Raw genomic sequence first — 57671 nt, forward strand, 5'->3', positions numbered from 1 at the left:
CCCAGGTGTGGCGTCGCCGGCCCTGGCCGCCGGCTCCCGCCTCCCGGCAGGCCGGCCCCCCCCCCCCCACACCCGCCGCCCCCCGGCCGCCGGCCCCCCCCCACTACATGGTTGGCTGGCAATTTATTGCACTTGAAGAACGATGTTCTAACGCATTGCTGTAACGAAATGGCTAATGTCGCCAGCCAGGTCGTCTCAAGGAAGACAGGTATGTCGATGGTGCAGAGATTGCGTGGTTGCTGTCTGTTGATGTGCTTGTTTGCAGGAGGGATATCGGCGCAGGAAGTGGTCGAAGTGCATGCGGACGCGGGGGCGGCACCAATCCGCGATATGGAGGCGGTCGTCGTCCATGGTGTTCAGCCCGGGCCGGGTTTGTGGCGGGTCAGCAAGGATGGGCATGTGCTTTGGATACTGGGCACGGTGTCGCCCTTGCCCAATCAGATCGAATGGCGGGCCGATGAGGTGCGTGCGGTGATTGCGCGCTCGGGGCAAGTCTTGTTGCCACCTGCTCTCACGTTCGATGCGGACATCGGCTTCTTCGGCAAGCTGGCCTTGGCGCCTTCGGTCTGGAAGGGCATGCGCAATGAGGATGGTGCCGAGTTGAGTGATGTACTCGAGCCTGCGGTATATGCGCGCTGGCGCGCAGTGAAGCAGCGCTACCTGCCCCGGGACGGTGGCATCGAGCGCAAGCGCCCGATGTTCGCCGCTGTTGAGCTGCAGGCGGCGGCTACCAAGGCGATTGGCTTGGGCCAGAAACCGGTTGTCTGGCCTGTGGTTGAGGCTGCGGCAAAAGCAGCAGGCATCACGCCCACACCGACGGCGTTGAAGATCAAGATTGAAGATCCCAAGGCTGCCGTCCGGGAATTCCGCGAAGGCGGTATGAATGATGCGCTGTGCCTGGAGCGGACCGTTGCCTTGATCGAGCACGATCTGCCCACCTTGGTCGAGCGGGCGAATGCCTGGGCGGTGGGTGATATCGAGGCACTGCGGCGCTCCCCTTATGAAGATGCCGGCAGTGCCTGCATGCAGGCGGTGACCGAGTCTGGCTTTGTGCGCAATCGCGGCTACGGCGATCTGAAGGCTCGCGTGCGGCAGCATTGGTTGTCGATTGCGGAGGGGGCGCTGCAGCGCAATGAAGAAACGTTTGCGATGTTGCCGGTGGATCGGTTGCTGGAAGCCGATGGCTATCTGGCAGCGCTGCAGGCGCGTGGGTATGAGGTTGAGTCGCCCTGAAGATCAGTTCTGTGGTCTGAGTGCGGAGCTCATGCAGGGATGGCGGGCGACGCTGTTGCTGATTTGTAGGAGCGGCGTAAGCCGCGAAGCTGAGATAGTTCGAACAACCGGTTTTTCCCTCACCGGATGGTGCTTTTGCTTCGCGGCTTACGCCGCTCCCACAAAAAGAAAAATCCGATGCCAGGGGGCTGGCATCGGATTTCGGGGTGCTCACAAGTTTGAGTTCAGCTCAGCTCGCCGCGCTCAACGGCGCCGTGCTGTCCTGCAGTTTCGGCCAGCGTTTCAGGATTGCTGCGCGAATGCCCGCCGCATCAATCCCGGCCTCGGCCAGCAGGTCTTCGCGGCTGGCGTGGTGCTGGTAGCTGTCGGGTAGGCCGAGGTGCAGCATCGGCATCAGCACGGCTTCGGCATTGAGCAGTTCGGAGACGCCCGAACCAGCACCGCCGGCAACCACGTTGTCTTCAACGGTGACAAAGCCGTCATGCGTGCGTGCCAGTTCCAGCAGCATCGCCTTGTCCAGTGGCTTGATGAAGCGCATGTTGACCACGCTCAGGCCCAGCTCGCGGCCGACCTGCTCAGCCGCCGGCACGGCCGCGCCGAAGGCGAGGATGGCGATGCGGCTGCCTTGCACGCGCAGCTGTGCCTTGCCGATTTCCAGCGTGGACAGGTCGGAGCCAACGGCAGCGCCGGGGCCGGTGCCGCGCGGGTAGCGCACCGCAGCCGGGCCTTTGTACTGCAGGCCGGTGCTCAGCATCTGCCGGCACTCGGCTTCATCGCCCGGCGCCATGACCACCATGTTCGGCACACAGCGCAGGTAGCTCAGGTCGAGGTTGCCGGCGTGGGTGGCGCCATCCGGGCCGACAACGCCGGCACGGTCGATGGCGAACAGTACGTCCAGATCCTGGGTGGCGACGTCATGTACCAGCTGGTCGTAGGCGCGCTGCAGGAAGGTGGAGTAGATGGCGACCACCGGCTTGGAGCCCTGCGTGGCCATACCGGCAGCCAGCGTCACCGCGTGCTGCTCGGCGATGGCGACGTCGAAGTAGCGGTCAGGATATTCCTTGCTGAAACGCACCAGCCCCGAGCCTTCGCGCATGGCCGGGGTGATTGCCAGCAGCTTCGGGTCGGCTGCGGCGGCGTCACACAGCCAGTCGCCGAAGATGTCGGTATAGGTCGGTTTCTTGGGCGCGCCCTTTTCCGGCAGGCCCTTGCTCGGGTCGAACGGGCCGACGGCGTGGTAGCCGATCTGGTCGTCCTCGGCCGGCTCGTAGCCTTTGCCCTTGGTGGTCATGATGTGCAGCAGGTGCGGGCCCTTGGCATCCTTCAGGTGCTTGAGGGTCGATACCAGCAGCGGCAGGTCATGGCCATCGATCGGGCCGGTGTAATGGAAGCCCATCTGCTCGAAGGCGGTGGACGGCACGAACATGCCTTTCCACTGTTCTTCCCAGCGCTTCACGAAACGCGCAGGCGGGCTGTGGCGCTTGTCGCCAAGGATCTTCTTGCCGCTCTCGCGCAGGGCGTTGAGGGTGCGGCTGGCGGTTGCCCGGCCCAGCATCTTGGTCAGTCCACCGACGGCTTCGGAGATGGACATGTTGTTATCGTTGAGGATGACCAGCACGTTCGGCTCGTCGTCCATGCCGCCGGCGTGGGCCAGCGCTTCGAAGGCCATGCCGGCAGTCATCGCGCCGTCGCCGATCACCGCGATCACCTTGCGATCATCGCCCTGGCGCTGGCGCGCGATGGCCATGCCCAGTGCGGCGGAGATCGAGGTCGAGGAGTGGCCGACGCCGAAGGTGTCGAATTCGCTTTCCTCGCGCTTGGGGAACGGCGCGACACCGTCCTTCTGCTTGACGGTGTGGATGCTGTCGCGACGACCGGTGAGGATCTTGTGCGGGTAGGTCTGGTGGCCCACGTCCCACACCAGCTGATCAACCGGGGTGTCATACAGATAGTGCAGGGCAACGGTAAGCTCGATCACGCCCAGGCCAGCCGCGAAGTGACCACCGCTCTTGCCCACCGATTCGATCAGGTAGGCGCGCAATTCGCCGGCAATGGCCCCCAGTTCGCTCTCGTCGAACAGACGCAGGTCATCGGGAGTCTTGATGCGCGACAGGCGCGGATAGCTGGCAGAGTCGATCATGGTCTTCGCGTTTCACTCGAAACGGTATTTTCCCCGTCCGGAGAGGGTGGGGCAAGCAAAGCACATCATCAATGAGTGCCGGATGAGGTGGTTTGGCACCAAGCTGAAGGCCGTGTTCAGCCTGGATGGCTGTTTCGCATGAATACGCGAGACCGCAGTGTGGGGCTCAGAGCCCGCGTTGCAGGGCTTTGCGCGGCAACTGCGACTTCAGGAAGGCCATCTGGTCGGCGAGGATGTTGCGGTTGGACAGGATCAGGTGCTCGATCCAGCTGGGCCGGTAGGGCACTGCCAGCAGCGGCATGTTGGCCTGCGCCGGGGTGCGGTTGCTCTTGCGCGAGTTGCAGTGGAAGCAGGCGCTGACCACGTTCTCCCAGGTGTCCTTGCCGCCCTTGGAGACGGGCAGGACGTGGTCGCGGGTCAGTTGCGGGCGGCTGAAGTGCTGGCCGCAGTAGAGGCAGAGCTGGGCATCGCGCGCGAACAACGCAGGATTGGTGAGGTTGGGCGTAGGATCGATCGCGCGCGAGCGGGCGTGGCCGCGCGAGGCAATGATTGGGTGCAGGTCCATGCCGCTGCGCAGGCCGGTCAGCCGCGACATAGCGCCATGCACGTGCAGGCAGGGATCGCCCATGGTCCAGGCGACGGCGCCGCGTGCATAAAGGCAGGCAGCGTCCTGCCAGTTGATCCAGTCCAACACGCGGCCGTGGGCATCCAGCGACAACAGTCGCACGGAGCCGAGGCGGTGCAGGGAGGGCGGAAGTGAAAACCCGTCTGTCGGAGCGGAATTCCCGGCTCCGGTATCGATCAGACTACGCGGTGTAGTGTCTGTCTCCATCGGGTTAACAGCTTATACACGATGCGTGACAGTTTGTGTAAAGGCGGGTGAAGCTCAGGTTTTGTGGGAGCGGCGTTAGCCGCGAAGCTGGTGGCGGCAGAAGCAAGAGCTGCCCTCACCCCAACCGCTCTCCCGTAAACGGGCGAGGGGCTAAAGCCAGAAGCAAAAGGCTGCCCTCACCCCAACCCCTCTCCCGCGGGCGGGAGAGGGGCTATGGTGCTGCTTGGTCGGTTTGGGTCAGTCGCCGAAGCGGACCGAATCCATGTCCATCAGCGAGTCGGCACCGGCGGCGATGCCGGCGGCGTGGCTCAGGGTGCGCGGCAGGATGCGGGCGTAATAGAAACGCGCGGTCTCCAGCTTGGCCTGCTTGAAGGCATCGGTGTGGCTGGACGCCTGCGCGGCGACCACCGAGCGGGCCCACCAGTAGGCAACTGCGATATAGCCGCTGTAGAACAGGTAGTCCCAGCTCGCTGCGCCCAGTTCTTCCGGATTGGCGGCGGCACGCTGCAGCACGTCGACGGTCAGCTTGCCCCATTCCTTGGCCTTGCCGCCCAACATCGGCAGGAACTCGGCCACGGCCGGGTTGCTGGCGTTGGCGGCGATGAACTGCTCGATCTCGGCCAGGAACAGCTTCAGGCCGGCGCCCTGCGAGGCGGCGGTCTTGCGGCCAATCAGGTCCAGCGCCTGGATGCCGGTGGTGCCCTCATACAAGGTGGTGATGCGGGCATCGCGGGCGTACTGCTCCATGCCGTGCTCGGCGATGTAGCCGTGGCCGCCGAACACCTGCTGGCCGTTGTAGGTAGCCTCGATGCTCCACTCGGTCAGGCAGGCCTTGACGATGGGGGTGAGGAAGCTGACCAGCGTATCGGCGTCGGCGCGCGCCTGCGCATCGGTACTGCTGTGTGCGGCATCGAGCTGGGTGTAAGCGTGTGCGGCGAGCAGGCGACCACCTTCGGTCAGTGCCTTGGTGGTCAGCAGCATGCGGCGCACATCGGGCTGGGCGATGATCGGATCGGCCGGCTTGTCCGGCTGCACGGCACCCTTGGGTGCGCGCGACTGCAGACGCTCGCGTGCATAGGCCAGTGCGCCCTGGTAGGCACGCTCGGACTGCGCCAGACCCTGCACGCCAACGCCGAGGCGGGCGGAGTTCATCATCACGAACATCGCCTGCAGGCCCTTGTGCGGCTGGCCGACGAGGTAGCCCTGGGCGCCATCGAAGTTCATCACGCAGGTGGACGAGCCGTGGATGCCCATCTTGTGCTCCAGCGCGCCGCAATGCAGTTCGTTGCGCTCGCCCTGGCTGCCGTCGCGGGCGACCTTGTACTTCGGGGTCACGAACAGCGAGATGCCCTTCGGGCCGACTGGTGCGTCAGGCAGCTTGGCCAGCACCAGGTGCACGATGTTGTCGGCGAGGTCGTGCTCGCCGGCGGTGATGAATATCTTGGTGCCGGTGATCGAATAGCTGCCGTCGGTGTTCGGCTCGGCGCGGGTTTTGAGCAGGCCCAGGTCGGTGCCTGCGTGCGGCTCGGTCAGGCACATGGTGCCGGTCCAGTTGCCGGCCACCAGCGGCTTGAGGAAGGCTTCCTTCTGCCAGTCTTCGCCGTAGTGTTTGAGCGCTTCAACCGCACCGTGCGACAGCATCGGGAACAGGCTCCAGGCCAGGTTGGCCGAGGACACCATTTCGCTCAAGGCCATGCCCATGGTTTCCGGCATGCCCTGGCCGCCGAAGTCCGGCGATGCGGTCAGGCCGGTCCAGCCGCCTTCGACAAACTGCGCATAGGCTTCCTTGAAGCCCGGTGCGGTGGTCACTTCATTGGTGGCCTTGTCGAGCTTGCAGCCGGTCTGGTCGCCGATCGCATTGAGCGGGGCAAGCACGCTGGTGCTGAAACGGCCGGCTTCTTCCAGTACCGCGTCGATGACGTCGGCGCTGGCATCTTCGAAGCCCATCGATGCAAACAGGGACTCGGCCTTCAATACGTCGTGCAGGGCGAAGCGAAGATCGGTAACAGGGGCTTTGTAGTTGCTCATCAGACGGCTCTCGAACTATGCGGGAACGGGTAGGGGATCAGCGCAGCACGCCGGGCAGGCCCGGGGCCTGGTTGAGGCTGTTGCGCGATTTGATGTCGAAACTGCGTTGCTTCTTTTCTTCTGGCGTGGCGCTGACGCTGCCTTCCAGTTCGTAGAACAGCGAGCGGCCACCGGCCAGTGCATCGGCGACGACAATGCGCGCCGAGGACGAGGGCTGCAGGCGGACCTTGATGACGTCGGCCGATTCCGGGCCGATCGACAGCGCCGGGCTGGCGCTGAGCGTGCCGGCGGCTTCATCGCCAACCTTCACCGCAAGCGACACGTTGTCGAAACGCATCGGCATTGAGCTGTAATTGCGCAGGCGCAATTCCACTTCCCAGTTGCCGTCATTGCCGACGCTCAACTGCTGGATGCTGGCGGCCGGTTCGGAGACGCGCTTCACCGGGCCATTGCCGCAGGCGGTGAGTACAAGTGCGAGTACGGCCATCAAGGCGTACTGGGGGCGAAAACGCATGGGGCGTGGTCCTCGGGTCCTGAGCTTATCTCCCAAGAATACTACGGCGTATGGCGGCCCGTTGGGTACAGGTCTGCAAGATCAGCCACTATGACGATGGGATGGCGGAACCGGCGCGGTCATGCATCGACTAATGCAGGGGGCAGAGGTTGCCGCCATTCGCGTCATTTTCTGGGGATTCATCAATGCGTTCATTCAAGTTGTTGCCGCTTGCAAGCGCTATACGCGGCGGTCTGGCAGTTGTGGCGCTGTGCGCCTCCGTTCCGGCGCTGGCAGCGCCACCGCAGTTCGATCTTCAGGCCGGCAGCATCGAGGATGTATTGCCGGAATTTGCCCGCCAGGCCGGCGTGCAGATCATCGCCCCGGCGCATTCAGGTGGGGCCCAGCGCATCGAAGTGGCCGAGCTGAAAGGGCAGATGGAGCCGCGCCAGGCGCTGGCCCGTCTGCTCACCGGCACCGGTCTGAGCGTGGCATCGGATGACGGCCGCACCATCACCCTGCGCGCGGCAACGCCGATGCTGGCCTCGCTCGGTGGATTGGGTGGTCTGGCCGCCGGGCAGGCCGCAGCCCCGGCTGCGCCGCAGGATGTTGCGCAGCCCGCGCCGGCCGCGGCCAGCCCCAGCGTCAGCACGCTGGACCAGATCACCGTGGTCGGCAGCCAGATCAAGGGCGCCAAGACCGCAGCGATCCTGCCGGTGGCGACCTTGCAGGCCGAGCAGATCGAGGCCACCGGCGCCGTTTCCGGCGACGAGCTGTACCGCTCCATCCCGCAGATGGGCGATGTCTCGTTCAGTGGCACCAACGGCGGCAACAGCTCCAACTACGCACGCGGCGATATCGCTTCGGTCAACCTGCGTGGTCTTGGCGTTGGCAATACTTTGTTGCTGATCAACGGCCGCCGCACCGTGGTCCATCCCACCAGCCAGGCCGACGGCAACCTGGTGCCGGTGCTGACCTACAACGCCAATGCGGTGCCGGTATCCAATCTGCGCCGTGTTGAAGTGCTGCTGGATGGTGCGGCCGCTATCTACGGCACCGACGCGGTGGCCGGCGTGGTCAACAACGTACTGCGCGACGACATGGACGGCGGCACCATCAGTGTGCAGAAAGGCTTCGGTGAAGGCACCGACCTGCGCGATATCGGGGTCAACGGCATGTGGGGCAAGAATTCCGAAGACCTGCGCTCCAATATCACCATCGCCTTCAACTATTACAACACCACCGGTTTGAACTCGCTGGACCAGGACTGGACCAAAAACGGCAACCGTGCGGCGGATTTCCTCGGCACGCCGTTTGAAGGCCTTGCCGGTACCGACAACCGCAACACCAACAGCCCGTGGGGCAACTTCACCGTGGTTGGCCCGCGCGTGTCGAAGAACGGCACATGGTTGACCACCACCGCCGGTGCCTTCCATGTGCAACCGACCAGCAACAGCGGCTGTGCGGCGACCATTGCCGATGGCCTGTGTGTGCAGTCCGGAAGCAAAGCCACCTCCGGCGCCGACGCCAATCTGCGCGACAACCAGCAGGGCCAGTATCCGCTGTCGATCAGCCCGGACGTGCGTCGTCTGAATCTGTTCGTCACCGGCAAGCATGACTTCGACAATGGCTTGTCGTTCTTCAGCGAGGCTGGCATCTACAACTCGCGTGCCTACAGCCTGCAGAACGGCGTCAACACCATCACCGCCTTGCCGATGACGGTGGCTGCCAACAACTACTGGAATCCGTTCGGCGCGATGTATCTGCCCGACGGCTCGCTCAATCCGAACCGCCTGCAGGGTTTGAACATCGGCGCCAACGGCGTGCCGGTGACCATCACCAGCTACCGTTTCGAGCGGCCGACCCGCATCGAGGTCAACAACACCCAGGTGCGCGCCTTGGCTGGCCTGCGTGGTTTCCACTACGGCTTCGATTGGGAAAGCGCTGCGCTGTACTCGGCGGCCAAGGTCAAGGACACCCAGGATGCAGTGAGCATGTCGCTGTTCCAGCAGGCCCTGGCCAATCCCACCGCGTCGGCCTACAACCCGTTCTGCGGCGGCTGCAATGACTGGGACAAGCTGGACCAGTTCTTCTACAAGGCACAGCGCCAGAGCAAGACCGAGCTGTTCCTGTGGGACTTCAAGGCCTCGCGCGCGGACCTGTTCAAGACCTGGGCTGGCGATGTCGGCATGGCCGCCGGCCTGGAAGTGCGCCACGAAACCCAGCGCGATGATCGTGATGCACGCGTCGATGGCTCGGTGACCTTCACCGATGCGATCACCGGCGTTGCCTATCCAAGCGACATGTACGGCGTCAGCCCGACCCCGGACACCTATGGTTCGCGCACCGTCGCGGGCCTGTTTGCCGAGTTCTCGGTGCCGCTGGTGTCGCCGGAAATGAACATCCCGCTGGTGCGCTCGCTGGACCTGCAGTTGGCCGGCCGCGCCGAGCGTTACAACGACTTCGGCAATGTCGCCAAGCCGAAGGTTGCGCTGGGTTGGCAGGTCTTTGATGGCCTGACCCTGCGTTCGTCCTGGGCCAAGGGCTTCCGTGCGCCCAACCTGGAGCAGATCAATGCCACCGTGGTGAGCCGCTCCAACACCCGCACCGACTACATCCAGTGCGAGGCGGACAAGCGCAGCGGTGCACAGCCGGCCTTCGCCAACTGCGGCGGCTACAGCTACTCCACCACCGCGCGCCGCTCGGGCAACCCGGACCTGAAGCCGGAAACCTCGACCAATACCAGCGCCGGTCTGGTCTTCCAGCCGCGCTTCATCCCGGAAAACTACGGTCGCTTCACCTTCGCCGTTGATTACTACAAGTACGAGCAGGAGGGCATCATCGGCCTGTTCGGCGAAGGCAATGCGCTGATCCTGGACTACATGCTGCGCCAGCAGGGCGGCAGCAACTCGGCGGTGGTGCGTGCAGATGCGACTGCTGACGACATCGCCCGCTTCGCCGGCACCGGTCTGGCCGCTGCCGGCAAGGTGCTGTACGTCACCGACCAATACGTCAACCTGGAGCCGCAGACCCTGCGTGGCGTGGACTACAACTTCAGCTGGAACTCGCCGGAAACCGCGATCGGCCGCTTCGATCTTTCGGTCACCGGTACCCACCTGATCGAGTTCTACCGCCAGCGTTCGCCGGCACTGCAGGCGCTGGAAGATGCCAAGTCCGCAGGGCTGGTGGACCCGTCGATCCGCATCACCGGTGGCGGTGACCTGATCGGCAATGGCGGCAACCCGGAATGGAAGTGGTCCGGAACGCTGACCTGGCGCTACCAGCAGCTGTCGGTGGGCGCGAGCGCGCGTTATGCCAGCTCCTACGTCGAAAACGGCCTGACCCTGGCTGATGGCACGCCGTGGACGGTGAAGTCGCAGACGCTGGCTAACGCTTTCGTGAAGTACGACTTCGCACGCGAAGGTTGGCTCAACAACGTGGCGGTCAAGGTCGGTGCCAACAACATCGCCAACAAGCGTCCGCCGATCTCCGACGATGTGTTCGGTTACCCGTCGGGTGTCTACCAGGCCAATCCGCGTTACTGGTACGTCAACGTGAGCAAGGCGTTCTGATGCCTAAAAGAGTTCCATTCCGCCATGTGGCGGGAACCGGGCAGGTGCCGCGATGAACGCGGCGCTTGCACGGGAGCGTGCCGGCTGGTTGGCCGAGCACATATTGCCTTGTGAGCCTGCCCTGCGCGACTGGCTGCGGCGGCGCCTGTCGCTGCGCCAGGACGTGGATGACGTGATCCAGGAGACCTACGCCATCCTCGCCGGGATGGCGGACGTATCGCACATCCTGCAGCCCAAGGCCTACGTGTACTCGGTCGCCCACTCGGTGGTGCTGCAGCAGTTGCGGCGTGCGCAGGTGGTGTCGATCGAGGCGGTAGCCGAGATCGACCGCGTCGCCATTGTTGGCGACGAAGTCAGCCCGGAACGGATGGCGTCATCAAGGCAGGAACTGGCGCGCATAGGCGCCTTGATCGAAAGCCTGCCGGACAAGTGTCGACAGGCCTTCGTGCTGCGGCGCGTGGAAGGCTACTCGCAGCGCGAGATCGCCGAACGCATGCAGATCAGCGAGAACACCGTGGAGAAACACATCTGCAAGGGAATCCGGGTATTGATGGATTCGATGAAGCGTGATGACGACGTAATGCAGAAGAGTAGTGAGCGGTTCGCCGCGGAAGGAGCAAGGCATGCGCGTCGGCGCTGATGCGAGTATTGATGATGTAGCCGCCAGTTGGGTGGCGCGCGAGGACCGCGCGCAACTCACGGTGGAGGAACGTGCGCAACGTGATGTCTGGCTGGAAGCCGATACGCGCCACTTTGGCGCTTATGCCCGCGCCCATGCAGTGCTGGCACGTACCGACCGCGCCCGCGCGCTGTCCGCCGGCGAAATGGACCGTGCATTCACCGCCCGCGCGCCACGACGGGCGCGGGGCGTACTGCGCTGGGCAATGGGCCTGGCTGCCGTGGTTGGCGTGCTCGCCATCGGCGTGCAACGCCAGGACGACGGTGCCGAGTATTTCGCTACCCGCAAGGGCGAGATCCTGCGCGTGCCGCTGCAGGACGGCTCGGCGATCACGCTGGATTCGGACTCGCAGGTGCGGGTGCAGTTCAGCGCGACCCGCCGCGACATCCACCTGCTGCAGGGCGAGGCTTTGTTCGACGTGGCCAAGAACCCGCAGCGCCCGTTCGTGGTGCGCGCGGAGGAAACCGATGTCACCGCGGTAGGCACCAGTTTCGCGGTCAGCCTTACCGAACGCCGCAGCGGTGGCGTGGAGGTGCTGGTGCGCGAAGGCATCGTCGATGTGACCGATACCCAGGGCGCGGTCGCCCCTGCGCGGCTGGTGGCCAACTACCGCGCGCTGGCCAACCGCAGCCACGGCATCCGCATCGAGGCGGTGCCCACGGATGACGTGGACCAACAACTGGCCTGGCGCGAAGGCATGTTGTCGTTCAACGGCGACACCTTGTCGGTGGCGGCGGCGCAGTTCCTGCGCTACAGCGATACCCGCATCGTCATCGATGACCCGCTGGTTGGCAGTCGCCGCATCGTTGGCTTGTATTCGGCCAGTGACCCGCGCGGTTTTGCCAACAGTGTCGCGCTGAGCCTTGGTCTGGTGGTGCAGCAGCGCGGAGACGTGGTGCGACTGAGCTCCCCTGATGCTGCGCCGCAGGCGGCGCGGTCCATGCAATGAATCTGGATAAGAACATGCATTACAACAGCAAGCGTGGTTTCGCCTTGGCGGTGCTCACCGCTGCATTACTGGGGGCTGGGCAGGCCAGCGTGGCCGCTACTGCCGACGACAAGGCTGTGTTGATCCGCGATGCCATGGTGTTCGATGGCACCGGCCGCGCGCCCTATGCAGCCAGCGTGTTGGTCGAGGATGGACGTATCGCCGCCATCGGTGCCGAGCTGGCGGCCCCCAAGGGCGCACGCGTGGTCAATGCACGTGGCCAGGCGTTGCTGCCGGGTCTGTTCGATCTGCACACGCATTGGACGCCCAACGCCACGCCGTCGGAACTGCCGCAGGTGGCGAACCTTTACATGGCGGCTGGCGTTACCACGGTCAGCGATTTCCACGAGCCGCCGGAGGCCTACGCGCCGCGCCGCGCATGGCTGGCCTCGATTGCCGCACCCGACGTCAAGTTCGCCGCGCGCATGAGCACGCCGCTCGGCCATGGCGCGGACTGGGGTGACGAGAACACCACGCGCTGGGTGAACTCACCCGAGGCCGCGCGTGCCGGGGTACGTGCGGTGGCCGCCTACAAGCCGGACTTCATCAAGGCCTTCACCGACGGCTGGCGCTATTCCAATGCCGCCGACAACAGCAGCATGGACGAGGAAACCCTCACCGCGCTGGTCGACGAGGCGCACAAGAATGGCCTCAAGGTGTTCACTCATACGGTGATGGTCAAGCGCGGCAAGGCCGCCGCACGTGCGGGTGTGGACGTGATCGCGCACAGCGTGCAGGACGGCTCGGTCGACGACGAGTTGATCGCACTGATGCGCGAGCACGGCACCGCCTACGCACCTTCACTGGCGGTATATCTGCCCGAGCGCGTTGACGGCAGCGGACGCAACAACGGCAAGCCGGATGTGCTGGCCCAGCGCGAGCAGAACTTCGCCAATGCCTTGCACAACGTCAAGACGCTGCACGATGCCGGTATCCCGGTAGTAGTGGGGACCGATGCCGGTATGACCGGCACCCCGCACGGCACCTCGACCCTGCGTGAGCTGGAACTGCTGGTGCAGGCCGGGCTGACGCCAAGTGAGGCCTTGCTGGCTGGTACGTCGGCCAGCGCCAAGGCGCTGGGTGTGAATGACCGTGGCAGCATCGAGGTCGGCAAGCGTGCGGATCTGTTGCTGGTAAGCGGTCGCCCGTGGGAGAGCATTGGCGACGTTCGCAATACGCAGCAGGTGTATGTGGCCGGCCGCCAGGTGCAAGGCAAGGGCGCGGTGTTGCCGGCCGGCAACAAGGCCTTGGCCTTGCCGGCGCTGCCGGTGCAGGCCCTGGTCGATGACTTCGAGCGCAGCGATGGCCGTACCGCCCTGGACACGCTGCGCGTGGACGAGGCCGACGGTGGCAATGACCGCACCGCGCAGGTCACCGAAATCGTCGCACGCGAGACCGGCGGCAACGCACTGGCGACCCAGGCCAAGCTGTCCAGCAAGGACACTGCCTTCGCTGCGACGATCCTGCCGCTGAGCCGTGGTTCGGTGGCGCCGGTGGATGCGCGTGCCTATCGCGGCATCCGCTTGGAGCTGCGCGGCAGCGCACCGGAATTGCGACTGGAAGTACGGGCCTTGGGCAACCGTCGTTTCATTGCCCCCTTGCAGGCCGGCGCGCAATGGCAGACGGTGGAGATTCCGTTCACCGCACTGCAGGGCCAGCCGCCGTATCGCGCCAAGGCACCCGTGGCGGTATGGAAAGGCGATGACCTGCAGCAGTTGGTTGTCTCCGGCAGCGGCGAACCCGGCAGCAAGCTGTGGTTCGAGATCGACAACGTCAGTTTCTATTGATGCGTGGGGCTGGCTGGATGAAGACCCGTTATCTGCGTGCCGCGTTGCTGGCAGCGTTGCTTCCTCTTGCAGGAGCGACACTTGCCGCAGATGTGATCAGCACGTTGGACAGCTACGCGCAGCGGCAGGCAGAGCTTGGGCAACTGTTGTGGCAGCAGCCTGAGCTCGGCTATCTGGAACATGCATCATCCGCGCTGTTGCAGAAGGAGTTGCAACAGGCCGGCTTCCACATCCAGGCCAATGTCGCCGGCATGCCGACGGCCTTCGTCGCAAGCTTCCGCAATGGCAGCAAGGGCCCGGTGATCGCGCTGCTGGCAGAAATGGATGCGTTGCCTGGCATGTCCCAGACCGCAGAGCCGGTGCGCAGCATCATCGCTGGCCAGGATGCCGGACAGGCCTGCGGCCACAATCTCTTCGGTGCGGCGTCGGTGGGCGCCGCCCGCGCCTTGGCGCAGTGGATGCAGCAGACCGGTACGCCCGGCGAAGTGCGGCTGTACGGAACGCCGGCAGAGGAGGGCGGCTCCGGCAAGGTGTACATGGCCAAGGCGGGGCTGTTCGATGACGTGGATGTGGTACTGCATTGGCATCCGTCCGACGAGAACTCCGCTGCGCAAGGCACGACGCTGGCCAACATCAGCGGCAAGTTCCGTTTCCACGGGCACGCCGCCCACGCTGCCATCGCCCCCGAGCGCGGCCGCTCCGCGCTGGACGGCGTGGAGGCCTTCAATTACATGGCCAACCTGATGCGCGAGCACGTGCCCGACGGCACCCGCATCCATTACGTGATCAGCAACGGTGGCGCCGCACCCAACGTGGTGCCGGATGCGGCCGAGGCTTACTACTACGTGCGCCACACCGACCCCGCAGTGGTGCGCGATGTGATCGAGCGCCTGCAGAAGGCGGCCGAAGGCGCGGCAATGGGGACAGGTACCACGGCCGAGTTCGAGCCGACGGGTGGTGTGTATTCGCTGTTGCCCAACGACACGCTTGGGCAGGTGATGCAGGTAGCACTGCAGCAGGTTGGCGGCGTGCAGTACGACCCGGCCGAGCAGGCGTTTGCAAAGAAGCTGCAGGAGAGTCTGGAAAAGCGCCCAGACCTGCAGGTGGCAACACAGCTGCAGCCCTACAGTGCGGATCAGGCGGGTAGCGCATCCACCGATGTTGGTGACGTTAGCTGGAACGTCCCCACGGTTGGCGTGAGCACCGCAACCTGGGTGCCCGGAACCCCGGCGCACAGCTGGCAGGCAGTTGCTGCATCGGGCATGTCGATCGGTGCTAAAGGCGCGTTGAACGCCGGCAAGGTAATGGCCTTGGCCGGCGTGCAGCTGCTGCAGTCGCCGGAGCTTGTGGCTAGGGCCAAGCGGGAGCTCGACGAGCGCCGCGGCGCAGGCTTCCGCTATGTGCCGCTGCTGCAGCGGGATGCGCCGCCGTTGGACTACCGGCGCAAGGCCAAGGACTGAAGCTCGCTGTCGCGCGATTGCAATCTTGGTTCTACGCGGGCTTCACCGCAGCGTGGGCAAGGTGGCGACCGGAGTGATGTTGCTGGGTAGCCCATCGCGCCCTCGGGTGGCGGCCCGATCCCCTCCATCGGGTCGCCGCTCGTGTTCGATCCAGGCGGGGGCGTTTTGCGCAGCGCGGACAACAGCGCTATGCTCGGTTTACCGTGTGGGGCGGTAGCTCAGCTGGGAGAGCGTCGCGTTCGCAATGCGAAGGTCGGGAGTTCGATCCTCCTCCGCTCCACCAAGTCTTCGAGCAAAGAAGCCGCATCGGATGATGCGGCTTCTTTGCGTTTTTGCGCTGGGAATAGGCGCTTTGGTGATTTTTTCGCCATGTGGCGGCGCGGCTTCTGCATCTGAAGCCTCGCTACACAAGGCATTTCGAGGAATTTTCAGCGGATGTGAAAATTTTTGTGAAATTGGCTTGCCGAAATCGAAATAGCTCCGTAATATACGCCTCCTCGACGGCAGCAACGCCGACGAAAACAAAACAAAGTGGCCGAGTAGCTCAGTTGGTAGAGCAGGGGATTGAAAATCCCCGTGTCGGCGGTTCGATTCCGTCCTCGGCCACCAAAATTTCAAGGGTTCGCAGAAATGCGAGCCCTTTTTTGTTCTCTGTTTACACCGTTTCCGCACCAATACCTTCGGCGTGCTCGCGTTGTGCACGGTGCTGCTGCTGTCAAAGATCCGCCAGCCCTGGCGGATTGGTCTGCGAGCGCGGCACGGCTTCCGACTGCAGGTTCCAGCGTGCCAATGCGGCGGCGTAGTTGCCGTTGTCGATCTGGGTGTTGAGGCTCTGGGTGATGGCTGCGGCCAGCCCACTGCCTTTGCGGGTGGCGACCGAGATGGACGCCGCGTTCGGCCAGCCGCCGGGGAACAGGCCAACCTGACGCACCTTGCCGTCGCGTGCGGCGTAGGCGCCGGTGGCATTTGGTTCGAATGAGATATCCGCACGTCCGGTGATCACCGCCAAACGGCCAACGGTCGGATCGTCGAGGTATTGATACTCCACCGGCGCCAGTCCGGCGGCCACGTTCTGTGCATCCCAGCGGCGAAGTATCTGGTCCTGGTTGGTGCTGGCGCCGACGACGACCTTCAGCCCAGCGACGTCGCGCGGCTGGGTGATTGCTCGAATCGGGCCGCCGCTGCGGGTATAGATGCCGAGCAGGTCGTAGCGGTAGCTGGAAAAGTCGAACTTGCGCTTCCTGCTCTCGGTGACGGTGATGTTGGAGATCACCGCGTCGTACTTGCCCGACTCCAATCCCAACGGCCAGTCCGGCCAGGCCACCGGAACCAGGTTCAAACGCAGGCCCAGCGAGTCAGCGATCAGTCTGGCGATGTCCGGTTCAATGCCGATCACCTGCTTCCCATCAGCAGCGTAGTCGCCGAGCGGTAGTGCGGCAGGTGTGGTGGCGATGGTGAGGGAGCCCGGTTTGGCGAAGACATAGTTGTCTGGTAGCAGGCCGATGGCGCCGGGCTCGGCTTGGGCATGATGGAGCGGTTGCCTTGTCGCAAGCGATGACGCTGCAGCCGTGACGTTGTCGGGTGCAGCGCCAGCGCGTGTGTAGAGAATCAGTCCGACACCAGCGGCAAGAGCTGAAATAACGATGCGCGTGCCTAGGTGGCGGCGGATGGGAACAGGCATGGTGAGCTCCAATAGCTGAAGTGGGTTCAAAGCACGCTTGCGAGGAATTCAGCGGTGCGGGCCTGCCTTGGTTGTTCGAACAGCTGTGCCGGTGTGCCCACCTCCACCACACGGCCGCCTTCCATGAAGACCACCTTGTCGGCGATGCGACGGGCGAAACTGATTTCGTGGGTGACGATCACCAGCGTGGTACCTGAGCGGGCCAGTTCCTCGATGAGTGCCAGCACTTCGTTGACCAGTTCCGGATCCAACGCCGAAGTGGGCTCGTCGAACAGCAGTACCTTGGGTTGCAGTGCCAGCGCCCGGGCGATGGCGACGCGTTGCTGCTGCCCGCCAGAGAGCTGGCGGGGATAGCTGTCTGCCTTGTCCAGCAGACCAATACGCGCCAGCAGCGATAGTGCCAATGATTCGGCGTCTGCTCGTGTCGCGCCGCGTACCGCGATTGGTGCTTCGATCAGGTTCTGCAGGACGGTCAGGTGCGGGAACAGGTTGAAACTCTGGAACACCATGCCGATGTCGGCACGTCGCCGGCGTACGTCGGCCTCTTTCAGTTCATGCAGGACATTGCCGTCGTGGCGGTAACCGACCAGTTCACCATCGACACTGACGAAGCCCGCATCCACCCGTTCCAGGTGATTGAGGGTACGCAGCAGGGTGGATTTACCGGCACCGGACGGGCCGATGATGGCAGTGACGCTGCCCGCGCCCAGCTCCAGTGAAACGTCATTGAGTACCTGCAGCTCCGCGTAGGACTTGTCGACGTGCTGGATCGAGATGCTGCCGCCTGCGCGCTGCGCCAACGGCGCGCTGGTCACCGTCGGCAGGCGTCTGCCTCGCTGCCTGTGGGGACGTGCGTCACGGCTGCTCCCGCGCGCGAATGCTCGTTCAACACCGACCTGTATCACCGACAGGAAGCTCAGCAGCACCAGGTACCAGATGGTGGCCACCATCAGCAGCGGCACGACGTCCAGATTGCGGCGGTAGATCACCTGGATGGTGTAGAACAGTTCCGGCAGCGCCAGTACATAGACCACTGAGGTGGCTTTGGCCAAACCGATGATGTCGTTGAAGGCGGCAGGCAGGATGCTGCGCATGGCCTGTGGCAGCACGATGCGGCGAACTTCGCGGTGACGCGGCAGGCCAAGCGCGGCGGCGGCTTCAAACTGGCCAGGGTCGACCGACAGGATGCCGCCACGGATGACCTCTGCCGAGAATGCAGCCTGGTTCATCGCCAAGCCGAGGATCGCGGCGGTCAGCTGGGTGATCAATTGTGTGGTCGGGTAGCTGAAAAGCAGGATGTTGGTGAACGGCACCTTCAGCTGGATGGTTTCGTAGAGATAGCCCAGGTTGTTGAGCAGCAACAACAGCACCAGCAGCGGGATGGAGCGGAACAACCACACATAGCCCCACGACAGGCGCGCAAGCAGTGGCGAACCGGAGACGCGCGCCAAGGCCAGGGCAGTGCCCAGCGCGAAGCCGAGCACGGTGCCGCTGGCCGTCAGCAGCAGGGTCAAGCCCAGGCCTTTGAGTACCTGGTCGGCGAAGAACCAGTGGGCGAAGACCGACCATCCCCAGCGCGGGTTGCCCAGCACCGATTGCATGATGGCCAGGAGGATGACGATGGCCGCGACGGTGCCCAGTGCGCAGCGGATGGCGTGCGGGCACGATACGGGTCGTGGCAGTGAGGGTTGCGTGGTCGGCGTGCTGTCGGAGCTGCGCAAGCGTTTGTGCGTTCATCAGGCGCGGGCTCCGGCAACGGTAGCGAGGTTGACTGTGTTGCTGAGCTGCTTTTCAAACGGCAGGTGCACGACGCGTTCGGCGGCCTCATCCAGGTTGAACAGCGCCTGATAGCCATGCTTCAGGTACAACTGCACAGCTTCGGGTTGACGGAAGCCGGTGGTGAGGTAGACGCGCTCATAGCCTTGCCGGGCTGCATTGCGCTCCAGTTCGGCCAATACGCGCGATGCAATGCCTTGGCGGCGTACGTCGTGACGGGTCCAGATGCGTTTGAACTCGGCGGTGCCGGGATCGTGATGGGCCATGAAGGCGCCGCCAGCGATGGCATGGCCATCACGCAGCAACAGCAGGAACGCGCCACGCGGCGCGCTGAAGGCGGCGGCTGGGTAGCGTTCAAGCTCGTCGCGGGCACTGCCGCCAATCTGCTTGATCACATCGCGGTAGCGATCGCCGTATTCCTGCTCCAGGCCTGCGAACAGCGGTGCAGCCCGAGGATCATCCACCGAAGTGAGGAGGAAGTGTTCGCTCATGCGGGTTCCTCCAGGAATCGCTCGGTGAGGTGGGCCCAGTAACTGGCGGCCGGAACGATGCTCGCGTCGTTGAACACATAGCGCGGGCTGTGCAGTGGCGCGCTGTCGCCATTGCCGACGAAGAGAAAGCTGCCCGGGCGCTGCTGCAACAAGAAGGCGAAGTCCTCGCTGGCGGTACGCGGCGGCAGCTGCTCCACCACCGCATCGGCACCGAACAGCTGCCGCGCTGCGTTACGCGCGAAGGCGGTTTCTGCAGCGTGATTGAGCACACTTGGGAAACCCACCGGGAAGTTGATCTGCACTTCCGCGCCGAAGCTGCTGACCAGTGCGGTGGTCAGTGTCTGGATGCGTTCGCGCAGGTGCTGGCGGACTTCGGGCAGGAACGCGCGCAGGGTCAGCTTCAACTCCACGCTGTCTGGGATGACGTTGGCGGCGTTGCCACCGTGGATGGCACCCACGGTTACCACCGCCATCTCGCGCGGGTCGATATTGCGCGACACCAAGCTTTGCAAGGCGGTCACCAGATGCGCCGCCACCAGGATCGGGTCAACGCCGGTATGTGGCTCGGCACCATGTCCACCCTTGCCGATGATGCGAATGCCCGCCCAGTCCACCGACGCCATTGCCGGGCCATCAACAAAGCCAAGCCGGCCGGTGGCGATACCCGGCCAGTTGTGCAGGCCGAAAATCGCATCCACCGGGAAGCGCTCGAACAAGCCGTCTTCGATCATCCGCGTTGCGCCCTTGCCGGTTTCTTCGGCCGGTTGGAACACCAGTTGCACGCTGCCTTCGAAACGGCCATGACGGGCAAGATGATGGGCGGCGGTCAGCAGGATAGTGGTATGGCCGTCATGCCCACAGGCGTGCATCAGTCCTGGCGTGCTGCTGGCATACGGCAGGCCCGAGTCCTCGCTGATCGGCAACGCATCAAAGTCTGCACGTAGTCCGATGCTGCGGGTGCCGCTGCCGCTGCCACGGCGCAGCGTGCCGACCACGCCGGTGCCGCCGACACCGGTGGTGACGTCATAGCCCCAGTCCGCAAGCAGATTGGCGATGCGTGCACTGGTGCGGTGCTCTTCAAACGCAAGCTCGGGATGTTGATGCAGGTCATGGCGGATGGCGATGGCCTGGTCTGCAAAGGCGGCGATATGTCGGTTGTGCGAAGGGGGCTGGGTGATCATGGCGTTGGCCTCAGCTGGCGTTGCGCAAGCCGACCGGTGCCGGCTCGGCATGCCGGCTGGTCTTGTAGGGCAGGCCCAGATGCTCGCGCAGGGTCTGTCCCGGTAGATCCGATTGGTGGTATCCACGTGCCTGCAGGATCGGCAGCACGTAGTGAACGAAGTCATCCAGCCCTTGCGCCTGCACTGGGAAGGCGAGGATGAAGCCGTCGCAGGCATCGGCCTGGATCCAACGGATGATCTCTTCGGCAACGGTTTCGGCGCTGCCGATGAAAGCGCTGCGCGGGCTTACCGATTGCAGTGCAACCTGGCGCAGGGTTGTACCGTGTTCGCGGGCTTGCTGCTTGATGCTGTCGGTCGTGGAGCGGAAGCTGTTGCTGCCCAGCTCGCCCAGTTCCGGGAACGGACCGTCCAGCGGATACTGGCTGAAGTCGTGGTGGTCAAAGAAGCGGCCCAGATAGGCAAGCGCTTCGTCGATATCCGCCAGCGCGACAATCTGCTGATACTTGCGCTCCGCGTCTTCGGCGTCGCGGCCGACGATGGGCGAAATGCCCGGCAGAACCTTGACGTCGGCGGCGCTGCGCTGGTGGCCGATGGCGGCCTGCCGCACCCGTTGGGTGAAGGCGCGGGTCTCCTCCAGTGAAGGCGAATGAGTGAATACCGCATCGGCATATTTACCGGCCAGGCTGATCCCGGCATCGGAGGCGCCAGCCTGGAACAGCACCGGTTGCCCCTGCGGCGAGCGCTGGATGTTCAGTGGGCCTTCCACCTGGAAGAACCTGCCCTTGTGTGCCAGCCGACGGAACCTGCCTTGGCGGAAATAGCGTCCGGTTTCGTGGTCGCGGACAAAGGCATCGTCATCCCATGAGTCCCACAAACCCTGCGTCACCTGCAGGTACTCGTCAGCTATCTGGTAGCGCAGCGCATGGTCGGGATGCGCGCGACCGTAGTTGCGGCCTGAACCTTCCAGCGGTGAGGTGACGACGTTCCAGCCAGCGCGGCCGCCGCTGATCAGGTCCAGCGAGGCGAACTGGCGCGCGACGGTGAACGGATCGCTGTAAGAGGTGGACAGCGTGCCTGCCAGACCAATTTTGCTGGTAGTGGTTGCCAGCGCGGACAGAATGGTCAGTGGCTCGAAGCGGTTGAGGAAATGTGGGATGGATTTCTCGGTGATGTGCAAGCCATCGGCGACGAAGGCGAAGGCAATGCCGTTTGCTTCGGCCTTGCGCGCGATGTCGATGTAGAACTTGAGATTGACGCTGGCATCACTGGGATTGGAGGGATGCTTCCAGGCGTTCATATGACCGCCCGGGCCGTGCAACATGATGCCGAACGGAATGGGCCGCGCCGGAGCGGGGCGAGTCGGTGCAGGGTCTGGGGCGGTACTCATCGGGCAACTCCAGGGCAGTGGGGAAAAGCGTCCGTAGCCAGGCGGTCAATCAGAGCAGTGCCGGTTCGGGTTGGTTGGCGGTAATGGCCGCTGCGTTGGTTGCAGGCGATGGCGTCTGCGGTGCTGTGGAAGGGGCCAGCAGCTCCAATGAGCGCAGCCGTACCTGGGCGTCGGCGACGGGAGCATCCAGTACGAATTCCTCGATGCCGAAGTAGGTATGCAGGCGATCCAGTTCACCGCGTACATGCTGTGCCGTGCCAGCCAATACGTGGGGTTGCAGTTCTTCCACGTTGTAGTCGGTGATGCCGGCTTGCCGTGCATAGTCAGCAGCGGCCTGTGACGAGGACAGGTTGATCGTCTGCTTGTGGCCGAAGTGCAGCCGATGGATGCGCAGCTCCCCAACGTGGCGTGCGGCTTCGGCAGCGCTATCTGCGGCAAGCGCGATGACCGTCAGCAGCGGTGCGAGATCGCTGGCGCGGCGATAGGCAGAGAGCGCACGCTCGATGTTGCGCGGATCACCGTCGAACTGCCCGGCATAGACGAAGCGCCAGCCCAGGCTGGCAGCAAGCTCGGCGCTTTCGATGCTGGTACCCAGCAGGAAGCGTTCTACCGGAACGGCAGGTGTCGGCGTTGCGATGGCATCGGCGTGGCGATGCCACGGCGGCAGGCTGCCGCTGAGAAAACCTTCCAGATCGGTGAGCTGGGTGACGAAATCCAGTGGCGTTTCACGGCCATAGGCCAGGGCGTGGCTTGCGGCCGGCAGCCCGCCCGGCGCCTTGCCAACGCCAAGGTCAACCCGGCCTGGCGCAAGATTGGCCAGTAGATTGAAAACCTCGGCTACCTTGTAGGGCGAGTAGTGGCGCAGCATTACTCCGCCGGTACCGATGCGGATGCGCTGGGTCTGCGCCAGCAAGAAGGCGGCCAGCACTTCCGGCGCGGGGCCGGCCGACTGCGCCAGTGCATGGTGCTCGGCAAACCAATAGCGGTGGTAGCCCAGCTGTTCGGCGCGTTGCGCCTGCACCACGCTGTCGCGCAATGCCTGCTGGGCGCTGCTGCCATCGGCAACGAGGCTCTTGTCGAGGATGCTCAGGTGATAGGTCATGGTCGCTGTGCTGGTTGGGTTGCCGGCGCGGTGTTGCGCTGGCAAGCGGGGTATCAGGGGTGTGGCTGGGCGATGCCGTACAACTCGCCCAACGTGGCGAAGATGCGCTCGGTGCCGGACACGTATTGGCGCGCTGCGTAGTGGCCGCTGGCATGCCGGCTTTTTACGTCGACAGGCAACACCAGCTTGGGCAGCGATTGATCGCCTTCACCAACAAAGTCGATCACCGCGTCACGTGGACGCTGGAAGCCGACATGGCGTACATCCAATTGCTCGCGCAGGCCGGGCAGCTGGGTCAGTGCACCTTCGAGCAGGAACGAGTGGCGACAGAAGAAGCGTTGATCCTCGATGGCTGGATCCTTGAACTCGGGTTCCAGCAGCAACAGGATGGGTTTTGCAGTGGGTGTAACTGGCATTGGGCTGCTCGCTCGTGGCAGGGACAGCGTCGGTGCTGTGGATTCATCCTAGGCAAGCACTCCACCGGCGGCGCTGCGCAACTCGTCAATCAGCGGTCAGATCCGGCCATGGCCATGCGCTGTGGGAATAAGGACATGCCTTTGCTGGTTTGCGTTGAATAATCCGCAGTCGATGGCCGCAGGTGCCGCGGACACCTGCGGCACCTGCGCTGTTGCGTTCAGGCAATCCTGCGCAGCTGCGAATCGCGGGGAACACCCAGAACGTCGGCCGCACGCTCGGCGGCCAGTGCAATACGCTCCCGCAGTGGGCCAGCTGGGAGCTGATCGATATCGAAGTCCGCAGCGGTTGCATAGACCCCGATTGGCAGCGTCAGTGCCTGCAGGAATCCGAACAGTGGCCGTAGCTGATGCTCAAGCATCAGCGCATGGCGCTCGCTGCCACCGGTGGCGGCCAGCAGTACCGGTGTGTTGATCAAGGCATCCATGTCGATCAGGTCGAACAGATGCTTGAACAAACCCGGGTACGCGCCGCGGTATACAGGTGCGGCGGCCAGCACAAGATCGGCATTCTCGATCCTGCGCAGCTGCAGCTCCACTTCGGCAGGTAGTTCATTGCGCTGCAGGGCGCTGCCTAGTGGGCGGGCTATATTCACCAGTTCCACCAGCTGGATTTCCAGCGGAAGATGGTGCTGCAGCTGCTGCAGGATGCTGAGCGCCAGGCTGCGGGTGCGGGAAGCGGGCGAGGTACTGCCGATGACGGCGACGGCTTTCAATGCGGTGGACATGTGCGGCTCCAGATAAAGGCGTGGCGATCAGAAGCGATAGTTGATGCGGCCATACCAATAGCCACCGGTTGTGCCAACGCGGTCGACATTGGTGTAGTTGAAAACGTAGTTGGCTTTTTCGCCGGCACTGCGCGAGGCGTCCGGGCGCTTGCGCTGGCGTTCGTCGAACAGGTTGTTGATGCCTGCATCCACACTCCAGCCACGGCCGATGTCGTAGCTGCCGCCCAGGTTGGTTACCAGCAGCGGCGAAAGCTGGTACTTGTAGCCATTGTTGATGCTCTTGATTGGCCCGAAGTAGGTTGCATCCAGACTCAGCTGCCATGGTCCATTGCTCCAGTGCACGCCGGCCAGCTGGGTGTAGCGCGGGGTGTGGTAACGCAGCGCGTACTCGGCGTTTTCGTTAAGCAGGTTGATGTTTGGCAGCTGCTGCAGGGCGCTGGGGACGGTCGCCACCTGGCGGATGTCGGTGCGGCCGAGGTTTGCCGCATAGTTGTAGCGAAATTGCCCGATTGCCGTGTGCTGGGTGGCCTCCAGGGTGAGTTCGACGCCACGGGTACGCGTGCTGCCGACGTTGGTGATGTAGCTGACGTAATGGGGCTGGCCAGGCGTGATGCTGACGCCGGCCGCACCGAGCAGCGTGTCGATGATGGCCTTCTGCCCGGCGTTTATCAGGCTGCCGCTGCCATCGGTGACTGAGTTTGGGTTGGTGGCGTCGTAGCCGATCTGGCTGGATTGACCCAGCTGGTTGCGGATGTTGATCTGGTACACATCCACGGCAGCATTGAAGCTGGCGTTGGGCGCGAAGGTGATGCCCAGGCTGTAGTTGGTGGCTTTTTCCGGTTTGAGCGCTGTAGCCCCCAGGGCCAGTGCCGTTGGTGAATTCACCCGCGCCACCACGGTGGTGCCGCAGGGGCAGTTGCCGGTGGCCTGGTAGAACTGCCCGCCCAGGCTGGGGGCATGGAAGCCATTGCTGATCGTGCCGCGCACTGCTACGGCATCAGTGAAGTCAAAACGGGTGGATAGGCGCCCGGTGGAGACACTGCCAAAGTCGGAGTGGTCTTCATAGCGCCCGGCCAGGTCCACAAACCAGCGCGCGGTGACGTTGGTCGATACGCCGGCATAGATGGCCTTGCTGTTGCGGCTGGCGTCCACTGCGTCATCTGCGGAGTAACCAACGAAACTCGCCGCGCCATAGCCAAGGTAGGACTCCGGCTGCCCTGCCAGGCGTTTGTACTGTTCATGCTGGTATTCCGCGCCAATGCTGACCTCCAGTGGCGAGGCGAATACGTCGGTGTCGAAGGCGCGGCGCAGGTCCAGGTTGTTGACCAGCTGCTGGTAGTCGACCTTGCCGTCGTACAGATCGGTAGGCGAGCCAGGGTAGGGCAGCGAAAAATTGAGCGTATCGCGAGTATAGGTACGGATGGTGTCGCGATTCCAGGTGGCGCTGAAGTCGTAGCTCCACTGCGCCAGACTGCCTTTGACGCCAACGGTGCCGTTGTACTGCTGTTCCTTGGTTTCTATCGAAGGTGAGAAGCCATCCGGGTACACCGCCAAGGCGCCGGGATTGAGTGCGGCAATCGTGGTGGGAAGCCGGTAGTTCTGGATGGCGTTGCCGGTGCGATCTGCTGCGCTGAGTGTGATGTAGAAATCCGCTTCATCGCCGAGCGGATGCCCTGCACTGATCACCGCCGAGGTCAATCGATAGGAGGGGCTGCTGAAGATCTTGTTGGCGTCGGCACCAGCGGCGCCGTCGTACCAGGTTGCCGGGTACAGCACACGCCGGATCGCATGTTGTTGCACGGTATTTTCCGCCGACACATTGACGAAACCAGTGGTTCCCCACGGCAGGCCGATATTGCCGCGCAGACTGGTACGGCTGCCATCGCCGTCATAGCTCTGCCCACTTTCCACCGCCACCACACCACCGCTGGCCCGTGTTTTGAGGATCACGTTGATCACACCGGCAACGGCATCAGAGCCGTAGATGGCTGAAGCGCCGTCACGCAGCACTTCGACGTGGTCAATCGCTGATATCGGGATGAGCCCCAGATCGGCCCATGAGTGGCCGGGGAAGGCACCGCCGTTGGCGCCACTGACATAGGCGCTGGCGTTGCGGCGTTTGCCATTGATCAGTACCAGCGTGTAGCCCGGGGAGAGATTGCGCAGCTGGTAGCCGCGGATCAGGCTTTCCTGGTCGGATTGGTAGCCGCCAACCTGGCTCAATGAAGGCAGTGCACGCTGTAGGGCCTCAAGCAGGGTGGCTTGGCCGGTAGCGGCCAGCGCGTCGGCGGAGATGACATCGATGGGTGTGGAACTGTTGGCGACCGTGCGGGTACTGTTGCGGCTGCCGGTGACCACCACCGTGTTCAAGGTCGAGGCTGCGGCGGCCGGTGCCAGGACATCATTGGCGCTGGCTGGCGATGCCAGCGCCGCGGCCAGCAGCAGTGCCGCGGATGCAGTGCGCAGGGGTGGGTGGGAAGTGGGGTTCGGCAACTGCCGGTAAGCGGGCATCGTGGCGGGACTCGTCGTTTGGGGGGACGGGTCCTATTCAAGTTGCAGTTGACGTTGGCGAACATGCGCAAAGGCGTCAGCGCGCGGTCAAGTCCGGCCACGCATATGACGGAGCGTCATCTGTAAACAGCCTGCGGCTGTAAACGATCGCATGTTCCGGATACGTGCAGGCGGCTTGCCGTGCGTAGTATCGATGCCTATGAACATCCTCGCCGAACCGGAATCCTCAGTGCCGCTGGTCGCGATTCTGGCTTACGACCAGATGGGAATGTTTGAGTTTGGTTGCGCGGTAGGCATGTTTGCGCCGGTACGCCCCGAGCTGCAGGTGGACTGGTACCGCACCGGCATCTTTGCCTGCGAACCCGGCCCGCTGCGGGCCTTGGGCGGCATTTCGGTGGAGGTGCCACATGGGCTGGAGTTGATCGATGAAGCCGATACCGTGCTGATCCCCGGTTGGCGCAATCCCGACGAAGCGCCGTCGCCACAGCTGCTGGATGCGCTGCGCCGTGCGCATGCGCGTGGTGCGCGTCTGGCCAGTATCTGCTCCGGCGCCTTCGTGCTGGCGTGGGCGGGCTTGCTGGATGGTGGCAGTGCAACCACCCATTGGCGGCTGACCGAGCAACTGGCGCAGTTGTTCCCGAACGTAGCGGTGCGTGCGGACGTGTTGTACGTCGACGGCGGTCAGATCCTCACCTCGGCCGGCTCCGCCACCGGCATGGACATGATGCTGCACATGGTGCAGAAGGATTATGGCAAGCGGGTTGCGAATCTGGTGGCGCAACGTCTGGTGCTGGCACCTTGGCGTGATGGCAATCGCAGCCAGTTGGTTCCACGCGCCATTCCGCATGGTGAGCCCAGCCGTCTGGCGCGACTGATGGAATGGGTACGCGACAATCTTTCACAGGAGCACACGCTGGCCAGCCTGGCCACGCAGGCGCTGCTGAGTCAGCGCACCCTGCAACGGCAGTTCATGGATGCTACTGGTGTGTCACCGATCGACTGGGTGATACGCGAGCGTGTGGCCTACGCCAAGGAGTTGCTGGAGACCACCGCGCGGCCGTTGCAGTGGATCTGCGAGCAGGCCGGGTTTGGATCACCGGAGTCATTCCGGCGCCATTTCCGCGCCGCTACCGGTACCAGTCCGGCCGCTTACCGTGCAGGTCTTGCTGTAGCGGCTGACGCTGCAGCGGGGCTGCAATCCCCGCTTGGCTTGATTGCAGCGCGCTGAGCTGCCAGTAGTGCAGGAACTTGGCCGGGCGTAGCGGACTGCACCCGGCGCGGAGGACTCGGCGCAGCGGATCAGGCGGGCAACAACGGCTGCAGCACCGGCTCGAGCTGCTCGCGACGCCAGCCGGCGAGGGCGGTGGGCCAGTTGCCACTTTCCAGCAGGGCCTCCAGGTGCTTGCGCGAGGCGAGCAGGCCGTCCGGCAGCCCAAGCTCGGCGGTGCGCTTGCTGACGGCGTCCTGCAGGCGCTTGAGTGCGCTCTTGTTGCTGTCGGTGGCCGGCAGGGCCATCGGTGCGTCGGCTTCGTCGGCAAGCGGGGTGTTCAGTGCTTCCCATACCTGCTGGGCCAGCTTGCGCGGGGCCTTGGGGAAGCGGCCGAACACCTTCAGCATGGCCTCGTAGTCGGCTGGCGGGGTGCGTGCCAGCACGTTGGCAAGTTCATTGTCCAGGATCCAGCTGCGCGGCTTGTCGCTGCTGCGGGCCTGCTGGTCGCGCCAGCGCAACAGGCGCAACAGGCGCAGCTGGGCGTCGCGCTCCAGCACCTGCGAGGAGCGCATCGACAGGTGCGGCCAGTGCTCACCTTCATCACCTTCGACGCTGGCCAGCAGGCGCTCGCCATCGTCCTGCAGCCACTGCATGCGGCCTGCGGTCTGCAGCTTGGCGCTGATGGTGTCGTGCATGGCGAACAGGTACTCGACGTCGTCGGCGGCGTATTCCAGTTGCGCGTCGCTGAGCGGGCGCTTGAGCCAGTCCGAGCGGGTCTCGCCCTTGGGCAGGGTGACGCCGGTGATCTCGGCCACCAGCTTCTGGTAGCCCATGCCGCCGCCGATGCCGGCCAGTGCGGCACCGATCTGGGTGTCGAACAGCGGCCGCGGCAGCGCGTCGCAGGCACACTTGAAGGCGACGAGGTCTTCGCTGGCGCTGTGCATGATCTTGGTGATCGAGGTATCGGTCAGCCAGGGCTTCAGCGCCTCGCACATGCCGGGTATCAGCGGGTCGATCAGAAGGATCTCATCGCCGACCGCCATCTGCACCAAGGCCAGCTGTGGCCAATAGGTGCGTTCGCGGATGAATTCGGTGTCCAGCCCGATCCGGCTCGGGCGCTGGCGGTAGCGTTCTTCCAACTCCGCCGGGTGTTTGATCCAGTAAGCCACGTGGGGTTCCGTCAACTGCAGGGTTTGCTCAGGCAGGCGAGAATAGCCTAACGTCGGGCCGCTCCCGGGAAAGTGTGCAAGGTAATGGAGGCGTTTTTGGGTAAAACCGGCCAATTGTTGGGTCTGACGGCGCTGTTGCTGGCGTTGGCGGGGTGCAGCGGCAGCGCGCCGCAGCCGCCGCTGGCTGCGCCAAATGCCGAGCCAGCGAAGAAACCAAGCCTGGCCGAACGGCTGGAGGCGAGAGCTGAAGCACGTGCCGACGCCAAGGCCGAAGCGGCTGCTGCCGCGAAGGCGGAGCCTGCAACACCCGATCCTACCCCGCAGGTTGAGGACATCACGCTGCCGGTCTGGAACGCGCCGGAAGTGAGCCTGCAGCCCGGGCAGCTGGCCGAAGCGCGCAAGGCGGCCGACAAGGCGCTGGCCGAGGATAGGCTGTATCGCGACGCCGAGGATGCCATTCCGCTGTACCTGGCGATCCTGGCCCAGCAGCCGAAGGACCGGGCCGCGCAGCGCGGCTTGGACAAGGCCAGGCAGCGTCTGCGTGCGCAGGCAAGCGCCTTGATGGCGCAGCCAGAAAATCAACGCCAGGCCTTGGCACAGGCTGCTGAAATCGCTGGTGTAGCGGTTGCCTTGGCGCCCGAGGGCAAGGCCGAACAGGCCTTGCAGCAGCGGATTGCAGTGGCGAGGCGGCTGCTGGCACTGAACCGCGCCGGCGAGCAGGCGCTGCGCCAACACCAGTTTGGCGAGGATGGCGGCGGCGCACAGGCGGCGTTCCGCGAAGTGCTGGCTACCGATCCGCTCAACAGCCGTGCGAGGCAGGGTTTGGCGGCGGTGGAAAGCGGCCTTATCCGGCGTGCCGAACATGCCGCGGCGATGGAGTCGGATTTCGCCGCCGCCGCGCGCTGGCTGGACAAGGCCACCACCATCCGCGGCGAGAGCGTGACCCTCAAGGACGCCCGCGTGCGCATCGAGGGCATCCGCACCGCCCAGCTCGATGCGCTGCGCGAAGGCGGTCTGCGTGATCTGGTCTCATCCAAGGGGCTGAAGGATGCACGGCTGAAGCTGGCCCAGGCCGAGCGCATCGCGCTGCCCGGTGACCGCACCGTGGCCTTGCTGCGCGAGCGCATCGAGCTGGTCACCCATTACGGCAGCTTTCGCCCGGGACAGGTTTTCAGCGATGCCCTGGCCGATGGCAGTCGTGGTCCGCAGATGGTGGTGGTGCCGTATGGCAGCTTCCAGATGGGGGCTGCCGAGGGTGAGATCGGAAGCAGTGATGCCGAGCGTCCGCAGCACTTGGTGAGCTTCGAGCGCGGCTTTGCGATGTCGATCACCGAGGTCACCGTTGCTGATTTCCGCCGTTTCGTGGAGGCAGCCAAGGCGCGTCCACGGGCGACCCGACGTGGCCATTCGATCGTCTATGACGAGCGCAGTGGTAATTTCATCCGCCGCAGCGGGGTGGACTGGCAGTCCGATTACAACGGTGTCAAGGCCGCACCCAACAGCCCGGTGATGCATGTCAGCGTGCGCGACGCCGAGGCCTATGCGGCATGGCTGTCCGATCAGACCGGGCGCTATTACCGGCTGCCCAGTGAATCGGAGTTCGAGTACGCGCTGCGGGCCGGCAGCCAGGGCCGCTACCCGTGGGGACGGGCGATGGCGCCGCCGGAGAACAGCGGCAACTTCACCGGCAGCCTGGACGTGTCGCCCAGTGGCCGCCACTGGAACAACGCCTTCATCGGCTATGGCGACGGCTTCTGGGGCACGGCCCCGGTGGCGATGTTCCGCGCCAATGCCTGGGGCCTGCATGACATCAGTGGCAATGTCAGCGAGTGGGTGGCCGATTGCTGGCACGCCAGCTACCGGCGCGCACCGGCTGATGGCGCGGCCTGGTACAACCCGGGTTGCCGGCAACGGGTGATCCGCGGCGGCAACTGGGCCAATGCGCCGGAGCAGACCCGCGCGGCGTGGCGGCAGTCACAGGACTCGGACGTCACCTCGGCGCGCATCGGCTTCCGCCTGGTACGCGGAATTTGACGTTGCAGCGGCGTGCGCTGGCGTTACCATCGGCCACAGTCAGCCCGGCTCAGACGGAATTCCACGATGCGACAAGATCCTTTCGGTAACCAAGGCTATGGCGGTCAACGTCGGCGTGGTGGCGGCCTGTTCGGGAATATCCGCTGGGTGATCCTGCTGGGCTTCGCGGTCTATGGTGGCTGCTACTACTTTGGCAACCGCTCGGTGGACCCGTATACCGGCGAGAAGGTGCTGATCGACAGCTCGCTCAATGCCAGCGAAGAGAAGGCGATGGGTCTGCAGGCCTACCAGGAGATCCTGGCGCAGGAGCGGCCGATTGACCCCAACTCGCAGATCGCCCGCCAGGTGCGCGAGATTGCCAGTCGCCTGATCGCCAAGGTGGACGTGGTGGAAACCGCGCTGGCACAGGAGCACGGCCTGCAGCCGCAGCACTTCGCCAAGGATTTCGAGTGGGATGTGAATGTGCTGCAGTCCGATCAGGCCAATGCCTTCTGCCTGCCCGGTGGCAAGATGGCGGTGTATACCGGCTTGATTCCGGTTGCACAGAATGCTGATGCACTGGCAGTAGTGATGGGCCACGAAATTGCCCACGCGCTGCTGCGCCACGGCGCCCAGCGCATGGCCCAGCAGAAGCTGACCCAGATCGGGCAGATGGCTGGCGCAGCCAGCGGCATGGATGGGCAACAGCAACAGATGATGATGTCGGCCATGGGCTATGGCTATCTGTTGCCGTATGCGCGCTCACATGAAACCCAGGCCGATGAAGTCGGGCTGATGCTGGCCGCAGCCGCCTGCTTCAACCCGGAAGAAGCGGTGCCGCTATGGCAGCGCATGAGCGAGGCCAGCGGCGGGCAGGCGCCGCCGGAGTTTTCCTCCACCCATCCCAACCCCGGCACCCGCATCCAGAACCTGCAGGCCTTGATGCCCAAGGCGCTGGAGTACAAGCAACGCTTTTGCACGGCCGGCGCAGCGCCGCGTCAGTAAGCGGCGCAACCGGCTGCACAAGGCGGTAACGAACGCCGGTGGATGCTCGCCGGCGTTGTCATTTTCAGTTCGAGGTAGCGGATGCGACGTGGTGCGGTGTTGTGGGTGGGAGTGTTGTTGATCATGGTGGTGGTCAGCTGCGGCTGGGCTGCGCATACCAAGCGTATGAACGCCGGCCGCTATGGCCGTGTACAGGTGCTTGAGCCGCCGGCTGTGTCGCGTGGTCTGGTCATCTACTTCGCCGACCCGGCGTTGCCGAAGGCGCAGCGCATGCAGTTTGCCGGGCAGTTGGCGCAAGCCGGCGCATGGGTGGCCGTTGTGGACGCCGCGCGGTATCGACAGCAATTGGTGAAGGGCAATGGCAGCTGTCGCGCTATGGCTGACGATGCTGCACTGCTTGCCCAGAAGCTGCTCAAGCGCGAGCGTGCCGAGCAGTTCTTCCTGCCGGTGTTGCTCGGCCAGGGCAGCGGTGCTGGCCTGGTGCGCGACAGCGCAGCCGGTGCTGCAGCGGGCGAATTTGCCGCAGCGTTGGTCTCTGCGGACGGTGCAGCATCGAACAATGTCAGCTGCGTTGGTGGAACGGCCGCTGTGCAGGTCAAGTCCTTGCCGGAGGATGCGCTGTTGGCCGCGGTACCGGCAGCGTTGAACGCCGTACCAGCGCAGGGCGTGGCGACGCTGCCCTTGGTTGAGATGCCGGTTGCAGGCAGCAAGCGACTGGTGGTGCTGATCTCCGGTGACGGTGGCTGGCGTGATCTGGACAAGGGGCTGGCGCACGAACTCAACCAGCGCGGCATTTCCGTGGTCGGCTGGAACAGCCTGCGTTACTTCTGGAAAAAACGTACCGCTGCTCAGATAGGTGGCGATCTGGACAGCGTAGTGCGTACCTATCGGCAGCGTTGGCAGGCTGACGACGTGGCGCTGGTTGGCTATTCGTTTGGTGCGGATGTGTTGCCATTCGCTTATCCGCTGCTCGGTGAGGAGCAGCGCCGCTCGGTGCGACTGGTATCTCTGCTGGGGCTTGCCCATGGTGCTGACTTCGAGGTGCGAGTAGGTGGCTGGCTGGGTTGGTTCCGTGCCCAGGAAGTGCCGGTGCAGCCTGCTTTGGCCGGTTTGCAGCCGGTCGCACACCAGTGCGTCTACGGTACTGAAGAAAAAGACAGCCTATGCCGCGACCTGCGAGGCGATGCACACATGCAGGTGGTCGAACTCCCCGGCGGGCATCATTTCGACCGTGATCCGGGCAAGCTGGCAAAGATCATCGTCGACCGTTGGGATGCGGCAGCGGCTCAACCCTGAGTGGAATCGCCGGGTGCTGGTTTTGCGCTGATCTGCTCAACCTTCAATTGCAGCTCGCCTTCGGCCAGGCGGGCGCGCAGCTGTTCGCCGGGTTTGACCTGGACGGTGCTGCGTACCAGGGCGCCGTCCTCAAGCTTGGTCAGGATCGAATAGCCACGCGCCACGGTAGCCAGGGGGCTCACCGCTTCCAGTGAGCGGGCGATGCCGCGCAGGCGCAATGCATCGCGCTGCAGCTGGCGGGCCATCGCGGCATGGGCGCGTGGTGCCAGGGTTGCCAGCTTCTCGGCCAATGCGTTCAAGCGTCGCTGCGGCTGGGTGCTGCGCAGCACGGTGGCAGCGTGGCGGAGTCGAGATGCGCGACGTTCCTGTTGCTGCTGCCAAGTGGCATGCAGGCGTGCGAAGGCGGCTTCCTGGCGATGTTTGAGCAGGTTCAGTCGTGCTTGTGGGCTATGCGCCTGCAGCCGCAATGCAGCGCGGTCGGCGCGCTGCATTGCCTGGCTCATTGCGTGTACCTGTAGTTGCTGCAGGCGTTGCGCCAGCCGGCGCACGCGCAGCGCAAGATCGCGTTGGTCCGGGACCAGCAGCTCGGCGGCCACGGAGGGCGTCGGCGCACGCAGATCGGCGGCGAAGTCGCTCAGGCTGAAGTCGGTTTCGTGGCCTACCGCCGAGACCACCGGCGTATTGCTGGCGGCGACCGCGCGCGCAAGTTGTTCATCGTTGAAGGCCCACAGGTCCTCCAGTGAGCCACCACCACGGGTCAGCAGGATCACGTCGTAACGGCCACTGGCATCGGCCTGACGCAGCAGCGAGGTGATCTGCGGAGCGGCGGTGGCGCCCTGTACCAGCGACGGCAGCAACTCGACTTCCAGCATCGGGAAACGCCGCTCCAGCACGCTCAGTACGTCGCGTACCGCCGCGCCACTGGGCGAGGTGATCACCGCAAGGCGGCGCACGTGCGCTGGCAGCGGACGCTTGCGGGCGGGATCAAACAGGCCCTCGGCTTCAAGCCGTGCCTTGAGTTCGTCGAAGGCGCGGCGCAGCGCGCCTTCGCCGGCTTCTTCCATGTGATCGAGGATCAGCTGGTAGTCGCCGCGGGCCTCGTACAGCGTCAATCGGCCGCGGACCAGCACGCGCATGCCTTCGCGCGGGATGAACTTCAACCACTGGCTCTTGGGCTTGAACATCGCCGCACGCACCTGGGCGCGCGCGTCCTTCAGGGTGAAGTACAGGTGTCCGGAGGCGGGCCGGCTGACACTGCCCAGTTCGCCTTCCACCCAGACCATCGGGAATGCGCTCTCCAGAAGATCGCGCGCCAAGGTGTTGAGCTGGTTGGGGGTGAGGACGTCGTTGCTGGAGGTCATGGTTCAACTGCTATGCCGATAGGGCGCCCGTCCGCGCCGGAGGCGCAGGCGAGCTGACGGCCGCTATCTTACGGGAGCGACTGCGCCGGTCGGAGAGATCGGAGAGAGGTCAGGGCTTCTGTGCGGCGTCGGCATGCCGCTGCAAGGCCCACTGCACATGTTCGCGCACCACTTCGGATGCGTGCGCCTGGCGGCTCTGCAGGGCTTGCTGCACGGCGGTTGAGGGGGCAGCATTGCCCAGCGCCACGGCGATATTGCGCAGCCAACGTTCGTGGCCGCTGCGGCGGATCGGGCTGCCTTCGGTACGGCGCAGGAACTCGTCTTCTTCCCAGGCGAACAGCTCGGGCAGGGTGGCGGTATCCAGATTGTTGCGGGCACGGAAGTCAGGCTCGTCGGTGCGCTGGGCGAACTTGTTCCAAGGGCACACCAACTGGCAGTCATCGCAGCCATAGATGCGGTTGCCCATCAAAGGGCGCATTTCCAGCGGAATCGCGCCTTCATGTTCGATGGTCAGATAGGAAATGCAGCGACGTGCGTCCAGCCGATGAGGGGCGATGATGGCCGCGGTAGGGCAGACGTCGATGCAGCGCGTGCAGCTGCCGCAATGCGCGGTGGCCGGCACATCCACCGGCAATGGCAGGTCAACGTAGATCTCGCCGAGGAAGAACCAGGAGCCGCCGTTGCGGTCGATCAGGCAGGTGTGTTTGCCGATCCAGCCCAGCCCGGCATTGCGCGCGAGTGCGCGCTCCAGCACAGGAGCGGAGTCGACGAAGACCCGGTAGCCGAATTGCCCGATCTCGCCGGCGATGCGCTCGGCCAGCTTCTGCAGGCGGTTGCGCATCAGCTTGTGGTAGTCGCGGCCCAGCGCGTAGCGCGCCACATAGGCGCGCTCGCCATCATTCAAGGTTGCCCAGGCTTCGGCATCGTCCTTGTGGCCGTAATCCAGACCGACCGAGATCACCCGCAGCGTGCCGGGCAGCAGTTCCTGTGGGCGCGCCCGCAAGGTGCCGTGGCGGGCCATCCATTCCATCGTCCCGTACAGACCCTTGCCCAGCCAGTCGGCCAGGTGCGCTTCATCCTCGCCCAGCTCGATGCCGCTGACCCCGCAGCGCTGGAAGCCTGCCTCACGGGCAAGCTGGCGGATGCGCAGCGACAACTGCGCCGGATGTGCGGCGGTAACGGCTTCAGACATGGCGCAAGTATAGAATTACGGCCATGTCAGAGCCCGTCGAATTGTTCGATATCGCCGCTGCCCGCCAGATTGATGGGCAAGCGACCGCTGCCCTGGGCGGCGATGCCTACCTGCTGATGCAGCGCGCCGGCCACGCCGCGTGGCAGACCGCGCTGCAGTATTGGCCGCAGGCGCGGCGCATCGTGGTGGTCTGCGGGCCGGGCAACAACGGCGGTGACGGCTATGTGCTGGCCCGTCACGCCCGCCAGTCCGGACGCGACGTCAGCGTACTGCATCTGTCGGACGCGTCGCCACGCACGTCCTTGGCGCAGCGCGCCTGCACCGATTATCTGGCCGTTGGTGGCCATGTTGAGATTGCCCAGCAGTGCCTGCAGCAGGCCGACCTGATCGTCGATGCGCTGTACGGGATCGGCTTCAATCGTGCCCCGCAGGCTGAGGACGCGGCCTTGATCGCCGCGATCAACGCTGCATTGGCGCCGGTATTCGCGCTGGATGTGCCTAGTGGCGTTGATGCACTCAGCGGTAACGTGGCCGGCGCAGCGGTGCGTGCGGCGCGGGTATTGCAGTTCATCGTGCCGCATCAGGGCCTGCACACAGGCGCGGCCCTGGAGCATGCCGGGCAGCGCCTGCTGGCTGATCTGGAGGTGCCCGCGGTCGCCTTTGAGGGTGTCAGCGCGAGCGCGCTGCGCTGGGCCAAGCCGCAGTTGCTGCGGATGCTGCCACCGCGTCGGCGCAATACCCACAAGGGCGAATCCGGGCATGTGCTGTGTGTAGGTGGCAACTACGGCAGCGGCGGCGCGGTGATGCTTGCTGCCGAGGCCGCGTTGCGCAGTGGTGCCGGTCTGTGCAGCGTCGCAACGCGCGCGCTGCATGTGGCGCCGTTGTTGGCGCGCTGTCCCGAAGCGATGGTGCATGCTGTTGACAGTTCCGAGGACTTCGCGCCGTTGTTGGCACACGCCAGCGTCATCGCACTGGGACCCGGGCTGGGACAGGACGATTGGGCGCATGCGCTGTGGTTGGCGGTGCTGGCCAGCGGCAAGCCACTGGTTCTCGATGCCGATGGTTTGAATCTGCTGGCCGCCGATCCGCGGCCGTTGCCACAAGGGATCCTCACTCCGCATCCGGGCGAGGCCGCGCGCCTGCTCGGCACCGATACCGCCAGTATCCAGCGTGATCGCTTTGCCGCAGCGCATGCCTTGGCAGCACGTTATGCCTGCGTCGTGGTGCTGAAGGGGGCTGGTACTTTGATCGCCGCACCCGGGCAGCTGCCACGGGTCATTGCCGCCGGCAATCCGGGGATGGCGGTCGGTGGCATGGGTGATCTGCTGACCGGCGCTATTGCTGCAGTGCTTGCACAAGGCCTGTCGCTGTTTGATGCCGCCAGCACCGGCGCCTTGCTGCACAGCCTGGCTGGCGATGCAGCAGCCGCCGAAGGTGAGCGCGGGCTGTTGCCGCGCGATCTATTGCCGCACCTGCGGGCGCTGGCCAATCCATAATGTCTCCCATGATCGAATTGTCTTTGCCCCAAGCCGAGAGCACCGACCTGCTGGGTCAGGCCTTGGCACAGACCCGGCCCGCGCAGGCGGTGGTTCACCTACAAGGTGATCTTGGCGCTGGAAAATCGACCCTGGCCCGCGCCCTGCTGCGCGCGCTGGGCGTGCAGGGGCCGATCCGCAGCCCCACCTACACCTTGATCGAGCGCTATCCGTTGGATACCGGCGAAGCCTGGCACCTGGACCTGTACCGGATTGGCAACGCCGGTGAGCTGGATTTCCTCGGTCTGGACGATGCCAGTGCCGACCTGTGGCTGATCGAATGGCCGGAGCGCGGCGCAGGTGGGCTGCCGCCGTTGGACCTGGTGGTGGCGCTGGAGATCGACGGCCATGGCCGCCGTGCGCAGCTGCAGGCACATAGCCCGACCGGTGACGCCTGGCTGCAGCGGCTGCGCAAAACGGAACACTTGCAGGGGCTTTCTGCCCTGTAACAACAGGAAGTTACGGCAGGTTGCGGATTATTAAGGGAAAAAATGTTGCAATTACCGAAATCCGGTGATTGAATCCGCTCATGACTACGGGAAACCGCCTGTTCGCATTGTCTGTCGCCGTCGCCGGCCTCTGCCTGGCCAGCGCTTCCGCGTGGGCCGGTGAGATCCGTGGACTCGGTCTGAGCGCCGGCGCAACCGGCACCCGCGCCGAGATCCAGCTGGCCGGTGGTGGCAGTTACAAGACCATCAGCCTGGCCGGTCCCAATCGTTTGGTCATTGATTTCCCCGAATCCACCGGCGTGCGTGGCCTCAAGCTGCCGGCAGCGGTAGGTGTAGTTACCGCCGTACGCACCGGTAATCCGGTGCCGGGTACGTTCCGCATTGTGTTCGATCTGGCCGAATCGGTGGCTGCGTTCAAGCCGCAGATGCAGGGGCAGGGGGCCGAATCCAAGTTGCTGATCGAGTGGCCGGGTGAAACCGCGCCGCGTGCAACTGCTGCAACGGCTGCGCCCGTGGCAAGCGTGGCGACGGCATCCGTGCCGCCGACCGCTCCTGCTGTGAATCCTGCGCAGGCCCGTGCCGAGGCTGCCCGAGCTACCGCGGCGTTGACTGCAGCGGTGCGCCAGCAGGCGAGCACGCCGCCTCCGGTCCAGCTTGCGCCGAACCCCGCACCAGCGCCGGTAACGGCTGTCGCAGCTGCATCCGCCATTCCATCGGCAGCTCCGTCTACGTCTTCAGCAGCAGCAATCCTCAGCGGCCAGAGCACTCCGGTTCGCACGACGATCGCCACTGGTGTGCCGACCCCGATCACGCGTCCGGCTGAGCCGGCTATCGCAGCGCCGGTCGCAACGGCGGAAACGCCTGCGCCGCGTCCGGCCATGCCAAGTGACGCGTCACGAATTCGAATGGCGCCGGGCATGCGCAATCTGGTGGTCGCCATTGATCCGGGCCACGGTGGCCAGGATCCGGGTGCTGTTGGACCTACCGGCAAGCGCGAGAAGGACGTGACGCTGGCCGTTGCACGTGAGCTGGCCCGCCAGGTCAATGCCACGCCGGGCCTGCGCGCCTACCTGACCCGTGACACCGACGTATTCATCCCGCTGCCGATGCGCGCCCAGCGTGCGCGTGCGGCCAAGGCTGACATCTTCATCTCGATCCACGCCGATGCGGCCGAAAACCGTTCGGCGACGGGTTCTTCGGTTTACGTTCTGTCGACCAAGGGTGCCTCTTCACAGCGTGCGCGTTGGCTGGCGGACAAAGAAAACGCCGCCGATCTGATTGGTGGCGTCAGCTTAAGCCGTACCGAAGGCACCTTGGCCAACGTGCTGCTGGATCTGGCCCAAAGCGGCAACATGAAGGCTTCCGAAGATGCGGCCGGGCACGTGCTCGGTGGCCTCAAGCGCATCGGCAACAACCACAAGCCCAACCTTGAGCGGGCCAATTTTGCGGTGCTGCGCACCTCCGACATGCCGGCGATGCTGGTCGAAACCGCGTTCATCTCCAACCCGGATGAAGAGCGCCGCCTGATCGATCCGGCTTATCAGCGTCGTATTGCCGGTGCCGTGCTGGATGGCGTGCACACCTTCTTCAGCCGTCAGCCGCCGCCGGGCACCCTGTTTGCCGCCCGTGCCCAGGCTGAGATGGATGCTGCGGCTGGTACCGTTGCTGGTGGTAGCAAGTAAGACTGCGCTTGTTTGAAGCCCCTCTCCCTGCGGGAGAGGGGTAGGGGTGAGGGTGGGGCGAAGCAAGGATCGATGAACTACCAGTCCTTGTCCGGCTTTTCTGCTGAAATCTCGCATTGTCAGCAGGCTTACCCTCATCCGCCCCTTCGGGGCACCTTCTCCCGAAGGGAGAAGGGATTGGCGCCTTGGTCGCGGTGTTCGGCCCATGCTCGGCTATCATCGTCGGCATGCATGACGTCAGCCTGATCCCCCGCCAAACCTCGTCCCCATATCGCGCCAAAGCCCCGCTATTGACCGGCGGTGTGGCATGAATGCGATCCGCCCGCTGCCGGAAATCCTGATCAACCAGATCGCCGCAGGCGAAGTGGTTGAGCGGCCCGCCTCGGTGGTCAAGGAACTGGTCGAAAACGCGCTCGATGCCGGTGCCACCCGTGTTGATATCGATCTGGAAGAGGGCGGTGTGCGCCTGATCCGCATCCGCGACAACGGTGGTGGTATCGCGGCCGAGCAGCTGCCGCTGGCGGTGTCGCGTCACGCCACCAGCAAGATCGCCAGCCTGGATGATCTGGAATCGGTGGCCACGCTGGGTTTTCGTGGCGAAGCCCTGCCATCGATCGCTTCGGTCAGCCGCTTCACCCTGGCCTCGCGGCGTGCCGATGACGAGCACGGCTCCGCGCTGCAGATCGAAGGCGGCAAGCTCGGCGAGGTTACGCCACGTGCGCACGCGCCAGGCACCACCGTGGAAGTGCGTGAGCTGTTCTACAACGTACCGGCGCGGCGCAAGTTCCTGCGTGCCGAGCGCACCGAGCTCGGCCATATCGAGGAATGGCTGCGCTCGCTGGCGTTGGCCCGTCCGGACGTGGAGTTGCGTGTCTCGCACAATGGCAAGCCTTCGCGCCGCTACAAGCCCGGTGACCTGTACTCGGATGCGCGTCTGGGCGAAACCCTGGGCGAGGACTTCGCACGTCAGGCGCTGCGCGTGGATCACAGTGCAGCCGGCCTTCGCCTGCATGGTTGGATCGCACAGCCGCAGTACTCGCGCGCCAGCGCGGACCAGCAGTACCTCTACGTCAACGGCCGCTCGGTGCGTGACCGCAGCGTCAGCCATGCTGTGAAGATGGCCTACGGCGATGTGCTGTACCACGGCCGGCAACCGGCTTATGTCTTGTTCCTGGAGCTGGACCCGACCCGGGTCGATGTCAACGTGCATCCGGCCAAACACGAGGTGCGCTTCCGTGATTCGCGCCTGATCCACGATTTTGTCTATCGCACGCTGAAAGATGCGCTGGCGGAAACCCGCGCCGGCATGGAGCCCGCCGCAGGGCAGGCGCATCCGGCCGATCCACAGACGCAGGCAGTGTCAAACTACGCTGGCGCAGGCGGCTATCTGCTGTCGCGCCCAGGTGGCAGTGCGGGCGGCGGCGGTGGCAGCGGCAATTGGCAGGCGCGGCAATCACCGCTTGGCCTGCAGGTCGCTGACGCACCATCGGCGTATGCCGCCCTGTATTCGCCGGTCGAGGGCGGCGCTGAGGTTTTGCGCCAGGCAGATAGCGGCCCCTCATTGCCGCCGACCTCCAATGATGCCGGTGTGCCGCCATTGGGGTATGCCATCGCGCAGTTGCACGGCATCTACATCCTGGCCGAGAACGCCGAAGGCCTGATCGTGGTCGACATGCATGCCGCCCACGAACGCATCGGCTACGAGCGCCTGAAGAACGCGCACGACGGCATTGGTTTGCACGCGCAGCCGTTGCTGGTGCCGATGACCCTGGCGGTGGGCGAGCGCGATGCCGATACCGCCGAGCGTGAGGCCGCTACCTTGGCCGCGCTGGGTTTCGAGGTCACCCGTTCCGGTCCTGGCTCGCTGCATGTGCGCAGCATTCCCGCGCTGCTTGCCAATGCCGAGCCGGAGGGGCTGCTGCGTGATGTGCTAGGTGATCTGCGCGAGCACGGCCAGAGCCGACGCATCGCAACCGCGCGCGACGAACTGTTGTCGACGATGGCCTGCCACGGCGCGGTGCGCGCCAACCGCCGCCTGACGATTCCTGAAATGAACGCCTTGCTGCGCGATATGGAAATCACCGAGCGCTCCGGGCAATGCAACCATGGCCGCCCGACCTGGGCGCGCTTTTCCTTGGCTGAAATTGATCGCTGGTTCCTGCGGGGGCGTTGATGAAACACGTATTGGGGAGCGTGGCCTTGATCGCCGCGATGCTGCTCGGCGGCTGCGGCGATGATGCCAAGAATGCAGCACCGACGGCGAAGGTCGATCTGGCGTTTGCGCATGACAATGAGCTGTGGCGCGAGCAGCGGTTGACCGAATTGCTGGCCCCTGATGGCTGGACCAGCTTGGTCGGCCTGCATTGGCTGGATCTGAAAGCGCATTACATCGGCAGCGGCAGTACCAGTGGCATCCGCCTGGCGGTAGGGCCGCCGCGTATGGGTCTGGTCACACGCGTAGGCAACGCATGGTTCTTTGCGCCTGAGCCTGGTGTGTCGGTCAAGCTTGATGGACAGGTAGTGAAGGGGCGTATTCCGCTGCATGGCGACCATGCTGAAACGCCGACGTTGATCCATTTTGACGATGACAAGGGCACCTTGAGCCTGATCGAGCGGGGCGAGCGCTTTGGCTTGCGGGTTAAGCATGCAGACGCACCGGCTCGGGTCCACTTCACCCACCTTGACTACTGGCCGGCAGACCCAAGCTGGCGCATCACCGCGCGGTTCGTGCCGCATGACGTCAACAAGACCATCCCCATTGTCGATATCACCGGGCTGACCACCGAACTGGCCAATGCTGGTGCGATCGAATTCGAGCGCGATGGACGTACCTGGCGACTGGAAGCACTGGGCGATGTGGGCCGCCCATTGCAGGTGATCTTCGCCGACCGTACCAGCGGTCGCGGCAGTTACGCGGCTGGCCGCTACATCGACGTGGATGTGCCGGATGCAAAAAGCCAGGTGGTGATCGATTTCAATCGCGCCTACAACCCGCCTTGTGCATTCACCCCGTTTGCGACTTGCCCGTTGCCGCCGCCGGAGAACCGTTTGGACATGGAAGTGATGGCTGGTGAAAAAGCCTATGCCAAGCCCAAGCAGGAGCCTGCCGCATGAAGTGGATCAAGCGCGCAGGCATGTTGCTGGCAACCAGTCTGCTGATTGCCACGCCGCTGCTGGCAAGTGCAGCGGCGCCCAAGCCGACTGCGAAGCAACCGCCGGTACCATTGCTGTGGAAGGTAAGTGGCGCACAAGGTAGTGAACTGTATCTGCTGGGTTCCTTCCATCTGCTCAAGGCCGATGACTATCCGTTGTCCAGTGATGTGGATCGCGCATTTACCGGTGCGCAGCGCTTGTTGTTCGAGCTCTCTCCGGAGGAGATGAACTCCCCGCAGCTGGCGACGCAGATGATGCAGGCGGCGATGCGTCGTGATGGTCGTCAGCTCAAGGATGATCTTGATCCGGTCACCTGGCAGCGGTTGGAACGATGGGGCGCAGCCAACAACATGCCGGTCGATCGCTTGGCCGGGCTCAAGCCCTGGTTTGTGGGCTTGACTGTCAGCATCGCGCAGATGACCCAGCAGGGATTGGATCCGAAGTCGGGACTGGATCGGCATCTGATGGAGCGCGCCGCACGGGCCAACAAGCCGGCATCCGGCCTTGAAAGCGCCGCTTCGCAGATCACCATGCTCGACAGCATGAGCATCGAGGAGCAGCGTCAGTTGTTGCGCGAAGCCTTGGAGCAGGTCGACAAGGGCGACGAGCAGAGCCGCCAGCTGCACGATGCCTGGCGCCGTGGCGATGACGTTATGTTGTGGCGGGACATGGCCGCGCAGATGAAGCGCGAGTACCCGGGGCTGTATCAGCGGATCAATGTGGATCGCAACAATGCCTGGCTGCCCAGTCTGCAGCAGTGGCTGCAACCCGGGCGCGGCAATACCTTGGTGGTTGTGGGCGCATTGCATCTGCTGGGCAGCGATGGCGTGGTCGAGAAGCTGCGCGCGCAAGGCTACAAGGTCGAGCGGATCTGCAGCGCCTGCAAGCGCTGAGTGCCTTGGTTGCTGTAGCTTTTGTAGGAGCGGCGTAAGCCGCGAAGCCGCTGAGGTCTGGTGCAGCAGGAGCTTCGCGGGTTACGCCGCGGCTACAAAAAAACAAGGTTTCATAAAGCAAAAGGCCGACGCTAGCGTCGGCCTTTTCATTGCCCTCAGCGGCTGCTGCGGGTCTTGCCACCGGTGCTGCTGGTCGGCGGCGGATCGGTCGGCTTGCTGGTGCCTGCCGGCGGGCGCGGGCCGCCAAAACCGGTGCCCATATTGCGCTGGAATTCCTGCCACAGCTCCAGGTTGCGTTCGGTGAGCTGGTTCATCATCGCCCACGGCGTCTGCCCGAGCAGGTTGCCCATCTGCTGGCGGAACTGCTGCTGCTGGTCCAGGAATACCTGCATGCTGCGCTCCAGGTAATTGCCCATGAAGCCCTGCAACGAGTCACCGTAGAAACGGATCAACTGGCTCAACAACTGGGTGGACAGCATCGGCTCGCCGTCCTGCTCCTTGTCCGCGATGATCTGCAACAGCACCGAACGGGTCAGGTCGTCGCCACTCTTGGCGTCGCGGACCTCGAAGTCCTCGCCGTCGAGGATCAACTGACGGACGTCTTCAATGGTGATGTAGCTGGAAATCTCGGTGTCGTAGAGCCGGCGATTCGGATACTTCTTGATGATGCGGGTCGCAGCCATTAAGCAGTCACTCGTCACGGTAGGTGCGCAGCATGGCGCAGTGCAGCAGGGCTTGCAACCGCCAAAAGTACAGGTTGCAAGCGTCGGAGAAGGCTGGGTTTGTTGCGCAACATGAATTGCCATGTTGTGCAACATGGCACGGGCTGTCAGCAGATGGCTGTTACCAGCCCATGTGGTGGCCGCCGTTGATGTCCAGATTGGAGCCGGTGATCCAGCTGGCTTCCTCGGCAACCAGGAAGGCAACCGCGTAGGCGATCTCCTCCGGCTTGCCCAGGCGCCCGGTGGGAATGTCGGCAATGATCTTTGCCCGTACTTCCTCGGGTACAGCCATCACCATATCGGTGGCCACATAGCCCGGCGAGATGGTGTTGACGGTAATGCCGAAGCCGGCGTTCTCGCGCGCCAAGGAGATGGTGAAGCCATGCATGCCGGCCTTGGCGGCGGCGTAATTGGCCTGGCCGTACTGGCCCTTCAAGCCGTTGATCGAGCTGATCTGGATGACTCGGCCCCAGCCGCGCTTGCGCATGCCTTCGATCACCGGGCGGGTCACGTTGAACACCGAGTTGAGGTTGGTATTGATCACCTCATGCCACTGCTCCGGGCTCATCCGGTGGAAAGTGGTGTCGCGGGTGATGCCGGCGTTGTTGACCAGGATCTCCACCGGCCCCAGCCCGGCCTCGACTGCCTGGATCAGGGTGCGGCCGCTGTCCGGGTGCGCCACGTCGCCTTCGAATAACGCTATGTCGTAACCCTTGCTGCGCATGGTCTGCTGCCACTGCTGCGCCTTTTCGGCGTTGCGGAAGTTGGTAGCGACGCGGTGCCCTTGATCGGCGAGGCGTTGGCAGATGGCGGTACCAATGCCGCCGGTACCACCGGTGACCAGTGCGACGCGCGATGTCATGGGCTCAACTCCAGGGCAGATGTGCAGGGGAGCCAACGATTCTAATGAAACTGCGCTCAGCCCGGGGGCTGTAACGGGGCACGAAGTGAGGTTTTTTGCAGCCGGGCTGGTTCAAAGGCGGCTGCAGCATGTTGCAGCGCCTCGGCAACGCTGGCTGCAGCATCCAGTGCGGTCGGCTGCTGGCCCAATGCCGCCCATAGCCAGCGCAGCACTGGTACAGGTTGGGTGCTGTCCACCGGGATGGCGGCCTGTGACTTGGACAGCTTCTGGCCGGCACTGTCCAGCAGCAACGGCAGATGCAGGTAGTGCGGGGTGGGTAGGGCCAGCGCCTGCTGCAGCAGGATCTGCCGGGCGGTGGAGTCGATCAGGTCGGCGCCACGCACCACGTGGGTGATGCCCTGCTCGGCGTCGTCCACCACCACGGCCAGCTGATAGGCCCAATAACCATCGGCTCGCAGGAGGACCACATCGCCGACTTCGCGGTCCACGTCCTGTTGCTGCCGGCCTTGCAGGGCGTCTTCGAAGCTGACGTGGCTGCCGTCGGCCACGCGTAGACGGATTGCCGGTTGCGGGCGCTGCTGGCTGGCGACACAGCGGCGATGGATGCCACCCTGGCTGGCCAGGTCGGCGCGGCTGCAGTGGCAGGTAAAGGCCTTGCCGTGATCCAGCAGTTGTTCGATGGCTGCCTGGTAGAGGGCGTTGCGCTGGCTCTGGTATTGCACCGGAAAGTCCGACGTCAGTCCGAACGCGCTGAGCGTGGCCAGCTGTGAATCGACCGCACCGGGGGCCTCACGAGGGGGGTCTACGTCTTCCACGCGCACCAGCCATTGGCCACCGGCATGGCGGGCCAGCAGCCAGCTGCCGAAGGCGGCCAGCGTGGAGCCCAGGTGCAAGGGGCCGGTCGGGGAGGGCGCAAAGCGGCCGCGGTAAGGAATAGCTGGCATCGAAACTGAATCGTCGGTCAGATTAATGCTTGAATTCAAGCTGTATGCGCCGCAAATTGGCTGTATCTCCAATCCTTATGGATCTGTTTCCCATGTTTACCCGTATCGGGCTGTTTCTTCTGACCAACGTTGCTGTGCTGATGCTGGCCAGCGTCGTCATGTCCATTTTGGGCGTGAACTCCTCGCAGATGAGCGGCTTGCTGGTCATGGCGGCCATCTTTGGCTTCGGTGGCTCGATCATCTCGCTGCTGCTGTCCAAGTTCATGGCCAAGCGCGGCACCGGCGCGGTCGTCATCACCGAGCCGCGCAACCAGACCGAACGCTGGCTGCTGGACACCGTGGCCCGCCAGGCCAAGGCGGCCGGTATCGGCATGCCGGAAGTGGCGGTGTACGACGCTCCGGAAATCAACGCTTTTGCGACCGGCGCCAACCGCAACAACGCGTTGGTGGCGGTATCCACCGGTCTGCTGCACAACATGAGTGAGGACGAAGCTGAAGCAGTGCTGGGCCATGAAATCGCCCACGTTGCCAACGGCGACATGATCACCATGGCGCTGTTGCAAGGTGTTTTGAACACCTTCGTGATCGTGCTGGCGCGTGTGGTGGGCGGCATCATCGACAGCGCACTGTCGGGCAACCGCGAAGGCGGTGGCCGTGGCTTTGCGTACTACATCATCGTGTTTGTGCTGGAGATGGTGTTCGGCCTGTTCGCAACCATGATCGCGATGTGGTTCTCGCGTCATCGTGAGTTCCGTGCCGACCAGGGTGGTGCCTCGCTGGCTGGCCGGCAGAAGATGATCGCTGCGCTTGAGCGTCTGAAGCTCAACCATGGCCAGAGTACGTTGCCGACCCAGATCGCTGCGTTTGGCATCGCCGGTTCGGCGGCCAAGAAGCTGTTCCTGAGTCATCCGCCGCTGGACGAGCGCATCGCCGCGCTGCGTTCCTCGACGGTGGCTTGAGCTGGATGATTGACGTTGCTGCACGCAGCGCGTGCAGCAGCTGTCAGGACTTCCCTTTGCGTTCGCGACAGTGAAGACAACGCCCCGCAAGGGGCGTTGTCTGTTTGCGGCCACGACAGTAACTGTGCCCTCGTTGCTGACTGTGCATGCAGGTAGCAGTTTTGCGTTCTGCTGTCCGTAGAATTCAGACACTTGTATTCTCGCTCCAGGTGTTTGTGTCTACCCTCCAAGTACTGCAGACGAATGGGGAGCATATGGTGCAGGACGCGCAATATTGGGCAATGGAATTCTGGAATGGGCTGAGCGTGCTGGATTTGATCGGCGGCTCGTTGCTCGGAGCGGTTCTGGGGCTGGCCTTGGGTGTGGCGGTGTGGATCGCTCTGGCGCGCAGAGGTGGCCTTGCCCGACGACGACGCTGGCATCACTGGTTGATCGCCAGCTATGTAGTTGTGCTGCCGTTGCTGTTTGCCTTCATCGGGTTGCAGGTTGGGCTGGTTGCTGGTGGGCAGCGTGCGCTGTACAAGCAGATCGATCACTTCCAGCCGCATCTGCAGGCGGCGACCGCGCATTGGCTGGTCGAGTTCGAGCGATCGTTGGATACACCGGAACTGGAGGCAATGCTGCGCGATGATGTGTCCGCGCACGATGCAGCGCGCATGGCAGTGGAGTCCTACCTGGGTGAACATCGGCTGGCCGACATCAGCATGCTCAGTGGTGAAAGCATGCCGCAGCGCTGGGCGCGCAAGGGCATCGAACACCTGCGCAGTGAAGTGATGCTGCAATGGGTGGAGGACAGCCTGGTGAAGGAGGTTGGTGGCCGCAGCGGACTTGATAAAGCCGTGTTCCGCGAGGCGCTGGGCATGCGCATGAGCGAGTTGCTGCATACCAAGGGTGTGATTCGCCTGTTGAAAGCACAGATCGGCTCGATGATGCCGGGTATCTATTTTGGATTGCTGTTGCCGCTGCTGATTGTGATGGCGCTGGTGCTGCTGGAGATCTGCTTGGCCGCCCGTTACGGCTGGGGGCGGCAGGCGGTGGCCGGGGCGGTGGTTCCCGCGGTGGTCGTTGGCTGAACTGGCCTGCGTTGTGGGAGGGGCGTATGCCGCGAGGCTGGCATTGCTGGGGTGCTGGCAGCCTGTGTCATCTGATGAATTTCCTACTTCGCGGCTTACGCCGCTCCCACAAAAAATCGGTGCCCAAAGCTTTGCCCACAAAAAAACCGATGCCAGAGCTCTGGCATCGGTTTTCGGATGATTCACTGCTTTGGGCAGTTGGATCAGAACTTCGGATCGAACTCGGCGGCGTAGCCGGTGTTGACGAGAACCTTCTGCAGGGCTTCGCACACCTTGATGTTGCCAGCCACCACCTGCTGGGTCTCCGGGCCGCGCGAATCCATGCGGTCCAACGGGGCGCCGCGGTAGTTGCAGACCTTGCCGCCGGCTTCGCGAACCAGCAGCACGCCGGCAGCGATGTCCCATGCCTTCACGCCGGCTTCGAAGTACGCGTCGGCGCGGCCGCAGGCCACGTAGGCCAGGTCCAGCGCGGCGGAGCCGGTACGGCGTACGTCTTCAGCCTGCACCAGCAGGGTGTCGACGGTCTTGAGCTGGGCGCTGGCACGGCTGCGTTCGCGCGGAGCGAAGCCGGTGTGGATCATCGTGCCTTCCAGGTCCTTGCGGTCGGACACGCGCAGGCGGCGGTCGTTGAGCACGGCGCCATTGCCCTTGGAGGCGGTGAACAGTTCGTTGCGCAGCGGGTCGAAGATCACCGCGTCGGTCGGCTCGCCGTTTTCAACCAGGGCGATGGAGACACAGTAGTGCGGGAAGCCGCGCAGGTAATTGCTGGTGCCGTCCAGCGGGTCAATCACCCACATCATGCGGTTGACGCCCTGCAGGCCGCCTTCTTCGGCATAGATGCCGTACTCCGGGTAAGCGCGCTTGAGTTCCTTGACGATTACTTTCTCAGCGTCGGCATCGACTTCGCTGGCGTAATCCATCCGACCCTTCTGTACCACGTTCAGGGCTTCAAGCTTGTTGATGTTGCGGAGCAGGACGTTGCCGGCGAGGCGAGCGGCCTTGACCATGACGGTTACGGCGGGTTTCTGCATGGCTAAAGGCTCCCGTGAGGGCAGAGATCGGATTGGCGGGGGAAAAGAGCGGGCCCGGCGCAAAGGCCGGCCGCGCAGTTTACCATCTACAGCTGTCTCGCTCCTGATTTTTTAACGCCATGTCTGTTTCCGCTCATATTCGTTTCGTTCTTGTTGGCACCCAGCACCCCGGCAACATCGGCGCGGCGGCCCGTGCGATGAAGACCATGGGGCTGGCGCGGCTGGTCCTTGTGGCCCCGGAAAAGCCCTTGGACGAGGACGCCTTCCGGCGCTCGGCCGGTGCCGAGGACGTGCTCGGCGATGCGCCGGTATTCGCCACCCTTGCCGAAGCCGTGGCCGATTGCCGCCTGGTACTGGGCTGTACTGCACGCGCTCGGCGGGTGCAGTTGGAAGAGCTGCTGCCGGAAATAGCCGGCCAGCGCGCCGTGGCCAAGGCCGGCGAGCCGGCCGAAGTGGCCTTTGTGTTTGGTCGCGAGCGCACCGGTTTGACCAATGAAGAGCTGCAGCTCTGCCACGCCGCTGTGCATATTCCGTCCGATCCTGAATTCAGCTCGCTGAATCTGGCCGCTGCGGTGCAGGTTCTGGCCTACGAGGTGCGCATGGCGGTGCTGGAATCACGGCCAGCCGCGGCAGCGCCGGTAGCGGTTGAGTCTGGTCAGGACGAGGCGCCAGCCAGCCATGCCCAGTTGGAGGGGATGTTCGGTCAGTTGGGCGACACCTTGGACCAGATCGACTTCCACAAGGGCCGCGCCCCGGAATCGGCCATGCGCAAGCTGCGTCGTCTATTCATGAAGGCTGAGCTGTCCGAGCAGGAGGTGCGGCTGATGCGTGGCATTCTGTCCGATGCCCAGCGCATGGCCCGCTTGGTCTCAGAGGGCAAGGGTTGAGCTAAATATTACGCTTTGCCAAATCCGGTAATCTGTGGGGATGGATTAGGGGGTGTCGTTTTGGGTGTCTTGCGATGGCTTTGGGGAGCCGCACTGACACTGGCTGCATTGCAGCCCGTAGCGGTGGGGGCGGTTGATCGTTCGGTATTGGTCTTGGGGCGGATCAGCGATGATCCGAAGTTGCATTACGACCAGCTCAAGCCACTGCTGGACTATGTGGTGCCGCGCATGCGCGACGTAGGTATCGTCGAAGGGCGCATCCTGATGGCCAAGGACGCACAGCAGATGGGCAGCTATCTGCGGCGCGGCCGGGTGGATTGGGTTACCGAGACCTCCGGCACGGCGATGGCGCTGGGTCAGCGGGCGGGCGCCAAGCCCCTGTTGTTGACCGAGCGCAATGGCGTGGGCACGTATCACAGTGTGTTCTTCGTGCGCCGTGACAGCCCGATTACCACGCTGGAGGAGCTGCGTGGGCGCACCTTGGCGATGCAGAGCGTGTTGTCTACCAGTGCCTATCTGGTGCCGGCAATGGAATTGCTCGAGCACAACCTGCAGCCTGAAATCCTGCTGGATCCGCGCGACACCCCGGTCGAGGACTCGGTGGGTTATGTATTCGTACGTTCGGAATTGAACATCTCCACCTATGTGCACAAGCGCGTGGTGGATGCCGGGGTGATCAGCAGCATCGACTGGAGCGACAACCAGGCCATGCCGCCAGCCTTCCGCCAGGACATGCGGGTGCTGTACCGCAGTGAGCCGATCCCGCGTGCGGTGGAAATGGTGCGCGCCGACCTGGATCCGGCGGTGCGTGACCGCCTGCAGCAAGTGTTGTTGCAAGCCAGCAGTGACCCCGCGGCCGGGCCGGCGCTGGCCAAGTTTTTTGGCACTACAGGCTTTCACCCCGTAGACCCGGACAACCTGCGCGCGCTGGAGCGTCTGCGCCGCGGATTGGCCCGGATCCGGATGGAGGTGGAATGAGCAAGCCACGGTTTGGATTGCAGGCCCGCTTCCTGGCCGCCAGCGCCGTGGTGCTGCTGGTGGTGGTGGCTATCGTCGGGCTGATGCTGGTGCGTCAGGCTGCCGCCCAGCGCGAGGCCTTGCGCAATAGTGGCGAAGTGCTCAGTCAGGTGTTCGATCAAGGCGTGCGCGAGCGCGGCACGGCCTTGGCCAATGCCTTGGCCGATACGCTGATAAATCCGCTGTACTACTCCGATCTGGCTGCTATCGGTGCAGCGGTGCGCAATACGGCGCGACAGAAATCTGTCAGCTACGTGTTGGTATACGACCCGGACGGACGGCTGATTCACGACGGTTCCTTCGACGTGTCCGGTTATGGTCAGCCGATGAATGATCCGCTGGCCAAGGCTGCGGTGCGTTCGCTCAAGCCGCTGGTGCAGGAGTCGCCGTCGATCCTTGAAGTGGATGTGCCGCTGGCGATCGGTGGCGAGCCACTGGGCGGCCTGCGCGTAGGTATGAATCTGGCGCCGGTGCGGGCACAGGAGGCCAAGTCCATGCAGGCGCTGGAGCAGCGCATGCGCGAGACCCAGCGGCGGGAGCTGGGGTGGGCCTTGGGCCTGATGCTGTTGTTGGCGGGTTTTGTCTGCGTAATGGCGTTCTACGTGCAGTACACGCTGGTGCGGCCGATCCGCTGGCTGGGCGCGGCGGCGCGACGTATTGAGCGCGGCGATTACCTGATCGAGGCGCAGTCGACCAAGCGCGGCGACGAGGTCGGTGAGTTGCTGCGTACCTTCGATCGGATGAGCCAGAGCATCGCCCGGCACGACCGCGACGTCCGCCAGATGGCCTATACCGATGCGCTCACCGGCTTGACCAACCGGCTCGCTTTCCGCGAAGCACTGGACCACCGGTTGCTGCGTGCGCAGGCGGCCGGGCGCGGTTTGGCGCTGTTGTTCATCGATATTGACGAGTTCAAACGGGTCAATGACACACTGGGGCACGAGGCCGGTGACGATGCCTTGCTGCAGTTTGCACAGCACATTTCCAATGCCGTTGAGCAGATTGGCGGCGATGACGCCCTGCTGGCCCGGTTTGGCGGTGACGAGTTCGTGATCCTGATCAGCCAGGGCCAAAGCAGTGCTGCCGAGATCGCCAAGCAGCTGGCAGAGCGCCTGGTGATCGATCTGGGCAAGCCGCTGCAGGTGCAGCAGCGCGAGATCTTCCTTGGCAGCTCGATTGGTATCACCCTGTTCCCGGAGGACGCAGGGGACGCTACCGCCTTGCTGAAGAACGGCGATATTGCGATGTACCAGGCCAAATTGGCCGGCAAGAACTGTTTCCGCTACTACAGCCTGGCAATGGACCACGCGGTGGAGCGGCGTCTGCATCTGGAGCAGGAACTGCGTGGTGCCTGGGAGCGCAACGAGTTGCGCCTGGTTTATCAGCCTATTTTCCGTACCCGTGACCGCATGCTGTGTGGCGTGGAAGTGCTGCTGCGCTGGGATCACCCGGCGCTGGGGGCGATCCCGCCGTCGGTATTCATTGATGTGGCCGAGCAGAGTGGTCTGATCCAGATGATTGGCCCCAAGGTGCTGCGAGCGGCCTGCGAGCAGGCCCAGCAGTGGCCGCGCAATTCGATAGGCGAGGAGTTGTTTATTTCGGTCAACGTCTCGCCCAAACAGCTGCGTAACGGTGACCTGCTGCAGGAGGTGGAAAGCAGTCTGCTCGGTTCCGGGCTGGCTGCGTCACGTCTGCATCTGGAGCTGACCGAGACTGCGGTCATCGGCGATGAGATGTTGGCTGTCTCGTTGCTGGAGAAGTTGCACCGTGCCGGGGTGAAGGTGTGGCTGGACGACTTCGGTACTGGCTTCTCCGGGCTCAGCCATCTGCGCCAGGTGCCGGTGGACGGGGTCAAGATTGACCGCAGCTTTGTTGCCGACATGGAGCGCGATCCTGATGATCTGGCGCTGACCACGGCCATCATCGCCATGGCCCATGCGCTGGGCATTACCGTTGTGGCCGAGGGGGTGGAGCAGGAGGCGCAGTTCGAGCTGCTCAGCCAGCGTGGCTGCGATCTGGTCCAGGGTTACTGGCTAGGACGGCCGCTGGAGGCGGCTGGCCTGGTGAGCCTGCTGGAACGCGGTGCGATGGCGGCGGTGCGCTGACCTGGCCGCCTGGTTGGTTGGCCCGCGGAAACCCGGCCGCTCTGTCTCAGAGCGGCCGCTTGCTGGTGTCGCCGGCAATCTCGCGTACGAGTTTTGGCACCAGATAACCGGACAGCCGGGCCATCAGCGCGGTGTGCAGGGCCAGCGCCTGCTCGTCACTGACCTCAAAGTGGGCTGCGCCCTGCACCTTGTCCAGCTGGTACAGGTAGTACGGCATCACCCCGGCGGCAAAGCTGCGCTCGCTCAATGCCGCCAGTGCGTCCAGCTCGTCGTTGACGCCGCGTAGCAACACCGCCTGGTTGAGCAGTTGCGCGCCGGTAGCGCGGATGCGCGCCAAAGCGGCGTCCACCTGGGCATCGAACTCATTGGCGTGGTTCGCATGCAGCACGAAGGCCACCGGCCAGGGCAGGTTGCTCAGCCACTGGACGAGACCATCGTCCACGCGCTCGGGCAGGACCACGGGCAGGCGGCTGTGGATGCGCAGGCGCTTGATATGAGGGATGGTGGCCAGGGCTTCGGTCAGCTCGGCCAGCTTGGAGGTGTTCAGCGACAGCGGGTCGCCACCAGACAGGATGACCTCGTCGATGTCCGGGTCGGCCGCGATCGCCGCCACGGCCTCGTGCCAGCCACCCTTGGCGGCGTTCTCGCCGGCATAGTCGAAGTGGCGGCGGAAGCAGTAACGGCAGTTGATCGCACAGCTGCCGGTGGTCACCAGCAGGGCGCGGCCGCGGTACTTCTGGATTACCCCGGTGGCCTTCTTGGCCTGGCTGTCGCCGACCGCGTCGAAGCTGAACCCGGGCACGATCCGCATCTCGTCGGTGATCGGCAGTACCTGCCGCAGCAGCGGGTCGGCCGGGTCGCCATGGCGCATCCGCGCTACGAATCCGCGCGGAACCCGCAGCGCGAACTGCGCCAGCGCATCGGCCGAAACGCCCGCCGCTTCGGCATCCAAGCCCAGTACTGCCAGCAGCTCGGCCGGGTCGCGGATGGCTTGGCGCCAGTGCGCCTGCCAGCGGTCGTCGGGCAGGGTCAGGATGGCTTTTTCTGGAGTGAGGGCGGGGGCTGCGGTTATCATTGGCGGTCAGAAAAACAGATGGCCCACCAGATGGCGGGCGTTCCATTCTAATCCGGCCGCCCGCAACACGCGGCGGTTTTGCCAATTCAGGAGTTTCAGCATGGCCAGTTACGGCATGAACGACGTAAAGAACGGGATGAAAATCCTGGTCAACAACGCCCCGGCGGTCATCATCGACACCGAGTACGTCAAGCCGGGCAAGGGCCAGTCCTTCACCCGCGTGAAGTACCGCCTGATCAAGGACGGCCGCACCCAGGAAGTCACCATGAAGTCGACTGACACGCTGGATGCAGCTGATGTGGTCGATACCGACATGAACTACATGTACAGCGACGGCGAGTATTGGCACTTCATGGACCCGGAATCCTTCGAGCAGGTGCAGGCTGACAAGGCTGGCATGAACGGCGCCGAGAAGTGGCTGAAGGGCGAAGAGTCCTGCGTGGTGACCCTGTGGAACGGCGTGCCGATCGACGTGACCCCGCCGAACTTCGTCGAACTGAAGATCGTCGAGACGGATCCGGGCGTGCGCGGTGACACCTCGGGCGGCGGCGGCAAGCCGGCCACCCTGGAGTCCGGCGCCGTGGTCCGCGTCCCGCTGTTTGTCAACCAGGATGAAGTCATCCGCGTTGACACCCGTTCGGGTGAATACTCCGCCCGCGTCAAGTGACGTAATGGCGCGGTTGCGCAAGCGCAACCGCCTTTGCCATTACGTCATCCCCGCGCAGGCGGGGATCGCTCTTGCTTTGGCTCCGGCACTTGCCCTGGCTCCAGTACTTGCTTCGGCCGGTCATCCCCGCGCAGGCGGGGATCGCTCTGGCCCCGGCATTTGCTTTGGCTCGGGCACTTGCCTCGGCTCGTCATTCCGGTGACGCAAGCGCAGCGCCTTCGCCATTGCGTCATCCCTGCGAAAGCGGGGAAGGCGGCGCAGGTAACATTGGGCTTCGGGTGACCTTCGGGAAGCTCGAAGCCTTTTTCGCATCCGGCCTCGGCTGGATGAATACAGCAACAGATCCAGAGGTGAACCGGCGTGAGTGATATCCAACCCCAGCAGTGCGATCTATTGATCGAAGCCGGTTACGTAGTGCCGGTAGAGCCGCATGCGGTGGTGCTTGAAGACCACGCTGTGGCCATCAGCAACGGCGTCATCGTCGCGGTGCTGCCGCGCGCCGAGGCCCGCGCGCGCTTCAGCGCCAAGCAGGTCGTATCGCGCCCGGAAGCGGCGCTGATCCCCGGCCTGGTCAATGCCCACACCCATAACCCGATGACGCTGCTGCGCGGCATCGCCGATGATCTGCCGCTGATGACCTGGTTGCGCGAGCACATCTGGCCGGTGGAAGCGGCGGTGATCGGGCCGGAGTTCGTTGCCGACGGCACCACTCTTGCCATCGCCGAGATGCTGCGCGGCGGCACCACCTGCGCCAACGAAAACTATTTCTTCGCCGACGTGCAGGCCGCTGTTTACAAGAAGCACGGCTTCCGTGCGCTGGTCGGCTCGGTGATCATCGACTTCCCCAGTGCCTGGGCCAGGACCGATGACGAGTACTTTGCCCGCGCCACCGAGCTGCACGATACCTGGCGCGACGACGCGCTGATCGGCACTGCGTTCGCGCCGCATGCGCCGTATACGGTGAGCGACGCCAATTTCGAGCGGGTGCGAATGCTGTCCGATCAGCTCGACAGCCGCGTACACCTGCACACGCATGAAACCGCGCAGGAGATCACCGATTCCATCGCCCTGCACGGGCAGCGCCCGTTGGCCCGACTGGATCGCCTGGGCCTGGTCAACGAGCGCCTGATCGCGGTGCACATGACCCAGCTCACCGAGGCCGAAATCCACCTGTGCGGCGAGCGCGGCGTCAGCGTGGTGCATTGCCCGGAGTCGAACCTGAAACTGGCCTCGGGCTTCTGCCCGGCCTGCGCGCTGGTCAAGGCAGGCGTCAATCTGGCGATCGGCACCGATGGCTGCGCCAGCAACAACGACCTGGACATGTTCAGCGAGAACCGCACCGCGGCCATCCTCGCCAAGGCCGTGGCCAATGACGCCACCGCCCTGGACGCGGCCACCACGCTGCGTGCGTCGACGCTGGGCGGCGCACGCGCGCTGGGTTTCGGCGACCGCATCGGCTCGATCGAAGTCGGCAAGCAGGCCGATCTGGCCTGCGTGGACCTGTCCGCACTGGAAACCCAGCCGCTGCATCATGTGCTGTCGCAGCTGGTGTATGCCGCTGGTCGTCACCAGGTCAGCGACGTGTGGATCGCCGGCAAGCCCAAGCTGGTCCAGCGCCAGCTGGTCGACATGGACATTGCCGCGATCACCGCCAATGCGCGCCAGTGGCGCGACCGCATCCGTACCATCCGCGCCTGACCGCGCAACCGGCCGCCCCACGCGGCCGCACGAGGAAACCGATATGAGTGCAGCTTCCACCTCCACCAATTTCGATCAGGCCGAGCTGGACAAGTTCGCCGCGCTGGCCACCCGCTGGTGGGACGCCGACGGCCCGCAGAAGCCGTTGCACGCGCTCAATCCGGTGCGCCTGAAATACGTGGCCGACCGCGCCAGCCTGCGCGGTGCCAAGGTGCTGGACATCGGCTGCGGCGGCGGTCTGCTCAGTGAAGCGTTGGCCAAGGAAGGTGCGCAGGTGACCGCCATCGACCTGGCCCCGGAGCTGGTCAAGGTTGCGCGTCTGCACGGTCTGGAATCCGGCGTTACTGTCGACTACCGGGTACAAGCCGCCGAGGACCTTGCCGCAGAGCAGCCGGGCAGCTACGACGTGGTGACCTGCATGGAAATGCTGGAGCACGTACCGGACCCGGGCGCCATCATCGCTGCCTGCCATCGTCTACTGCGTCCGGGTGGCAAGCTGTTCCTGTCCACCATCAACCGCACCCCGGCGGCGTTTGCGGTGGCCATTGTTGGCGCCGAGTACATCGCCCGGTTGCTGCCCAAGGGCACGCACCACTACCAGGAATTCATCAAGCCGGCCGAACTGGGCGCATGGTTGCGCGCAGCTGACCTGTCCTTGCAGGACGTCAGTGGCATGGCCTACGAGCCGTGGCGCAACCGCGCCCGCCTGAGCAGCCGCACCGACATCAACTACCTGGCCTACGCGGTCAAGCAGGAACAGGCATGAGCGCCGATTCCTTTCCGGCAGCCGTGCTGTTCGATCTGGACGGCACCTTGCTGGACAGCGCACCGGACTTCGTCGTCACCGCCAATCGCATGCTGCAAGCCCGCGGTATGGCCGAGGTGACGCTGGAGCAGCTGCGCCCGGCGGTGTCCAAGGGCTCGCGGGCGATGCTGGCGGTCGCCTTCCCGCATATGGGCGAGGCCGAGCGGCATGCACTGGTGCCGGAGTTTCTTGATATCTACGAGTCACTGATCGGCCAGTACGCGACGCTGTTCGATGGCATAGAAACGATGCTGCAGGCGCTGGAGCAGAGCGGCACCACCTGGGGCATCGTCACCAACAAACCCGAGTACCTGGCACGTCTGATC

45 protein-coding genes, 2 tRNA genes and 1 pseudogene (1 of these 48 running past the window's edge) are annotated in these 57671 nt (G+C 64.3%); 27 read left to right on the forward strand and 21 right to left on the reverse strand.

The features are described 5' to 3' along the window. Positions 1-216 precede the first annotated feature (216 nt). Entirely contained in the window at positions 217-1233 is a 1017-nt protein-coding gene (locus tag ACVOLL_RS05790) for a TraB/GumN family protein (protein WP_481512031.1), read from the forward strand. A 229-nt stretch (positions 1234-1462) separates the two neighbouring features. Here the strand turns inward: ACVOLL_RS05790 and dxs are convergent, their stop codons facing one another. From dxs to ACVOLL_RS05810, 4 genes are all read right to left on the reverse strand, one after another. Beyond that, entirely contained in the window at positions 1463-3373 is a 1911-nt protein-coding gene (dxs, locus tag ACVOLL_RS05795) for a 1-deoxy-D-xylulose-5-phosphate synthase (RefSeq protein ID WP_481512032.1), read from the reverse strand. A gap of 166 nt (positions 3374-3539) precedes the next feature. After that, on the reverse strand, positions 3540-4205 hold the full coding sequence (locus ACVOLL_RS05800; RefSeq protein WP_481512033.1) for an HNH endonuclease: 666 nt from the start codon (positions 4203-4205) through the stop codon (positions 3540-3542). A gap of 237 nt (positions 4206-4442) precedes the next feature. Next, positions 4443-6233: an acyl-CoA dehydrogenase C-terminal domain-containing protein gene (locus ACVOLL_RS05805; RefSeq protein WP_481512034.1), complete on the reverse strand. Its 1791-nt coding sequence runs from the start codon at positions 6231-6233 to the stop codon at positions 4443-4445. A 37-nt stretch (positions 6234-6270) separates the two neighbouring features. Then, positions 6271-6747 (reverse strand): LEA/WHy family protein, encoded by a 477-nt coding sequence (locus tag ACVOLL_RS05810; protein ID WP_481509939.1) that lies wholly within the window; start codon positions 6745-6747, stop codon positions 6271-6273. Positions 6748-6932: 185 nt separating this feature from the next. Between ACVOLL_RS05810 and ACVOLL_RS05815 the strand changes: the two genes are divergently transcribed. The 7 genes from ACVOLL_RS05815 (at position 6933) to ACVOLL_RS05845 (ending at position 15821) form a co-directional block, all read left to right on the forward strand. After that, on the forward strand, positions 6933-10298 hold the full coding sequence (locus tag ACVOLL_RS05815; protein WP_481512035.1) for a TonB-dependent receptor: 3366 nt from the start codon (positions 6933-6935) through the stop codon (positions 10296-10298). Positions 10299-10350: 52 nt separating this feature from the next. Next, positions 10351-10938, forward strand: coding sequence for an RNA polymerase sigma factor (locus tag ACVOLL_RS05820; protein WP_296253322.1), 588 nt, complete (start codon positions 10351-10353; stop codon positions 10936-10938). After that, complete coding sequence (locus ACVOLL_RS05825) at positions 10922-11926, forward strand: FecR family protein (RefSeq protein WP_481512036.1); 1005 nt, start codon at positions 10922-10924, stop codon at positions 11924-11926. Before ACVOLL_RS05820 ends, ACVOLL_RS05825 begins: the two co-directional genes overlap by 17 nt. Positions 11927-11940: 14 nt before the next feature. Further along, on the forward strand, positions 11941-13752 hold the full coding sequence (locus tag ACVOLL_RS05830) for an amidohydrolase family protein (RefSeq protein WP_481512037.1): 1812 nt from the start codon (positions 11941-11943) through the stop codon (positions 13750-13752). A gap of 17 nt (positions 13753-13769) precedes the next feature. Next, a complete protein-coding gene (locus ACVOLL_RS05835) occupies positions 13770-15212 on the forward strand; it encodes an amidohydrolase (protein WP_481512038.1) in 1443 nt (480 codons plus the stop codon). Positions 15213-15419: 207 nt separating this feature from the next. Continuing rightward, positions 15420-15495: transfer RNA gene (locus ACVOLL_RS05840), tRNA-Ala, on the forward strand. Between the two features lie 250 nt (positions 15496-15745). Beyond that, positions 15746-15821: transfer RNA gene (locus ACVOLL_RS05845), tRNA-Phe, on the forward strand. Positions 15822-15927: 106 nt separating this feature from the next. On the opposite strand, the gene ACVOLL_RS05850 is transcribed toward ACVOLL_RS05845, so the two are convergent. From ACVOLL_RS05850 to ACVOLL_RS05890, 9 genes and pseudogenes are all read right to left on the reverse strand, one after another. After that, the gene (locus tag ACVOLL_RS05850) at positions 15928-16893 is read right to left on the reverse strand and encodes an ABC transporter substrate-binding protein (protein ID WP_481512039.1); all 966 of its coding nucleotides are present in this window, start codon (positions 16891-16893) and stop codon (positions 15928-15930) included. 26 nt (positions 16894-16919) lie between these two features. Beyond that, positions 16920-18630: pseudogene (locus ACVOLL_RS05855) on the reverse strand (amino acid ABC transporter permease/ATP-binding protein). Further along, complete coding sequence (locus ACVOLL_RS05860) at positions 18630-19160, reverse strand: GNAT family N-acetyltransferase (RefSeq protein ID WP_481512040.1); 531 nt, start codon at positions 19158-19160, stop codon at positions 18630-18632. Before ACVOLL_RS05860 ends, ACVOLL_RS05855 begins: the two are co-directional and overlap by 1 nt. Further along, complete coding sequence (locus ACVOLL_RS05865; RefSeq protein ID WP_481512041.1) at positions 19157-20341, reverse strand: M20 aminoacylase family protein; 1185 nt, start codon at positions 20339-20341, stop codon at positions 19157-19159. Before ACVOLL_RS05865 ends, ACVOLL_RS05860 begins: the two co-directional genes overlap by 4 nt. Before the next feature lie 10 nt (positions 20342-20351). Continuing rightward, on the reverse strand, positions 20352-21728 hold the full coding sequence (locus ACVOLL_RS05870; protein ID WP_481512042.1) for an LLM class flavin-dependent oxidoreductase: 1377 nt from the start codon (positions 21726-21728) through the stop codon (positions 20352-20354). A gap of 49 nt (positions 21729-21777) precedes the next feature. After that, positions 21778-22830, reverse strand: coding sequence for an MsnO8 family LLM class oxidoreductase (locus tag ACVOLL_RS05875; RefSeq protein WP_481512043.1), 1053 nt, complete (start codon positions 22828-22830; stop codon positions 21778-21780). 53 nt (positions 22831-22883) lie between these two features. Then, complete coding sequence (locus ACVOLL_RS05880; RefSeq protein ID WP_481512044.1) at positions 22884-23246, reverse strand: DUF3088 family protein; 363 nt, start codon at positions 23244-23246, stop codon at positions 22884-22886. 218 nt (positions 23247-23464) lie between these two features. Beyond that, complete coding sequence (gene msuE / locus ACVOLL_RS05885) at positions 23465-24031, reverse strand: FMN reductase (protein ID WP_481512045.1); 567 nt, start codon at positions 24029-24031, stop codon at positions 23465-23467. A gap of 27 nt (positions 24032-24058) precedes the next feature. Then, on the reverse strand, positions 24059-26542 hold the full coding sequence (locus tag ACVOLL_RS05890) for a TonB-dependent receptor plug domain-containing protein (RefSeq protein ID WP_481512046.1): 2484 nt from the start codon (positions 26540-26542) through the stop codon (positions 24059-24061). 199 nt (positions 26543-26741) lie between these two features. Here ACVOLL_RS05890 and ftrA point away from each other — a divergent pair, with 199 nt between their 5' ends. Continuing rightward, entirely contained in the window at positions 26742-27770 is a 1029-nt protein-coding gene (gene ftrA, locus ACVOLL_RS05895; RefSeq protein WP_481512047.1) for a transcriptional regulator FtrA, read from the forward strand. Positions 27771-27841: 71 nt separating this feature from the next. On the opposite strand, the gene rnd is transcribed toward ftrA, so the two are convergent. Further along, positions 27842-28921, reverse strand: a complete 1080-nt coding sequence (gene rnd, locus ACVOLL_RS05900; protein ID WP_481512048.1) for a ribonuclease D — start codon at positions 28919-28921, stop codon at positions 27842-27844. A gap of 84 nt (positions 28922-29005) precedes the next feature. Between rnd and ACVOLL_RS05905 the strand changes: the two genes are divergently transcribed. The 3 genes from ACVOLL_RS05905 to ACVOLL_RS05915 all read left to right on the forward strand — a co-directional run bounded on the left by ACVOLL_RS05905 (position 29006) and on the right by ACVOLL_RS05915 (position 33235). Further along, positions 29006-30955: an SUMF1/EgtB/PvdO family nonheme iron enzyme gene (locus ACVOLL_RS05905; protein ID WP_481512049.1), complete on the forward strand. Its 1950-nt coding sequence runs from the start codon at positions 29006-29008 to the stop codon at positions 30953-30955. A 66-nt stretch (positions 30956-31021) separates the two neighbouring features. Beyond that, entirely contained in the window at positions 31022-31939 is a 918-nt protein-coding gene (locus ACVOLL_RS05910; protein ID WP_481512050.1) for a M48 family metallopeptidase, read from the forward strand. Positions 31940-32020: 81 nt separating this feature from the next. Then, the gene (locus tag ACVOLL_RS05915; RefSeq protein ID WP_481512051.1) at positions 32021-33235 is read left to right on the forward strand and encodes a virulence factor family protein; all 1215 of its coding nucleotides are present in this window, start codon (positions 32021-32023) and stop codon (positions 33233-33235) included. On the opposite strand, the gene xseA is transcribed toward ACVOLL_RS05915, so the two are convergent. Then, entirely contained in the window at positions 33226-34596 is a 1371-nt protein-coding gene (gene xseA / locus ACVOLL_RS05920; RefSeq protein WP_481512052.1) for an exodeoxyribonuclease VII large subunit, read from the reverse strand. The genes ACVOLL_RS05915 and xseA overlap by 10 nt on opposite strands. A 109-nt stretch (positions 34597-34705) precedes the next feature. Further along, complete coding sequence (gene queG, locus ACVOLL_RS05925; RefSeq protein WP_481512053.1) at positions 34706-35788, reverse strand: tRNA epoxyqueuosine(34) reductase QueG; 1083 nt, start codon at positions 35786-35788, stop codon at positions 34706-34708. A gap of 23 nt (positions 35789-35811) precedes the next feature. Between queG and ACVOLL_RS05930 the strand changes: the two genes are divergently transcribed. The 6 genes from ACVOLL_RS05930 to ACVOLL_RS05955 all read left to right on the forward strand — a co-directional run bounded on the left by ACVOLL_RS05930 (position 35812) and on the right by ACVOLL_RS05955 (position 43500). Then, a complete protein-coding gene (locus ACVOLL_RS05930) occupies positions 35812-37284 on the forward strand; it encodes an NAD(P)H-hydrate dehydratase (protein ID WP_481512054.1) in 1473 nt (490 codons plus the stop codon). Between the two features lie 8 nt (positions 37285-37292). Then, a complete protein-coding gene (tsaE, locus tag ACVOLL_RS05935; RefSeq protein WP_481512055.1) occupies positions 37293-37772 on the forward strand; it encodes a tRNA (adenosine(37)-N6)-threonylcarbamoyltransferase complex ATPase subunit type 1 TsaE in 480 nt (159 codons plus the stop codon). An 80-nt stretch (positions 37773-37852) separates the two neighbouring features. Beyond that, a complete protein-coding gene (locus ACVOLL_RS05940; RefSeq protein WP_481512056.1) occupies positions 37853-39454 on the forward strand; it encodes an N-acetylmuramoyl-L-alanine amidase in 1602 nt (533 codons plus the stop codon). A 307-nt stretch (positions 39455-39761) separates the two neighbouring features. Then, positions 39762-41627, forward strand: coding sequence for a DNA mismatch repair endonuclease MutL (mutL, locus tag ACVOLL_RS05945; RefSeq protein ID WP_481512057.1), 1866 nt, complete (start codon positions 39762-39764; stop codon positions 41625-41627). Further along, on the forward strand, positions 41627-42568 hold the full coding sequence (locus ACVOLL_RS05950) for a DUF1684 domain-containing protein (protein ID WP_481512058.1): 942 nt from the start codon (positions 41627-41629) through the stop codon (positions 42566-42568). Before mutL ends, ACVOLL_RS05950 begins: the two co-directional genes overlap by 1 nt. Next, positions 42565-43500, forward strand: a complete 936-nt coding sequence (locus tag ACVOLL_RS05955) for a TraB/GumN family protein (RefSeq protein ID WP_481512059.1) — start codon at positions 42565-42567, stop codon at positions 43498-43500. The genes ACVOLL_RS05950 and ACVOLL_RS05955 overlap by 4 nt, the downstream gene beginning before the upstream one ends. A gap of 155 nt (positions 43501-43655) precedes the next feature. On the opposite strand, the gene phaR is transcribed toward ACVOLL_RS05955, so the two are convergent. The 3 genes from phaR to gluQRS all read right to left on the reverse strand — a co-directional run bounded on the left by phaR (position 43656) and on the right by gluQRS (position 46028). Continuing rightward, on the reverse strand, positions 43656-44183 hold the full coding sequence (gene phaR / locus ACVOLL_RS05960) for a polyhydroxyalkanoate synthesis repressor PhaR (protein ID WP_481512060.1): 528 nt from the start codon (positions 44181-44183) through the stop codon (positions 43656-43658). Positions 44184-44343: 160 nt separating this feature from the next. Beyond that, positions 44344-45084: an acetoacetyl-CoA reductase gene (gene phbB / locus ACVOLL_RS05965; RefSeq protein ID WP_481512061.1), complete on the reverse strand. Its 741-nt coding sequence runs from the start codon at positions 45082-45084 to the stop codon at positions 44344-44346. A 56-nt stretch (positions 45085-45140) separates the two neighbouring features. Beyond that, positions 45141-46028, reverse strand: a complete 888-nt coding sequence (gluQRS, locus tag ACVOLL_RS05970; protein WP_481512062.1) for a tRNA glutamyl-Q(34) synthetase GluQRS — start codon at positions 46026-46028, stop codon at positions 45141-45143. A gap of 92 nt (positions 46029-46120) precedes the next feature. Here gluQRS and htpX point away from each other — a divergent pair, with 92 nt between their 5' ends. Both htpX and ACVOLL_RS05980 read left to right on the forward strand, forming a co-directional pair. Next, positions 46121-46987 carry a protease HtpX gene (gene htpX / locus ACVOLL_RS05975; RefSeq protein ID WP_481512063.1) on the forward strand — a complete coding sequence of 289 codons (867 nt, stop codon included), beginning with the start codon at positions 46121-46123 and terminating at the stop codon, positions 46985-46987. Positions 46988-47244: 257 nt separating this feature from the next. Beyond that, positions 47245-48060, forward strand: a complete 816-nt coding sequence (locus ACVOLL_RS05980) for a hypothetical protein (protein ID WP_481512064.1) — start codon at positions 47245-47247, stop codon at positions 48058-48060. Between the two features lie 203 nt (positions 48061-48263). On the opposite strand, the gene ACVOLL_RS05985 is transcribed toward ACVOLL_RS05980, so the two are convergent. Next, positions 48264-49091: an inositol monophosphatase family protein gene (locus ACVOLL_RS05985; RefSeq protein ID WP_481512065.1), complete on the reverse strand. Its 828-nt coding sequence runs from the start codon at positions 49089-49091 to the stop codon at positions 48264-48266. 119 nt (positions 49092-49210) lie between these two features. On the opposite strand from ACVOLL_RS05985, the gene ACVOLL_RS05990 reads away from it, so the two are divergent. From ACVOLL_RS05990 to ACVOLL_RS06000, 3 genes are read left to right on the forward strand one after another with little or no spacing between them, the layout of a single operon-like run. Then, a complete protein-coding gene (locus tag ACVOLL_RS05990) occupies positions 49211-49978 on the forward strand; it encodes an RNA methyltransferase (protein WP_481512066.1) in 768 nt (255 codons plus the stop codon). A gap of 60 nt (positions 49979-50038) precedes the next feature. Continuing rightward, positions 50039-50956, forward strand: coding sequence for a phosphate/phosphite/phosphonate ABC transporter substrate-binding protein (locus tag ACVOLL_RS05995; protein WP_481512067.1), 918 nt, complete (start codon positions 50039-50041; stop codon positions 50954-50956). After that, positions 50953-53100, forward strand: coding sequence for a putative bifunctional diguanylate cyclase/phosphodiesterase (locus tag ACVOLL_RS06000; RefSeq protein ID WP_481512068.1), 2148 nt, complete (start codon positions 50953-50955; stop codon positions 53098-53100). Before ACVOLL_RS05995 ends, ACVOLL_RS06000 begins: the two co-directional genes overlap by 4 nt. Positions 53101-53146: 46 nt before the next feature. Here the strand turns inward: ACVOLL_RS06000 and epmB are convergent, their stop codons facing one another. Continuing rightward, entirely contained in the window at positions 53147-54175 is a 1029-nt protein-coding gene (epmB, locus tag ACVOLL_RS06005) for an EF-P beta-lysylation protein EpmB (protein WP_481512069.1), read from the reverse strand. A 100-nt stretch (positions 54176-54275) separates the two neighbouring features. Here epmB and efp point away from each other — a divergent pair, with 100 nt between their 5' ends. From efp to ACVOLL_RS06025, 4 genes are all read left to right on the forward strand, one after another. After that, positions 54276-54842, forward strand: a complete 567-nt coding sequence (gene efp, locus ACVOLL_RS06010; protein ID WP_481512070.1) for an elongation factor P — start codon at positions 54276-54278, stop codon at positions 54840-54842. Between the two features lie 360 nt (positions 54843-55202). After that, positions 55203-56540: a TRZ/ATZ family hydrolase gene (locus ACVOLL_RS06015; RefSeq protein ID WP_481512071.1), complete on the forward strand. Its 1338-nt coding sequence runs from the start codon at positions 55203-55205 to the stop codon at positions 56538-56540. Positions 56541-56583: 43 nt separating this feature from the next. Beyond that, positions 56584-57306 carry a bifunctional 2-polyprenyl-6-hydroxyphenol methylase/3-demethylubiquinol 3-O-methyltransferase UbiG gene (ubiG, locus tag ACVOLL_RS06020; RefSeq protein ID WP_481512072.1) on the forward strand — a complete coding sequence of 241 codons (723 nt, stop codon included), beginning with the start codon at positions 56584-56586 and terminating at the stop codon, positions 57304-57306. After that, positions 57303-57671: the 5' portion of a phosphoglycolate phosphatase gene (locus ACVOLL_RS06025; protein WP_481512073.1), read on the forward strand. Its footprint extends 321 nt past the window's final position; 369 of the gene's 690 nt are visible here — the first part of the coding sequence; it begins with the start codon at positions 57303-57305; its stop codon lies off the right edge, out of view. Before ubiG ends, ACVOLL_RS06025 begins: the two co-directional genes overlap by 4 nt.

It is taken from the genome of Stenotrophomonas sp. STEN035 (genome assembly GCF_056759935.1).

Bases quoted from the DNA above. Each gene is read 5' to 3' on its own strand.
- ACVOLL_RS05790 (WP_481512031.1), top strand. From the start codon at position 217: ATGGTGCAGAGATTGCGTGGTTGCTGTCTGTTGATGTGCTTGTTTGCA.
- dxs (WP_481512032.1), bottom strand. From the start codon at position 3,373: ATGATCGACTCTGCCAGCTATCCGCGCCTGTCGCGCATCAAGACTCCC.
- ACVOLL_RS05800 (WP_481512033.1), bottom strand. From the start codon at position 4,205: ATGGAGACAGACACTACACCGCGTAGTCTGATCGATACCGGAGCCGGG.
- ACVOLL_RS05805 (WP_481512034.1), bottom strand. From the start codon at position 6,233: ATGAGCAACTACAAAGCCCCTGTTACCGATCTTCGCTTCGCCCTGCAC.
- ACVOLL_RS05810 (WP_481509939.1), bottom strand. From the start codon at position 6,747: ATGCGTTTTCGCCCCCAGTACGCCTTGATGGCCGTACTCGCACTTGTA.
- ACVOLL_RS05815 (WP_481512035.1), top strand. From the start codon at position 6,933: ATGCGTTCATTCAAGTTGTTGCCGCTTGCAAGCGCTATACGCGGCGGT.
- ACVOLL_RS05820 (WP_296253322.1), top strand. From the start codon at position 10,351: ATGAACGCGGCGCTTGCACGGGAGCGTGCCGGCTGGTTGGCCGAGCAC.
- ACVOLL_RS05825 (WP_481512036.1), top strand. From the start codon at position 10,922: ATGCGCGTCGGCGCTGATGCGAGTATTGATGATGTAGCCGCCAGTTGG.
- ACVOLL_RS05830 (WP_481512037.1), top strand. From the start codon at position 11,941: ATGCATTACAACAGCAAGCGTGGTTTCGCCTTGGCGGTGCTCACCGCT.
- ACVOLL_RS05835 (WP_481512038.1), top strand. From the start codon at position 13,770: ATGAAGACCCGTTATCTGCGTGCCGCGTTGCTGGCAGCGTTGCTTCCT.
- ACVOLL_RS05850 (WP_481512039.1), bottom strand. From the start codon at position 16,893: ATGCCTGTTCCCATCCGCCGCCACCTAGGCACGCGCATCGTTATTTCA.
- ACVOLL_RS05860 (WP_481512040.1), bottom strand. From the start codon at position 19,160: ATGAGCGAACACTTCCTCCTCACTTCGGTGGATGATCCTCGGGCTGCA.
- ACVOLL_RS05865 (WP_481512041.1), bottom strand. From the start codon at position 20,341: ATGATCACCCAGCCCCCTTCGCACAACCGACATATCGCCGCCTTTGCA.
- ACVOLL_RS05870 (WP_481512042.1), bottom strand. From the start codon at position 21,728: ATGAGTACCGCCCCAGACCCTGCACCGACTCGCCCCGCTCCGGCGCGG.
- ACVOLL_RS05875 (WP_481512043.1), bottom strand. From the start codon at position 22,830: ATGACCTATCACCTGAGCATCCTCGACAAGAGCCTCGTTGCCGATGGC.
- ACVOLL_RS05880 (WP_481512044.1), bottom strand. From the start codon at position 23,246: ATGCCAGTTACACCCACTGCAAAACCCATCCTGTTGCTGCTGGAACCC.
- msuE (WP_481512045.1), bottom strand. From the start codon at position 24,031: ATGTCCACCGCATTGAAAGCCGTCGCCGTCATCGGCAGTACCTCGCCC.
- ACVOLL_RS05890 (WP_481512046.1), bottom strand. From the start codon at position 26,542: ATGCCCGCTTACCGGCAGTTGCCGAACCCCACTTCCCACCCACCCCTG.
- ftrA (WP_481512047.1), top strand. From the start codon at position 26,742: ATGAACATCCTCGCCGAACCGGAATCCTCAGTGCCGCTGGTCGCGATT.
- ACVOLL_RS05905 (WP_481512049.1), top strand. From the start codon at position 29,006: ATGGAGGCGTTTTTGGGTAAAACCGGCCAATTGTTGGGTCTGACGGCG.
- ACVOLL_RS05910 (WP_481512050.1), top strand. From the start codon at position 31,022: ATGCGACAAGATCCTTTCGGTAACCAAGGCTATGGCGGTCAACGTCGG.
- ACVOLL_RS05915 (WP_481512051.1), top strand. From the start codon at position 32,021: ATGCGACGTGGTGCGGTGTTGTGGGTGGGAGTGTTGTTGATCATGGTG.
- xseA (WP_481512052.1), bottom strand. From the start codon at position 34,596: ATGACCTCCAGCAACGACGTCCTCACCCCCAACCAGCTCAACACCTTG.
- queG (WP_481512053.1), bottom strand. From the start codon at position 35,788: ATGTCTGAAGCCGTTACCGCCGCACATCCGGCGCAGTTGTCGCTGCGC.
- ACVOLL_RS05930 (WP_481512054.1), top strand. From the start codon at position 35,812: ATGTCAGAGCCCGTCGAATTGTTCGATATCGCCGCTGCCCGCCAGATT.
- tsaE (WP_481512055.1), top strand. From the start codon at position 37,293: ATGATCGAATTGTCTTTGCCCCAAGCCGAGAGCACCGACCTGCTGGGT.
- ACVOLL_RS05940 (WP_481512056.1), top strand. From the start codon at position 37,853: ATGACTACGGGAAACCGCCTGTTCGCATTGTCTGTCGCCGTCGCCGGC.
- mutL (WP_481512057.1), top strand. From the start codon at position 39,762: ATGAATGCGATCCGCCCGCTGCCGGAAATCCTGATCAACCAGATCGCC.
- ACVOLL_RS05950 (WP_481512058.1), top strand. From the start codon at position 41,627: ATGAAACACGTATTGGGGAGCGTGGCCTTGATCGCCGCGATGCTGCTC.
- ACVOLL_RS05955 (WP_481512059.1), top strand. From the start codon at position 42,565: ATGAAGTGGATCAAGCGCGCAGGCATGTTGCTGGCAACCAGTCTGCTG.
- phaR (WP_481512060.1), bottom strand. From the start codon at position 44,183: ATGGCTGCGACCCGCATCATCAAGAAGTATCCGAATCGCCGGCTCTAC.
- phbB (WP_481512061.1), bottom strand. From the start codon at position 45,084: ATGACATCGCGCGTCGCACTGGTCACCGGTGGTACCGGCGGCATTGGT.
- gluQRS (WP_481512062.1), bottom strand. From the start codon at position 46,028: ATGCCAGCTATTCCTTACCGCGGCCGCTTTGCGCCCTCCCCGACCGGC.
- htpX (WP_481512063.1), top strand. From the start codon at position 46,121: ATGTTTACCCGTATCGGGCTGTTTCTTCTGACCAACGTTGCTGTGCTG.
- ACVOLL_RS05985 (WP_481512065.1), bottom strand. From the start codon at position 49,091: ATGCAGAAACCCGCCGTAACCGTCATGGTCAAGGCCGCTCGCCTCGCC.
- ACVOLL_RS05990 (WP_481512066.1), top strand. From the start codon at position 49,211: ATGTCTGTTTCCGCTCATATTCGTTTCGTTCTTGTTGGCACCCAGCAC.
- ACVOLL_RS06000 (WP_481512068.1), top strand. From the start codon at position 50,953: ATGAGCAAGCCACGGTTTGGATTGCAGGCCCGCTTCCTGGCCGCCAGC.
- epmB (WP_481512069.1), bottom strand. From the start codon at position 54,175: ATGATAACCGCAGCCCCCGCCCTCACTCCAGAAAAAGCCATCCTGACC.
- efp (WP_481512070.1), top strand. From the start codon at position 54,276: ATGGCCAGTTACGGCATGAACGACGTAAAGAACGGGATGAAAATCCTG.
- ubiG (WP_481512072.1), top strand. From the start codon at position 56,584: ATGAGTGCAGCTTCCACCTCCACCAATTTCGATCAGGCCGAGCTGGAC.